Below are 55752 nucleotides of genomic sequence, written 5' to 3' on the forward strand. Positions count from 1 at the left end.
CAGAAACGCGGTCGAGCAGATGCCATATTCGGTCTGGCCGCGCTCGGCGCGGACCGACAGCTTGCGCGCATCGGGCACCGCGTGCCCCGCCGCAATCGCGATCTGGCCGCGCGGGATCGCCAGCGTCTGCAGGATCAGCCCGGTCGCCGGTTCGTAGAGCCAGTAACCGACCTGGTCATGGAAGGTGATATCCTCTTCGGGCGTGTTGATGTGCAGATGGTAGCGCAGGCCATAGAATAGCTGCGGCCCGTTCGCTTGCGGGTCGATCGGCTGCATTTCGACCCGTTCGTAATAGTTGCGGGTTTCGGGGCCGTCGGCCTTCGGATTGACATCGACGCCGCGCTTTCCTTCCCAGATACCGGCGAAGTGGCGCAGCGGGCCGAGATTGGCGAGCGTGTCGGGATCGACATTCTCGGGCTCGGTGAAGATGTCGTTCGGCACGTCCATGCGTTATCCCCCCAATCCGCGCGGTCAGATGTCCTCGGCCAGCCGTCCGTAAAGCTGGGGCCGGCGGTCGCGGAAAAAGCCCATGCCCGCACGATGCTTCGCCGCGCGGTCGAGATCGATCGTTTCGACCAGCACCCCCGTTTCGGCGGCGCCGAACGCCTGCGTCAGATCGCCCCATTCGTCGGTTATGAAGCTGTGGCCATAGAAATTCGCGTCACCCTCTGCGCCGATGCGGTTGGCGGCGATCACCGGCATGCAGTTCGACACCGCATGACCCTGCATCGCGCGGCGCCACATGTGGCGGGTGTCGAGGTCGGCGTCATAGGGCTCGCTGCCGATCGCGGTCGGGTAGAAAAGCAGTTCGGCGTCCATCAGCGCCATCGCACGCGCGCATTCGGGATACCATTGGTCCCAACACACCCCGACGCCGATGCGGGTGCCAAAGACGTCCCACACCTTGAACCCCGTGTTGCCGGGGCGGAAATAATATTTCTCTTCATAGCCCGGCCCATCGGGGATGTGGCTTTTGCGATAGATACCCATGATCGCGCCATCGGGGCCGATCATTGCGAGCGTGTTGTAATAATGCGGCCCGTCCTTCTCGAAGAAGCTGGTCGGGATCGCGACCTTCAGCTTCGCGGCGAGCGCCTGCATCGCCTTGACGCTCGGATGCTCGGCGGTCGGGTGGGCGCTAGCGAACAGCGCCTCTTCTTCGACCTGGCAGAAATAGGGGCCTTCAAACAGCTCGGGCGGCAGGATGACCTGCGCGCCCTTGGCCGCCGCCTCCTCGACGAGCGCCGTGACCGCGTCGATATTGGGTTGCACGGGTCCGGGAAGGGGGAGCTGGAGCGCGGCGACGGTGATGGTACGGGTCATGAGGCGGATATAAGCAAGCCAGCGCATCTTGCCACCGCAAAAGCGGATGAGCGGTTGGCGTTGTTAGGATCGGGGGCGTCGGCTAGCGACCGATGGCGGTCATTGGGCCATCAAAGCTGTGACGCGTTCCACGGCGACAGCCGTAAAGGTTCTCTTTGTTGCACGATCGTCGAAGCCGCTTCCTGCCTTAACGTTGCCGCGTCCGATGCGAGGTTGGACATGCGCTCGGCCTTTAGACGAAGCACCGATGTTCGATCCCCGGGGCCATTCAACACACGCCCGAACATTTCGGCTGCTTCATCGTTACGCCCGACTAGCCCTGCTGCGACCCCGGCGTTGTAGAGCATCCAACTTGGGTGCGCCGGTGCCTGTCGCGCTTCGGTCCGTCCCTGTTCCGGGAGAATCTCGGCCGTATCGGGTAGGGAACTAAACATTGCCGCAAGTCGCCGTGCTCCATCGGCCGCTCTGTCGGCGAGGCGCGCGACTGCCACCGCAAATTGTTCGTCCGATAAGTATTCCTCGAAGCCTTCCAAGCGTCCGCCGAAGTCGAAGCTGATCGGCGCAACGTCCATCCCAAGCCAGTGTGCTCCAACGTTAAGATAGCTGCCCTTGCTCCAAGAGCTTGGCTGGAACTCGACAACAGTGAGCCACCAAGAATGATCGAAGAACCATAAGCGCGATTGCCCTTTGCGCTGAAAGCCTAAGGGCCTCAGCGCCGCTTTTGCGGCGTTGGCAATGATCTTGTCGTGTGGGCCCGGTATTCGTCCTCCGCGCCAAAACCTATTCGCGCTTTCGTCGGTTTCCTACCCCAACACCGACGCTTGCACCACCATCCGTGCCCACGCGTCGCCTCACGCCGGCACCTGCTGGCTCGAGCAATGGAAGCTGCCGCCGCCGGCGATGATTCCGCGCGCTGGAACGCCGACGGCGCGGCGATCGGGGAACAGCACCGCGAGTGCCTCGACTGCAGCAGCATCGTTGGCGACGCCATAGGTCGGGACGACAACAACCGTGTTGCCGATGTAGAAGTTCATATAGCTCGCCGCGACGATCTCGCCGTCCATCTCGACCCGGCCGGGCGAGGGGAGGTCGACGATCTCGATGCCACCGAACGCCGCGGCGCGCACGCGCGCATCCTCGTAAATATCGGCGTTGGGGTCGTCGCTGCCCGCCGCCACGGGCAAGGCAAGCCGCCCCTCGCCCACGAAGCGGGCGAGATTGTCGACATGGCCGTCGGTATGGTCGCCGACCAGCCCCTTGCCGAGCCACAGCAGGCGGTCGATACCGAGCGACTGGTGTAGCCTTACGGCAATGTCCGCGCGCGTCAGAGACGGGTTGCGGTTGATGTTGAGCAGGCATTCCTCGGTCGTGACGCAAAGTCCGGTGCCGTCGACGTCGATCCCGCCGCCTTCGAGCACCCAATCCTGCTCATCGACGGGCAGGCCGCTTTCGGTCGCCAGCGCGGCGCCGACTTCCTGATCGCCCGGCATGACGAATTTCTCGCCCCACCAGTTGAAACGAAAGTTGCGCGCGCGCCTTTTCAGGCCCGTTCCCACGATGATCGGTCCCGTGTCGCGCAGCCAGATGTCGCCGAGCGGCTGCACCAGGATGCGCACCCCGTTGTCGACGAGAGCCGCAGCAATCTGCGCCTGCCGCTCGTCATTGACCACTAGCCGCACCTCCTCGCCGCGGCCGCCGTCGTGGACAACGTTGGCAAAAGCAGCGACATCGGCACGCGCCGCATCGATTTGCCCCGCCCACTCGTCATCGAGGTGCGGAAAGCCGATCCACACTGCGGCGTGCGGCGCCCATTCGGCGGGCATATGGAGCGTCATGGGCGCCGCCTCGCTTATTTGCCTTCGCGCGATTTGTCGCGCGCGGCGCGGAACTCGTCGCCTTCGTTCCAGTTGGGCCAGCTATCGGTCGATGCGAGCATCCGGCCGGCGGCATAATAGAGGCGGAGATCGGCGAGCATGCCGTCCCAATTCTTTATCGCCGCATATTCGTCGCCGGGCGCGTGGTAGCGGTTCTTCTCATAATCCTCGGCGGCTTTCTTGCCGGCGTCCTTGCCGCCCGCGACCAGATCCTCGCCGGCGCCGAAGTTGAAGAAGGGCACGCCGCGCTTGGCGAAGCTGAAGTGATCCGAGCGATAGTAGAAGCCCTTTTCGGGGGTCGGTTCTTCGACAATCGTCACCTTCGCCGCCTTGGCGATCTTCTCCAGATAGGCGTCGAGCTGCGACTTGCCGCGGCCGACGACGACGATGTCCTTCGCGGGCCCATTGGGGTTGAGCGCGTCCATATTCACGCCGCCAACCGTTTGCGCGAGCGGAAACACCGGGTTCGCGGCATAATATTCCGATCCGAGCAGACCCGATTCCTCCGCCGTCACCGCCAGGAACACGATGCTGCGGTCGGGCGCGCCCGCCTTCTGATAGGCCTGCGCCAGCGTCACCAAGGCGGCGGTGCCGGTCGCATTATCGACGGCGCCGTTGCAGATGTCGTCGCCGTTCACCGGCGTGCAGCGGCCAAGATGGTCCCAATGCGCGGTATAGAGCACATATTCGTCGGGCCGCTTCTTGCCAGGCAGAATGCCGATGATGTTATGCGACAGCTTCTTGGAAATCTGATTGTCGAAGCTGAGCGAGGCCTTGACGCCGGTGAGCGGGACGGCCTTGAAACCCCTCTTGCCCGCCGCTTCGCGCAGCGCGTCGAAATCCTGCCCGGCGCTTGCGAACAATTCCTTCGCCTTGTCGAGCTGTATCCAGCCGTTCGCCGCAGTCTGATCGGCGCCGCCATCCTTCTTTTCGGCGAGATATTGGGTGCCGGTGTTGCTGCTTTCCACGACGTTCCAGCCATAGGCGGCGGGTTCGGTGTCGTGGACGATCAGCGCGGCGGCGGCGCCCTGGCGCGCCGCTTCTTCATATTTATAGCTCCAGCGGCCGTAATAGGTCATCGCGCGGCCGTTGAATTCGCCTTTGGTTTCCGGGGTTTGCCAGTCGGGGTCGTTGACGAGGATGACCACCGTCTTGCCCTTCACATTGAGCCCGGCATAATCGTTCCAGCCCTTTTCAGGCGCGTTGATGCCATAGCCTACGAAGACGACGTCGCTTTCCTTGATTTCGGTCTTCGGCTGCACGCGGTAGCTGAAGGCGACATAATCCTTCGCATATTGCAGCGTGACCGGCGCCTTGCCGCCGGTGAAGCGCAGCGGCGTCGCATTCTTCGCTGTGATCTCGACAAGCGGGACTTCCTGCGTCCACTGGCCGTTGTTGCCGGGCTTCAGCCCTGCCGCCGCGAACTGGCTCGTCAGATAAGCGATCGTCTTTTCCTCGCCCTTCGTCCCGGGTGCGCGGCCCTCATAGGCGTCCGATGACAATTCCTTGGTCACATCCTGCAAAGTCTGGAGCGACAACTCGGGGAACTGGACATCGGGCAGCACGGCAACAGCGTCGGCCGCCGTGGCCCCGGTCGTCGGCGCATCGGCATTGCACCCGGCAACGCCGAGCAGAACCGCAAGAGCTGCGGTGGTTCGGGGGAAGCGAAGCATGGAATTTCCTTGGGTTTTCGTGTTTGACGGGAGGCTTTTGCCAGCCGGGCCGCCCCGATGCAAGAAGGGCGGCCCTTTCGGACCGCCCCCTTGATGTCGCTTCGGTGGAAACCGGATCAGCGCGAATAGAATTCGACGACCAGATTGGGTTCCATCTTCACCGGATAGGGTACTTCGTCGAGCGTCGGCACGCGGACGAAAGTCGCCTTGGTGCCGTCGAGCGCCAGATATTCGGGCAGGTCGCGCTCGGGCAGGCTCTGCGCTTCGGCAACCAGCGCCATTTCCTGCGCCTTCTTGCCGAGGGTGACTTCGTCGCCCGGCTTCACGAGGCGGCTCGCGATGTTGCACTTCACGCCGTTCACATAGACGTGACCATGGCTGACGAGCTGGCGCGCCGAGAAGATCGTCGGCGCGAACTTGGCGCGATAGACAAGCGCGTCGAGGCGGCGTTCGAGCAGGCCGATCAGATTCTGGCCGGTGTCGCCCTTCATGCGCGCGGCTTCGATATAGTTCTTCTTGAACTGCTTTTCGGTGATGTCGCCGTAATAGCCCTTGAGCTTCTGCTTGGCGCGGAGCTGGATGCCGAAGTCCGACATCTTGCCCTTGCGGCGCTGACCGTGCTGGCCGGGGCCATATTCGCGGCGGTTGACCGGGCTCTTCGGGCGACCCCAGATGTTTTCGCCCATCCGGCGGTCGAGTTTGTACTTGGCGCTCTGGCGCTTCGACATATGTCGTCTCCAATTTGCTGTGTGCCGAAGGATTTCGGCGGATCCCGGATCGCACCACAGGTCCGCTGTCCTGTGCGACCGCCGCTTCACCGGGGTGCGGGGTCAATTTGCGAAGGCGCGCGGTTAGACCGTAGGCGCGGCCGAGTCAAGTCGTGCCGGACGCTGGACGGCGCGCAAAAAGGCGCTAAAGGCAGCGCGCATGACCTCTGCCAAACTTCCAGACCAATGCGAAACCATGGCCGACGTGCGCGCTGGCGTCGATCAGGTCGACCGCGAGCTTGTCGCGCTGCTGGTGCGCCGGTTCGGCTATATGGACGCGGCGGCGCGGATCAAGACCGAGCGGAGCGCCGTTCGCGACGAGCCGCGCAAGGCGCAGGTGCTCGACAATGTCGCGCGCGAAGCCGAAAGCGCGGGCCTCGATCCGCAGCGTATCCGCGCGGTGTGGAACGAACTGGTCGAACAGTCGATCGCCTATGAGGCCGTCCGCTGGGACCGCCTGCGCGCCGACTAACCGTCGCTCAATTGGTGGCGGCGGTACCGGGCTTGTCGCCATCGGCGTGGGCATCGTCCTTTGGCGGTGCCGATTCGACGACGGTGCGGCAGATGCGCTTCGGCACCGCGCTGCCGGTGCTTTCGACCTTTTCGCAAATCTTCTTCGGCTTGGCCGACTTTGCCGGCGGAGGGGCTTCGGTTCCCGCCGCTGCAAAGGCGAGCGAAAGCATCAGGCTCATCATCTTCAGTCTACTCCCGGGGAGAGCCGCGTCGCAATTCTGCGGCGGCGGGCCAACGATGCTGCACCGCAGCACGATGCGAAGAAATTGTCAATTCCGTTGCGGCGGACGACTTACCGCGCGCGGGGCGTGCGGCCCAATATGGTCACGATCCCGTGCATCATCCGGATGTCGTTGTGCGACCAGCCGGTCTTCGTCAGCGCGGTGCGCAGCGTCCGCAGCGTTGCCTCGGTCCGTTCCTCGGGAAAGAAATAGCCGGCCTTGTCGAGGTCGCGGACGAAATGCTGGATCAACTCCTCTAGCTCGCCGTGCGGGGCGGGGGGATCGAGCGGGACGTCCGGCGGGCTGGCGAGCGCGATGCCTCCCTTGCCCCCGCTCGGGACATGCTTCGACCATTCATAGGCGAGCAGGATCACCGCCTGCGCCAGATTGAGCGATCCGAACTGGGGGTTGATCGGCACCGTGACGATGCTGTGGGCCAACGCGACGTCGTCGGTTTCCAGTCCCGAGCGCTCGGGCCCGAAGATATAGGCCGACCGTCCGGCGCTGGCATGAACCTGCCTTGCCGCCTCTTCGGGCGTGAACACGGGCTTGGAAACCCCGCGCTTGCGCACGGTGGTCGCATAGATGGTCTGGCAATCGGCGACCGCATCGGCCAGCGTATTGAATACCTGCGCCTCGGCCAGCACCACGTCGGCCCCCGATGCGGCGGGCCCCGCATCGGGGTTCGGCCAGCCATCGCGCGGCGCGACAAGGCGCAGTTCGGTCAACCCGAAATTGAGCATCGCGCGCGCTGCCTTGCCGATATTCTCGCCAAGTTGGGGGCGCACGAGAACAATGACGGGGGGAGGGGCCAGATCCGTCACGGTCAGCCCTGCTTCGCTGCCTCGGTGATCGACGAGGCAAATTCCTCGAAATCCCGGGCTTCGGTAAAGTCGCGATAGACGCTGGCGAAGCGGATATAGGCGACATTGTCGAAGCCCTTGAGCGCCTCCATTACCATCGCGCCGATCTGCGTCGCCTGGACCTCGTTGTCGCCCGAGGTTTCGAGTTGGCGCTGGATGCCCGACACCAGTCGTTCGATCCGCGCGCCGTCAATCGGGCGTTTGCGGCACGCGATCTGGACGCTGCGCATCAGCTTTTCGCGGTCGAAGGGTTCGCGCCGCCCGTCGGCCTTGAGTACGGCGACCTCGCGCAGCTGGATACGCTCGAAGGTGGTGAAGCGCGCGCCGCAATCCTCGCACTGGCGGCGGCGGCGAATGGCGGCGCCGTCCTCGGTCGGGCGGCTGTCCTTCACCTGGCTGTCTTCATGTCCGCAATAGGGGCAGCGCATGGGCTATCGCTTCACCCGCGTATAGAGTGCGATGGCTGCGCCCGCGAACAACCCGACCGGCCAGGTCACGACGGGCAGCACCGCACCCGCGATCGCACCCACGACGCCGCCGGTGATGACCGGCCGCGTCGAGGGATGGTCGATCCCCTGCTTGCCCATCGCCTTGACCTCTTCGATCGTCAGTTCGACCAGCGTCGGTTCCTCGGGGTGCTGCCGCGCCATCGCCCTTATCCCTGATAGATGGGGAAGCGTTCGCACAGCGTGCGGACGCGGGCGCGGACATTCGCTTCGACATCGGCATCGCCATGCTCGCCCTTGTCGCGCAGCGCTTCGAGCACGTCGGCGACCATGTCGCCGATTTCCTCGAACTCGGCGATCCCGAAGCCGCGCGTCGTTCCCGCGGGCGATCCGACGCGGATGCCGCTGGTCTTGACCGGCGGCAGCGGATCGAAGGGCACGCCATTCTTGTTGCAGGTGATCGCCGAGCGTTCGAGCGCCTCGTCGGCGTCGCGGCCGGTGATGCCGAGCGGACGCAGGTCGATGAGGGCGAGGTGCGTGTCGGTGCCGCCCGCGACGACGTCGGCGCCGCGCGCCTTGAGCCGATTGGCGAGCGCCTGCGCGTTGGCGATCGTCGCCTTCGCATAGTCCTTGAACTCGGGGCGCAGCGCCTCGCCGAATGCCACCGCCTTGGCCGCGATGACGTGCATCAGCGGGCCGCCCTGCAGGCCGGGGAACACTGCCGAGTTGATGCGCTTCGCAATCGCCTCGTCATTGGTCAGGATCATGCCGCCGCGCGGGCCGCGCAGCGTCTTGTGCGTCGTCGTGGTGACGACATGGGCATGTTCCATCGGCGAAGGGTGGGCGCCGCCGGCGACGAGGCCCGCGAAATGCGCCATATCGACCATCAGCAGCGCGCCGACATCGTCGGCGATGGCGCGGAAGCGCGCGAAGTCGAGCGTACGTGGATAGGCCGAGCCGCCCGCAATGATGAGCGCGGGGCGATGTTCCTTCGCCAGTGCCTCGACCTGGTCGAAATCGACCAGATGATCGTCGGCGCGCACGCCATATTGGACGGCGTTGAACCATTTACCCGACATGGCAGGCGCCGCACCGTGCGTGAGGTGGCCGCCGGCATCGAGGCTCATGCCGAGGATCGTCGCGCCGGGCTTGGTCAGCGCCAGCATCACCGCCCCGTTCGCCTGCGCGCCCGAGTGTGGCTGGACGTTCGCGAAGTTGCAGTCGAAAAGCTGCTTCGCGCGATCAATCGCGAGCTGTTCGACTTCATCCGACGGCGCGCAGCCCTGATAATAGCGGCGCCCCGGATAGCCTTCGGCATATTTGTTGGTGAAGACCGACCCCTGCGCCTCGAGCACCGCCTTGGAGACGATGTTTTCCGAGGCGATCAGTTCGATCTGATATTGTTCGCGTTCCAGCTCATGCTTCATCGCTGCGGCGACTGCAGGGTCGGTGGCGGCGACGCCGTCGGTGAAATAGCCGGCCGATTTGATGGGCTTGTCGAGCGTGTCGGTGGTCATTGGCTGTTCTCCAGGACGGGCGGGTGGGAAAGCTTGTCGACGCGGCGCGCGTGGCGGTCGCCGGCGAAGTCGGTGGTCAGGAAGGCGGTGACGCAGGCCTTGGCCATGTCGATGCCCGTCAGCCGCGCACCCATCGCGATGACGTTCGCGTCATTATGTTCGCGGGCAAGCTTCGCCGACAGCGGCTCGGACACCAGGGCGCAGCGGCACGCCGGATTGCGGTTGACCGAGATCGAGATGCCAATGCCCGACCCGCACAGCGCAATGCCTTTATCGGCGCTGCCATTGGCGACCGCAGCGGCGAGGCGGTAGCCATAATCGGGGTAATCGACGCTCTCGGGACCATGGGTGCCGAGGTCGGCAACCTCATGCCCTTCGCCGCGCAGCCAGTCGGCGAGCAGCGCCTTCAGGTCGGTGGCGGCATGGTCGGATGCAATGGCGATGCGCACGGCGCGTCTCCCGCTGGGGCGTTGAGGGAATCGGATTAGCGCGCTTTAAGCGAAGCGCCGCGGATTGGCCATAAGCGGCAGTGGCTTTTTCGCCGCTATTTTGTCACAAAGCGGGTTTGACCGGCCGGCCTGCCGCCCGTAGAGCGCCGGGCATGGGCGACCTATTGCTTTCTATCGTCATGTTGGGCGGAATCGCGCTGCTGGGCGGTGGGGTCATGGTGTTTCGCAGCGGCGACCGCCGCCGCGCGCTGCTGATGGTTGTCGCGGCGCTGATCATGTTCGCCAATGTCGCCATCTGGCTGGTTCCGGTGAAATGATATCGGTCCTCCCTGTCGCGTAGCGATGGGGAGGGGGACCGCTCGCGAAGCGAGTGGTGGAGGGGCGGCGGATTCGCGCTATTTGCCCCTCCGTCAGCCCTTCAGGCTGCCACCTCCCCATGGCTTCGCCACAGGGAGGATTTGAAGCTCAGCGGATCGGTGAATCGGGCGCAAGCCGCATGTCGAGATAATTATCGAGCGACTTCATCAGCTGATCGAGTTCATGCTCGAAGAAATGGTTGGCGCGCGGAATCTCGTCGTGGTGGATGGTGATGCCCTTTTGGGTGCGCAGCTTGTCGACGAGCTTCTGGATCGCGCCTGGCGGGACGATTTCGTCCTGGCCGCCCGCGACGATGATACCCGACGACGGGCAGGGCGCGAGGAAGCTGAAGTCGTACATGTTCGCCGGCGGCGCGACCGACAGGAAGCCGCGAATTTCAGGGCGCCGCATCAGAAGCTGCATGCCGATCCAGGCGCCGAAGCTGAAGCCGGCGACCCAGGTCGTCTGCGCCTCGGGGTGGATCGACTGGACCCAGTCGAGCGCTGCCGCGGCATCGGACAATTCGCCGATGCCATTGTCGAACGTGCCCTGGCTGCGGCCGACGCCGCGGAAGTTGAAGCGCAGCACGGCGAAGCCGCGCGCGACAAAGCTCTTGTACATCGCCTGGGTGATGCGGTCGTTCATCGTGCCGCCACCCTGCGGGTGCGGGTGAAGGATCAGCGCAACCGGTGCGCGCGGACGCGGCGGGGGCGAGAAACGACCTTCGATGCGGCCCTCGGGGCCGGGGAAAATGACGTCGGGCATGGAAGCACCTCTTATCTTTTTTGAGCTCCCGGCCGAATCGCCGGTTGGCGGGGTGGCGGAGCGAAGGTCGCGCCTATATAGAAAATAGGTCTCGACTTGCAACTTTTGCGAATCGTTCGCAATAGAAGGCGATTCCTACTCTTGTTGGTCATCCGACGAGAAAGAGAGAGCGTCGCTCGACACCAACGCGATTAGCGGGCAAATGCCGCAAATGATCTACCTCGACTATCAGGCCACGACCCCGCTCGCTCCCGAAGCGCGCGAGGCGATGCTGCGATGGCTTGGCGATGACGGCGACAGCTTTGCGAACCCCGCGAGCACGCACAAGGCAGGGCGCGCGGCGGCGGCGGCGGTCGAGGTTGCGCGCGATCAGGTGGCGGCGCTGTTGCCGCGCGGGGGGCGCGTCATCTTCACGTCGGGCGCGACCGAGGCGCTGAACTGGGCGCTCTTCTGCGGTGCGCGCGCGATGCCCGGCGGGGTTGCGGGGCTCAGCATCGAACATGCCGCATCGCTCCAGTGCCTCGAGCGGCTGGACGCGGCGATCCTGCCGGTCGATGCGGCGGGGCTGGCGCTGCCGCCCGACGCGGCGCTGATTCCTGAAGGCGGTATCGTCGCGACGATGCTGGTCAACAACGAGGTCGGGACGATCCAGCCGGTCGCCGATTTCGCCGCGGCGGCGCATGCGAAGAACAGCCTGCTGCTGTGCGACGCGGTACAGGGGTTCGGCCGCATCGCGATCCCCGAAGGGCCCGACCTGATCGCCGTATCGGCGCACAAGATTCACGGGCCCAAGGGGATCGGCGCGCTGTGGATTCGCGACGGCGTCGATCTGCCGCCGCTGATGCTGGGCGGCGCGCAGGAACAGGGGCTGCGATCGGGGACCGTCTCGCCCGCGCTCTGTGCCGGGTTCGGTGCGGCGGCGGCGCTGGCGGCCGACCGTCTGGAGGTCGACGCTGCGCATGTCGAGCGCCTGTGGTCGCTCGCGATGGACATGCTGCCCGAGTGGACGATCAACGGCGCCGAAAGCCAGCGCTATCACGGCAATCTCAATATCCGACGCGAAGGGGTCAACGGGCTGCGGCTGATGTCCGATGCGCGCGGCGTCGCCTTTTCGCTGGGCAGCGCCTGTGGCAGCGGATCGGGCAAGGTCAGCCATGTGCTGCGCGCGATGGGCATCAGCGAAGCCGACGCGCGCGCCTCCATCCGTCTCGGTTGGGGACGCTATACGTCCGAACAGGCGTTGCGCGACGGGCTGAATGCCATCAAGGATGCGGTCCGCTTGCAGGGAGTGAATTGATGCGCGTCACCTTCATCCATGCCGATGGCAAGGGACGCACCGAAGTCGTCGCGGAACCGGGTTCGATCCTGCTCGACGTGGCGCAGGCGCATATGATGCCGCTGGAAGGGACGTGCGAGGGGCAGATGGCCTGTTCGACCTGCCATGTCATCGTCGCGAAGGAGGATTTCGGCCGCCTGCCGCCCGCCAGCGAGATGGAGGAGGATATGCTCGATCTTGCCGCCGGGGTGCGCCGGACCAGCCGCCTGTCGTGCCAGATCGTACTGACCGAGGATCTCGACGGTCTGACCGTTCATATCCCGTCCGAAAGCCGCAACATGCAGGGGCCGCGCTGATGCGTCGCCGGCGCGCTGTGGGCTTTGCCCTGACGCTCGCCGCCGTCGTCACGCTGGCCGGGTGCGCGTCGTCGCCTGCCGCGACCAACAGCGCCCGCGACAGCGCGCAGGCGAGCGTCGCGAACCGGATCGCGGCACTGGAAAAGAAAAGCGGCGGTCGGCTGGGCGTTGCCGTTACCGACCAGTTCGGGAAGCTGATCGTCGGCCACCGCGCCGACGAGCGTTTTGCGATGTGCTCGACCTTCAAGCTGCTGCTCGCGGCACAAACGCTGACCGCGGCGAAGAACGGTGTGTCGCTGCGCACGCCGCTGCCCTTCACGCGCGCCGAACTGCTGCCGTACTCGCCGGGCGCCGAGCGCCTGCTCGATGCGGAGGGGAAGGGCGAATATCGTATCGGCTTCGCCGCCGAGGACGCCGTGGTGCTCAGCGACAATCTCGCCGCCAATCTGCTGCTCGATCATTTCGGTGGCCCGACCGCCTTCACCGATCATGTTCAGGCGACCGGCGATCTGGTCACGCGGCTCGACCGGATGGAGCCCGACCTCAACGCCAATATTCCGGGCGATCCGCGCGATACCACCAGCCCCGCGGCGATGGCGAAGAGCGCGGCCGCCTATATCTTCGGCGACAAGCTCGACACCGCCTATCGCACGATGCTGCGCGATTGGCTGGTCAAGAGCGAGACCGGGCTTGAACGCATCCGCGCCGGGCTGCCCAGGACCTGGCATGTCGGCGACAAGACGGGGTCGTGTGGTACCGCCTATAATGACGTGGCGTTCGTCGAGGAGCCGGGGGGCGACAAATATATGATCGCCGTCTATCTCGACCGCCCCGCGCTGAAGGGCGACGCCGCCAACGCGATCATCGCCGATGTGGCGCGCGCGGTGACGGGCGACCGCACCGAATAGCCGCGCCGCTTGCAATTCGCGCCCACCGCCGCCATATGCGCGCCGGGAGTCGGGCGGACGCAGTCTTCGCCAACCCGGTCAGGTCCGGAAGGAAGCAGCCGCAACGAATTCGCTGCGGGTCGTTCCGGCTCCCACCCCTCATGAAATTCAGAGCTGTCCGGACTGGCTTTATTCGTCCTTGCTCTTGTCGAAATGGCCCGCCAATCCTCTGTAGATTGGGGGAGGAATATATGCACCTGTGGGCAGCGATCGCGACGATTTTGGCGATGGCGACATCTGGACAGACTTTCGCCGCGGAACCCGCGGCCACCGGCGCCTCCTTGTCGCGATTGTGCGGACTCCAGAAGGCCGGGCCATATCGGTTCGGAGTGCCGAGGTATGAAGCGCGATTGGGCGAATCTAAGCCGGGCGGCGAATCTTTTCCCGCCCCGTTCAGCCGCGTAAACCTTGTCACGACCAACTGGTCCGGCCGTGTGATGCTGGTCGAGTTTCGGGGCCCGATCGCCGAGTCGGACGCGGGATCGGCAGCCGAGACGATGATGGTAGCGGGGTTCCAACGCGATGGCTGGCGTCCTCTGTTCGATGCGGCCGACGAGTCCGTGCCGACCGCTCCTGAGATCGCGGATGCCGATCATATTTTCACGCGGACAACAGACGAAAAGGGGATGTCGGGAACCCTATACGCGGGGTTGAGCTGGCGCGCCGGCCAACTCACGCTTGCTTGCGGGCGTGCCGATCTGCTGGCGCTCGACAGGCTCGAAGCTGAGGGGGTGCTGCCCGAGGATGCACGGCGGCCCCAGGAACCGGCGCCGGTTACAGCGGCACCGCTTACGTCTGCCCGATGCATCGATCTGGAGACGCAGGCGCAGGCAGCGGCAATGTTCGATGGCGGGACCGACGCCTATGTCGATCAGGTCGGCGATCAACAGGATTATTGGGATAGGCTGGCGCGGTGGCAGCGCTGGCGCCTTGAAAAGTCGGGCAAGGTCGATGCGGCTCGTCTCGACGAGCTGCAATATGCGGCGGAGGACGCCCGTAACGCAGCTGCGCAAGAGGATCCGCTGGCGGCTATGACCGGTGCACTTGAGGCGATGCCGGAGCTGGAAGAGGCCCGGAAATCGCGTGAGCCGCGACGGATATGCGAAGCCTATGCGAGGGTTGCAAATTTCGTGGCGAATGATCTGTGGCAGCGCGCGGAGCGTTCAAAGGCCGTGAGCGCGGCATGGGCGGCGGAAGCTGCGCGACTGGATATTCCGCTGGATTAAGCTCTTCGTTTTTCCTCCGGTCATAGCCAAGACTACGGCTTGACCGCCCGCAATTGCCCGCACACCCTGCGCGTCGCAGCAGGGGAGGATGGGCATGAGATATCTTGTTCCGGCCGGACTGGGCATGGCGGTCTTGCTCGTAATGGGGGCGGTGCAGACCTCGACGGCGTATGAGATCAAACCGAAACAGCCCAATCATGAGCGGCTGACCGCGCTGGCCGAGCGGTGCCTTGCTGCCGCCGCCGGTGCCTTGCCCAGCCATTGCCCGCTGCCCCGCACCGCGGCCGAGTTTGCGGGGACCGACATTGGCGGGTCGGTCTACGCCAATGCCGTCCGCTGGCCGGACGATCCCACGCGCCAGATCAGTGCGACGGGCCTGGGCAAGATTGCGGTCAATCTTGGCGCCGAACGCTGCAAGAGGCATGTCGGGCCGGGCAAGCCCTTTGGCGGCCTGATGTGCAACAGCCATTATGGCGCGCTGCAATTCCTGCACGCCATGCGCCCGACGGCGGGCGAGGCGCCATCCGAAACCCGCGCCAAGATCCTCGGCTGGACGCGCGCGGCCTTTGCCATCGCAACAGGGCAGGGCGTTGATGCGACGACGGGATATTGCACCTATTTCCGAAGCCAATCTCCCGCACTTGCCGAAGCTTTTGCGCCGCCCGGCTTTCCCTATTGCGACGACCGGACCGAAGGCGGGAAAAGCTATAAGGCGTGGCGCGTGCATACGCTGTTCACGCTCGAATGCCGCAATCCCTTCGCGTCGACCAAATGCAGCGAATTGACCGGCGATGTCGCAGCCGATCTGGCACGCAAGCGCGCGGCCGGGGCTTTGCTGCATCTGATCCAGGACAGTTTCTCGCAAAGCCATACGGCGCGGGGCGGCGTTTTTCCCGCCGGCCCCTACAGCGCCCGCGTCGTGTGCCTGCCGGTGCGCGAATATTATGATTATGCCCAGAATAGCGGCGTCCATCCGGCGGCCGACAAGGCGCCGACCTTCGACCTTGCCGGCTGCGCCGACGGGCCGGTGGCCGATCCGATCACCGCGTCGGCGCAGATGCTCTGGTTGATCGAGCAGCGCGCGAATCCCGATGCGGCGGTCAAGCTGATGGCGGAGGCGGTTCTGGGCGCGGCGACCTGACGCGCGGCGGCGCGCGCATACCCTTCGACAATCGGCGCGGCGCATCCTAAAGACCGGCTATGGACGATTCCGCCGACGACACTCCGATGCTGGGCATGGACTTGCCAGAGGCGCCGCCCGCGTCCGCCTCGAACGGGCCATACCGCGTCCTTGCCCGCAAATATCGGCCGCAGACCTTTGCCGAACTGATCGGGCAGGATGCGATGGTGCGCACGCTCGGCAATGCGATCGCGCGCGATCGGCTGGCGCATGCGTTCCTGATGACCGGGGTGCGCGGGGTCGGCAAGACGTCGACCGCGCGGCTGATCGCCAAGGCACTCAACTGCATCGGCCCCGACGGGCAGGGTGGGCCGACGATCGACCCGTGCGGGGTGTGCGAGCCGTGCCGCGCGATCACCGAAGGGCGTCATATCGACGTGATCGAGATGGACGCGGCGTCGAACACCGGCGTCGACGACGTCCGCGAGATTATCGAGGCGGTGCGCTATGCCGCGGTGTCGGCGCGCTACAAGATCTATATCATCGACGAAGTGCATATGTTGTCGCGTAACGCGTTCAACGCACTTCTGAAAACGCTCGAGGAGCCGCCGCCGCACGTCAAATTCCTCTTCGCGACGACCGAGGTGAACAAGGTGCCGGTGACGGTGCTGTCGCGCTGTCAGCGGTTCGATCTGCGGCGCATTACCCCCGACATGCTGTTCGCGCATTTCAGTTCGATCCTGCAGAAAGAGGGCGTCGAGGCCGAGGCGCCCGCCATCTGGCTGATCGCCAATGCCGCCGAAGGATCGGTGCGCGACGGGCTTTCGATCCTCGACCAGGCGATTGCCCACGCCGATCTGGAAGCCGATGGCGCGGGCGGCGGGCGGATTTCGGCCGACCAGGTCCGCACGATGCTGGGCCTGTCGGACCGCACGGCGATTGCGCAGTTGATGGCGACCGTGCTTGGCGGCGATGCGGGTGCCGCGATCGACCTTGCGCGCGCGCAATATGCGCTTGGGATCGAGCCGGTCGCGATGGTGCGTGGGTTGATGGACCTGACGCATGCGGTGACGCTGGCCAAGGTGGCGCGCCACGACGATCCGGCGCTGGCCGCCGCCGACCGCGAACGCATCGGCGATTGGGCGCAGAAGCTGGGCTTCGCACCGCTCAACCGGCTGTGGCAATTGCTGCTCAAGGGGCATGACGAGGTGCTGCGCGCGAACAATCCGCTCGAGCATCTGGAAATGCTGTTGCTGCGCGTGATCTATGCAGCGTCGCTGCCCGATCCGGGCGAACTGGCGAAGCTGCTCGAATCGGGCGGCGTTCCGGCGATGCCGCTTGCGGCGCCGCAGCCTGAGCCCGGCGGCGATACGCCCGGCGCGCCGGTTGCGGCCGCCACGCCGCCGGCGACGGTCGAGGCCGTGGAAGCACCGCCCCCTGCGGCGCTGACCATCGCGCAGATTCACCAGCTGCTGGAATCGACGGGCAATCATCGGCTTGCGGTCGACGTCTATGACCATATGCGGCTGATCGCGCTCGAACCGGGGACGCTGACGTTCGCGCCCGTGCCGGCGCTCGGCGAAGGCTTTGCCCGCGATCTGGCCGACGCGCTGCTCGCGGCGACGGGCAATCGCTGGTCGGTGCGCGCGGGCGAGGGTGAAGGCCGGCCCAGCCTGGCGCAAATGCGCGCCGCGAAACTGGCCGACAATGATGCGCGAATCCGCGAACTGCCCGTGGTAAAGGCCGTTTTGGCGACATTTCCCGACGCAAGACTTGTCGAGGATGGCGACAATCGCCATAAGTCCGCCCCATGAAATCGATCGAAGAAATGATGAAGGCGGCGCAGGAAGCGGCTGCCACGGTGCAGGCCCAGATGCAGGAGGCGCAGGCGAAGCTCGACAATGTCGAGGTCGAGGGCGTTTCGGGCGGCGGCCTGGTCAGGATTACCGCGACCGCCAAGGGCCGGATCAAGGCGATCGCGATTGACGACAGCCTGATGGTTCCTAGCGAAAAGCAGATGCTCGAAGACCTGCTTGCCGCTGCGTTCAATGACGCGCGCGAAAAGGCCGATCAGGCGAGCAACGAGGAAATGGGCAAGATGACCAGCGGCCTGCCGCTGCCGCCCGGGTTCAAGCTGCCGTTTTGACGAATTGATCCTCCCTGTGGCGGAGCCATGGGGAAGGGGGACCGCCGCCTCAGGCGGTGGTGAGGGGCGACGACATTGCGTCATTGGCCCCTCCGTCAGCCCTTCGGGCTGCCACCTCCCCATGGCTTTGCCACAGGGAGGAGAGATGCCCATTCACTGCACCGTCATTGAATGCGCGCCAAGTTACGCCATATTAGCGATAACCACCCTATTAAAAGGGCGGCGCGCGGTCTTGCGCCCGCTCAGGAGCCCTGATGAACCAGTCTTTTCCCCTTCTGCCCCTGCGGGACATTGTCGTCTTTCCGCACATGATCGTGCCGCTGTTCGTCGGCCGCGATCGCTCGGTCGCCGCGCTCGAAGCGGCGATGGAAGCCGATAAGGAAATTTTTCTCGTCGCCCAGCTCGATCCGGGCGAGGACGATCCTGTCCGCGACGATCTGTACGATACCGGCGTGATCGCGACGGTTCTGCAATTGCTCAAACTACCCGACGGCACCGTCCGCGTGCTGGTCGAAGGCAAGCAGCGCGCCAAGCTTCAGTCGCTCGACGATGACGGCAAGGCCGTGATGGCAACGGTCGAGCCGATCGCTGATGCCGTCGACGACAGTGTCGATACCGCGGCGCTGATGCGCTCGGTCGTCGACCAGTTCGAAAGCTATGCCAAGCTCAACAAGAAGATGCCGGCCGAAACCGCGGTGCAATTGTCGCAGATCGACGATTCGTCGCGCCTCGCCGACTCGGTTGCCGGCAACCTCAACATCAAGGTCGCCGACAAGCAGGCGCTGCTCGTCGAGAATGCGCCCGCAAAGCGGCTCGAAATGGTGTTCGCCTTCATGGAAGGCGAGCTCGGCGTGCTGCAGGTCGAAAAGAAGATCCGCGGCCGCGTGAAGCGCCAGATGGAAAAGAGTCAGCGCGAATATTATCTCAACGAGCAATTGAAGGCGATCCAGCGCGAACTCGGCAACGACAATGGCGAGGGCGGCGACGATCTCGCGGAACTGCAGGCCAAGATTGACAGCCTGAAGATGTCGAAGGAAGCCAAGGCCAAGGCGAACGCCGAGCTCAAGAAGCTGCGCGCGATGGCGCCGATGTCGGCCGAGGCGACCGTCGTTCGCAACTATCTCGACACGCTGATCGGCCTGCCCTGGGGCAAGAAGTCGAAGCTGAAAAAGGACATCGCGAAGGCGCAGGACGTTCTGGATGCCGATCATTTCGCGCTCGAAAAGGTCAAGGACCGGATCGTCGAATATCTTGCGGTCCAGGCGCGCACCAACAAGCTGAAGGGGCCGATCCTGTGCCTCGTCGGTCCTCCGGGCGTCGGCAAGACTTCGCTCGGCCGCTCGATCGCGAAGGCCACGGGCCGCGAGTTCGTGCGCCAGTCGCTCGGCGGCGTGCGCGACGAGGCCGAAATCCGCGGCCACCGCCGGACCTATATCGGCTCGCTGCCGGGCAAGATCGTGACCAACCTCAAAAAGGCCGGCACGATGAACCCGCTGTTCCTGCTCGACGAGATCGACAAGCTGGGTCAGGATTTCCGCGGCGATCCGGCGTCGGCGCTGCTTGAGGTGCTCGACCCCGAACAGAATGCGAAGTTCCAGGACCATTATCTGGAGGTCGACGTCGACCTTTCGGACATCATGTTCGTGACCACCGCCAACTCTCTCAACCTGCCGCAACCGCTGCTCGATCGCATGGAGATCATCCGGCTCGAAGGCTATACCGAGGACGAGAAGGTCGAGATCGCCAAGCGTCATCTGATCGCCAAGCAGGTCGAGGCGCACGGGCTGAAGGCCGGCGAGTTCGAGCTGACCGACGAAGGTCTGCGCGACCTGATCCGCTATTATACCCGCGAAGCGGGCGTCCGGACGCTCGAGCGCGAGATTGCGCGTCTGGCGCGCAAGGCGCTGCGCAAGATCCTCGAAGGGAAGGCGGAAAGCGTCGTGGTGACGCCCGAAAACCTCTCCGAATTTGCGGGCGTGCGCAAATTTCGCCACGGCGTTTCGGACCGCGAGGATCAGGTGGGCGCGGTTACCGGCCTTGCCTGGACCGAGGTCGGCGGCGAACTGTTGACGATCGAAGCCGTCACTGCGGCGGGCAAGGGGCAAGTACGCACCACCGGCAAGCTGGGCGAGGTGATGACCGAGTCGGTGCAGGCCGCGCTGTCCTTCGTCAAGGCGCGGGCGCCCGCCTATGGCATCAAGCCCAGCCTGTTCGCGCGCAAGGACATCCACATCCACCTGCCCGAAGGCGCGGTGCCCAAGGACGGGCCCTCGGCCGGCGTCGGCATGGTCACGGCGATGGTGTCGACGCTGACCGGCATCGCGGTGCGCAAGGATGTCGCGATGACCGGCGAGGTTACGCTGCGTGGCCGCGTGCTGGCGATCGGCGGCCTCAAGGAAAAGCTGCTTGCGGCTCTGAGGGGCGGCATCACGACCGTTTTCATTCCCGAAGAGAATGAAAAGGACCTGGTCGAGATTCCGGCGAACATTACCGCGGCGCTGAAGATCATTCCGGTGAGTCATGTCGATCAGGTGCTCGCCGAGGCGCTGGTCAGCCCTGTCGAGCCGATTGAATGGACCGAAGCCGACGAATTGGCCGCTTCGCCGCCGATTTCGGCGGGTGGAGACCCCGAATCGGCGATTCGGCACTGACCGGACCGCCGACGGGGCTTCCGCAAGAGCCTTTTCATCGCAAAATCGGCATTTTGGCCGGTTTCGCGCCGCTTTTTGCTTTGACAAGGCGGGGCGAAACATCGTTAGTGGCGCGCCATGGCTTCGGGCCATGAGAATCATTCAACAACCACACACAGGGGTTCCTTAGGCATGAACAAACAAGACCTGATCGCCGCCGTCGCTGACTCGAGCGGCCTCACCAAGGGCGATGCGAGCAAGGCTGTCGAAGCTGTGTTCGATTCGATCACCGGCGCGCTGAAGAAGGGCGGCGAAGTCCGTCTCGTCGGCTTCGGCACCTTCGCGGTCAGCAAGCGCAAGGCGTCGACCGGCCGCAACCCGCGCACCGGCGAAACGATGACCATCGCGGCGTCGAACCAGCCGAAGTTCAAGGCCGGCAAGGCCCTCAAGGACGCCGTCAACTAATCGCTGGCGCTTCTTGACGAAGAAACATCTCGGGCCGTGGCGCAAGCTGCGGCCCGATTTGCATTTCGGGGGTGCCGAGTCGCAAATCGGCGTTGCAATCGCGGCGCGAGCGGTTATGGACGACCCGCTTTCGGACGCGGCGCAGCCGCTTCGGTCCGGGGCGGGCGCGTAGCTCAGCGGTAGAGCACACCCTTCACACGGGTGGGGTCACAGGTTCAATCCCTGTCGCGCCCACCATGGCCCGGTGGGCATGGTCGGTGGTTGTCGCATTGCGACACATCGGCTGACGGGGCCATTCATCGCCTATTCAATGCATAGGGGCTAAATCTCCCGGCATGATCCGCACCCTAACCCTCTCGATCGCCTCGGCGCTGCTGCTTGCTGCAGCTGGCCCGGCGGCTGCGCGCGGCGATCGCAACCGCGACCAGGACAATTTGCGCGAAGCGGCGGCACAGGGGCAGGTGATCCCGCTCAACCGCCTGATCGCCGATGTCCGTTCGCGCGCGCCCTACAGCAATATGACCTATCTCGGCGGCCCACAGTTCGATGCGCGCCAGATGGTCTATGCCCTCAAGTTCATGGACGGCAGCCAGGTGGTCATCGTCTATGTCGACGCGCGCACCGGCCGGATCGTCGGCCGCAGACCCTGACATTTTTCGCTGCAACGACATTTTGCGATGATCGTTGCGTCTTGGTAGAGAGGCGTTCGGCCCGCCCTGTCCGGTGGGTTCGCAGACGAAAGGTGCCTGAATGCGGATTTTGATTGTCGAAGACGAACCCACGCTGGGTCCGCAGCTCAAGGCGACGCTGGAGGGGAACGGCTATGCCGTCGACCTTGCCACCGATGGCGAAGACGGGCACTTCCTGGGCTCGACCGAAGATTATGACGCCGCGATCCTCGACCTCGGCTTGCCCGAAGTCGACGGGCTGACCGTGCTTGATCGCTGGCGCCGCGAAAAGCGCAACTTTCCCGTTCTCGTGCTGACCGCCCGCGACAGCTGGTCGGACAAGGTGGCCGGGCTCGACGCGGGTGCCGACGATTATCTCGCCAAGCCGTTCCAGACCGAGGAATTGATCGCTCGTCTGCGCGCGCTGATCCGCCGCGCCTCGGGCAATGCGTCGAGCGAGTTGATCGCGGGCAAGGTGCGGCTCGATACGCGCTCGGGCCGCGTCACGCTCGATGGCGAGCCGGTCAAGCTGACCGCGCAGGAGTATAAGCTCCTGTCGTACCTGCTGCATCACAAAGGCAAGGTCGTGTCGCGCACCGAACTGATCGAACATATCTATGATCAGGATTTCGATCGCGATTCGAACACGATCGAGGTGTTCGTCACCCGCATCCGCAAGAAGCTGGGTGCCGACATCATCACGACGATCCGCGGCCTCGGATATCAGCTCGACGATCCGCAGGGCTGATCATGGCCGAGGCCGACGCCGCCTCGCCGATCGAGCCCGGCACCGGAACCCGCACGGAGCCGGCTGCGCTGGCGAGCCTGACGACGGGTTCGCTCGCGCGGCGCATGATTGCGATCGCGGCGCTGTGGATTTCGGTGCTGCTGATCGGCGGCGGCTTCGCGCTCGACCGGGTGCTGACCGGCGCGATCACGCGCAACTTCGATTCGAGCCTCGAATATGTGCTGATCGCGATGATCCGCTCGTCGGAGATCGGCCCCGATGGCGAGGTGCGGCTGATCGAGCCGTTGGGTGACCAGCGCTTCCTCGAACCCTATAGCGGCCTTTATTGGCAGATCAGCGGCGGCGGGCAGGAGCCTTATCGCTCGCGCTCGCTGTGGGAACGGACACTCAAATCGCCTAAACCGCACGTTGATACCGGGCTTCATACCTATGACAGCACGCAGTTTCCCGACGAACAGCTGCGCATATTGGAGCGCAACGTCATCCTCCCGGGCAGCAAGACCAACTGGCGTTTCCAAATCGCACAGTCGCGTCAGGCACTCGACGAGCAAATCCGCGCGGTGCGCGCGACGCTGATTCCCAGCCTGGGGCTGCTTGGCGTCGGGCTGATCGTCCTCGCCGCGCTGCAGACCTTTTACGGCCTCTGGCCGCTGCGCCACATCCGGCGCGCGATCGCGGCGATGCGCGGCGGTGAAAACCGCCGCGTCATCGCGCCGCTGCCGCTGGAGGTGCAGCCGATGGTCGAGGAATTGAACGCGCTGCTCGCGCATAACGAAAAGCAGGCAGAGGAGGCGCGGCTGCACGCCGGCAATCTGGCGCATGCGCTCAAGACGCCGCTGACCGTGCTGCTCAACAGCGCCGCGGGGTCGGACAGCGAACTCGCCGAAACGATCCGGCGCGAGGCGGCGACGATGCGGCGGCAGGTCGATCATCATTTGGCGCGCGCGCGGGCGGTCGGGCGCCGCGGGGCGGCGCAGGCGCGCGCCGTTGTCTGGGACAGCGTCGACAGCGTGCTGCGCGCGCTGACCCGCCTCCATCCCGACGTGCGTTTCGACGAGGCGGGCGACAAGACGCTGGTGGCACGGGTCGAGCGGCAGGATCTGGACGAATTGATCGGAAACCTGCTCGAAAATGCGGCCAAATATGGCGGCGGGAGCGTTTTCGTGACCGTGCAGCGCGCGGGCGGCATGGCCGAGATACTGATCGAGGACGACGGCCCCGGCATTTCGCCCGCCGACCGTCAGCGTATCTTCGACCGCGGCGTCCGGCTCGACAGCGGCAAGCCGGGGACGGGGCTTGGCCTCGCCATCGTCCGCGACGTTGCTGAAATCTATGGCGGCAGCGTCGCGCTCGAAGAGAGCGAGGATCTTGGCGGGACGCTCGTACGGCTCAAACTGCCCGCCGGCTAGGTGCGCCGCGCAAAAGAAAAGGCCCACCGGCGGACCGGCGGGCCTTCGATTGTGGAAATATGCGGGGCCGGTGCGACATGCCTGAAAGGCGGCCGGCCCGTGGCTGCGTTACGGCGCGAGGATCGCGACGGTCAGATAGACCAGCAGCGGCAGGCCGAAGCCCAGCAAAGTCAGTGCCACAAAGGCGACGCGCGTCCACAAGACGTCGAAGCCGAAGTGGTCCGCCATGCCGGCGCAGACGCCGAAGACCATGCCATCGCGACGATTCTTGCGAAAACCCTGTTTCATTTCTTTCCTTTCCGTCCCGGTCCCTCCGGGACCGGCGTTGTTCATGGGTGGGGGCGGCTGGTCAGATGACCAGCCGGCCGAGTTCCGCACCGTTCGGGCCAGCAGCGGCCAGGAACATGATCGAGCAGTAGAGCGTGGCAACCGCCGCGATGGCGTAGCTCTTGAGCGATTCGGTGTTGAAATGAGCCATGATATAATCCTTTCGTTCCTCCCACCCGGACCATCCGGTGGATGCCACAAGTAATGCAGGAGGCGTGCCAATTTCATTCATTGGCGGTTAACCGCGGTTTTTTCGACATTGAAACTATATTTCAGCGGGAAAAAATCAATGATGTGGTGAAAATTGCCTCAAATTGGAATTTTTTGCGTTTCACCTTTGCCGGACAGCGATGATGCGCGGGACTCGCATCGCACACAGGGCTGGGGTAGGCGCAACGCAGATGACGCTGATCCGCCTTTCGTTGACCGATTTCCGCAATCACGCGGGGGCCGATCTGGCCGCCGGGCCCGGCCTTGTCGCTCTTCACGGCGACAATGGCGCGGGCAAGACCAATATATTGGAGGCGATATCGCTGCTCGCGCCGGGGCGCGGGATTCGGCGCGCGGCGTTGCCCGATATGGTGCGCGACGGCGCCGCCGGCGGCTTCGCAGTGTTCGGCGAGGTGCAGGGTGATCCCGCGCTCGCCCCCGTGGCGCTTGGTACCGGGGTCGAACCCTCGGCGCCGGGGCGCCGGATCGTCCGGATCAACGGCAGCGCCGCGGCGGCGACGGCGCTTGGCGACTGGCTCGCCATCCTCTGGCTCACCCCGGCAATGGACCGCCTGTTCGTCGAAACGGCGGGCAATCGGCGGCGCTTCCTCGACCGCCTCGTCCTCGCCCTTGACCCGCGCCATGCTCAGCATGGCAATCGTTATGAAGCGGCGATGCGCGCGCGGGGAAAATTGCTCGCCGACCTTCCCGCCGCCGATCCGCAATGGCTGGCGAGCCTTGAGGCGCAGCTGGCCGAGCTTGGTGCGGCGATCGATGCGGCGCGCCAGCGGACGCTCGCGGCACTGTCCGCCGAACTGGCGGAACAGCCCGACGCGCCCTTCGCGCGTCCGCTCCTCACCCTTGTCGATGCCGACGGCGCCCCGCGCGGCGCGGCGCACGACGCCGCGGCGCTGCGCGATCTGTTTGCGGCGCGGCGCCGGATCGATGCCGCCGCCGGGCGCGCGACGGCCGGCCCGCACCGCGACGATCTTGCCGCCGTCCACGCGGCGAGCGGCCGCGCCGCGGCGCGCTGCTCGACCGGCGAGCAAAAGGCGATGCTGCTTTCGCTCGTCCTTGCGCACAGCGATTGCGTGGCGCGCGCGCGGGGGCAGCGGCCGATACTGCTGCTCGACGAAGTCGCCGCGCATCTCGATCCGCTGCGCCGCGCCGCGCTTTATGCGCGCCTCGCCGGGCAGGGCGGGCAGGCGTGGCTCACCGGCACCGAGGCGGGGCTGTTCGACGCGATGCCGGGTCCGGTGACGCGCTTTCGGGTTTCGGGCGGGCGGATCGCGCCGGGCTAGCGCGTCGCCGCGCCGCGACGAACGCTGTGCCTTTCCACGCTTCGCCCGCTTGTGCGGCCCGTCGTTCGTCCGTAACGCTGAGGCGAATCTCCGGCACCCGACCGGACGGATATGGGAGCAATGCGCGTGACGAGTGACGTGATGACAGAGCCGCTGGTGGCGCTCGATCCGGCCTGGCCGAAAATGTCGATGGCCGATGCAACCGCGGTGCTGACCGCGCCCGGCGCGCGCTTCGAGATGGAGACGGTAACGATCCGCGGCGTCCCGACGCGCGTTTGGAAAAATGCCCCCAATGATCTGGGCGTCCTTCTCGACCTGTCGCGCATCCATGGCGCGCGGCTATTCACAATTCTCGACGACGACCGCGTCAGCTTCGAGGCGAATTGGCGCGCCACCGCGGCGCTGGCGCATGCGCTGCAGGAGATGGGCGTCGGCAAGGGTGACCGCGTCGCCTTTGCGATGCGCAACCTGCCCGAATGGCCGATGGTCTTTTTCGCGATCACGACGATCGGCGCGATCGCAGTGCCGCTCAACGCGTGGTGGACCGGCGCCGAACTGGCCTATGGCATCCGCGATTCGGGGGCGAAGGTCGTGATCGTCGATGGCCAGCGGCTGGAGCGGCTGCGCGATCATCGCGAAGAACTGGGCGGCGTATCGCGCTGGATCGTCGCGCGCGGCGGCGCTGAAGGGGACACGACGGCGATCGAGGATATCGTCGGCGCACCCGCAAGCTGGGCGGCGCTTCCCGATATTGCGCGGCCTGTCGTTGCGATCGATCCCGATGACGAGGCGACGATCTTCTACACCAGCGGTACGACGGGCAATCCCAAGGGCGCGCTCGGCACCCATCGCAATCTGATGAGCAATATCCTCTCGGGCGGCTTTTCGGCGGCGCGCAGCTTTCTGCGCCGCGGCGAAGCGATCCCCGATCCGCAGCCGCGCACGACGCTGACCGTCATTCCGATGTTTCACGTCACCGCCTGTTCGGCCAGCCTGATGGGCAGCATGGCGGCGGGCAACACGACGATTTTCATGCGCAAATGGGACGTGGTGCAGGCGATGGAGATCATCGCGCGCGAAAAGGTCAATGTGACCGGCGGCGTGCCGACGATCGCCTGGCAGCTGATCGAGCATCCCGACCGCGCCAATTACGACCTCTCGTCGATCGAAGCGATCGCCTATGGCGGCGCGCCGTCGGCGCCCGAACTGGTCAAGCGCATCTACGAAGAATTCGGGGCGCTGCCCGGCAACGGCTGGGGCATGACCGAAACAATGGCGACAGTGACGTCGCATTCGTCGGAAGATTATCTCAATCGTCCGACCAGCGCCGGGCCGGCGGTTGCGGTCGCCGACCTTGAAATCCGCGACGATGACGGCGTGACGGTGCTGCCGACGGGAACGGTCGGCGAGCTGTGGGCGCGCGGCCCGATGATCGTCAAAGGCTATTGGAACAAGCCCGAGGCAACGGCCGAAACCTTTGTCGACGGCTGGGTGCGCACCGGCGATCTCGCGCGCCTCGATGACGAAGGCTTCGTCTATATCGTCGACCGGGCGAAAGACATGGTGCTGCGCGGCGGCGAGAATATCTATTCGTCGGAAGTCGAAAACGCGCTCTACGAACATCCGGCGGTCACCGATTGCGCGATCATCGGCATCCCGCATCGCACGCTGGGCGAAGAACCCGCGGCGGTCGTCCATCTGGCGCCGGGGATGACGGCAAGCGAGAGCGAATTGCAGGATTGGGTGCGCGCGCGGCTCGCCGCGTTCAAGGTGCCGGTGGCGGTGCATTTCGTCGCCGACACGCTGCCGCGCAACGCCAATGGCAAGATATTGAAGAAGGATCTGAAGGCGCTGTTCGCCGACCGCGCAAGCTGACGGACGTTTTGGGACGAGCGGGGAGTGCGGCTTTGCCGCCCCCGCGACGTCTTCCGGGCAAAGGATAGGCCTTTGCCAAATTTTCTATACGATTTTCCGCTCCATGTTCGCTTGCCGCGCGGCGCGATGATCCTGCCTCTGCTGACTCTCGCAGCCTGCGGCGCACCGCATTCGCCCTCCGATCAGGCGATTGCGACCTTCTCGCTGACGACGCGCGCGGGCATTACCGATTATGCGGTCGATCCCGATCCGCTCAAACATGCCGCTGCCGGCTATTTTCGCGATGTCGCGGTGGCGGCGCCGGACGAATCGGCCGGGCAGTTTCGCGCTCGCGTCGCTACCGCCATCTATTCCGAAAAAGGCGTCCACGCGTCGCTCGGGGCAGCGGCGCAGCAGGCGATCGTGCCGCGGCTCGCGGCGCTCGATGCCGCCGCGCGGCAGGACGACCGGCAGGGTGCCGGACTCGCCGCGCTCGAAATCTATCGCGCGCTGGTCGAGGATATGGCGACGGTGTCGAAGGCGACAACGGCAATGGCGCTGATTGATTATGCGCAATTGGCCGGGGCCGCGCGTCTTGCGGCGGCGCGGCCGGACTGGTCCGGGGTCGATGCCGCGATGACAATGGCCGGCCAGCATTGGGATGACATTGCGGGCGACGTCGGCGACCCGGCGCTGGCGGGCCAGATGGGTGCAGCACTGAAGGCGGCACGGGAGGGCGCGGCGCGGCGCGACGATGCCGCCACCGAGCAGGCGTTACAGGCTGCGCGGCCGTCGATCGATCGCCTGATCGCCTATTTCAAACGGACATAGCCGAGCGGGCCGCGTGCGGCGGTCGGCGCGAGCGGCCTCGCAAGGGGCGCGAGGCGATAGCGCGCGACATAGCCGATATGGTCGGACAGCATGCGGCCGTCGGCGCCGCGCCCGAACGGCACCGATATGGCTTCAGCGGTGAGCGCGGCAAAGCGTGTCGATGCAAATAATTGCCAGTCCTTCGAGCGGCGAAAGCTTTCGAGCGCGGCGCGGGGGAGGCCGCTTGTGCTGCGCGAGCAGGCGTGCATCGCATCGTCGAGCGCGCCGGTGCGGCCATTTCCCCACCAGCCGTCCGTTGCCGACGCGAAGGCGCGGGCGCGCGGCGCGATCTTGCCGACGTTGAAGTCACCGGCAAAGATGATCGGATAGCGATGCCATGGGCTTTGCGCCATGAACCGTCCGGCAGCGTCGAGCTGGCGGCGATAGGCATAGTCGGCGCGCTCATCCGAAACCCCCGACGCGCCGCGCGAATTGAAATGTGCGGTGGTGACGACGACCGGCGTTGCCGCGCCCGGCACCGCGACGAGCGCCATCAATATGCCCTTGTTGGCAAGGCAGTCATAACCGGCACAGGCATAGGCCGGAAAGGGCGCGCGGCGTACCGCGAGGATCGGATAGTCCGACAGCAGTTGCAGCCCGCTGCCGAGCAGCTTGCCCGACCGCTCGCCCTTGAACCACGATGCCGCGGCAGCGAAGCGGCGGTCGGCGTCGGTTGCGGGCAGGCTGCTTCGATCGGCGGCGGCCGGGCCGTCCACGACATAGCGATAGCCGCTTTCTGCGCCGATCCGCTGGGCGGAGCGGGTGAAGGCTTCCTGCAGCACGACGATGTGCGGCTGGATTCCCGCCTGCCGCATCGCGCGCAGCCGCGCCGCGATCTGTCCGAAATCATCGCTGCGCCCCCAGGCAAGCGGCCAGGGAAGACCATGGATATTGTAGGTGAGGACACTGATCGGCGTTGCGGAGGCTGGCGACGGCGCGGCGGTGGCGGTGCAACTTGCGGCAAACGCCCCCGCCAGCGCAGCGATCCGGAGCGCGCGGCGGGACAGGATTTGGGACATGGGGCAAGACTCCCGCTACGCAATTCGACCATTGCCCCTGTCAAATGGACGACGCCGCGCGCGATTTTCCGCATCGGCACGAAAAAAGCGTCGCATTGCCGATCGATGGGCGTGATCCGATTGCGGCTTGCGCGCGGCATTGATATGGGCGACGCATGATCGCCGACGGTCTGGATGGGGCGTTCCTGGCCCACCGCGCAGCGCTGGAACGTTTCGTGCGGGCCCGCTGCGGCGACGCGTCGGACGCCGAGGATATTCTGCAGGATCTGTGGATCAAGATCGGCGGGATCGCGGCGGTTCCAGACGATCCGCTCTCCTATCTCTATCGGGTCGCCGACAATCTGGTGATCGATCGCCGCCGCTCGGCGCAGCGCCGCGAGCGGCGCGACGATGCGTGGAGCGCGCTGGCAACGGGCGACGCGGGCGAGGCGTCGCCGGCTCCATCGGCCGAGCGCACGGCGATCGCGAAGAGCGAGCTTGCCCGCGTCGCGGCGCTGTTTGACGAACTGGGCGAGCCGACCACCGGCATCTTCCGCAGCTACCGCATCGACGGCACACCGCAGCGCGATATTGCCGCGCATTTCGGCCTCAGCCTGAGCGCTGTCGAAAAACATCTACAAAAGGCCTACAAGGCCGTATTGCAATTACGTGACAAACTCGATGCGGAAAATGACTGACCATACCGTCCTAGCTGCGAAGGGACGGTTTTAGGCATGGCAAACGGCGCGGCAGAAAAGGAAGCGGTGGGCTGGTTCGTCCGGCAGCGCGACCCCGCGCATGCCGATTGGCCCGCCTTCACCGCGTGGCTGGAGGCCGATCCGGCGCACGCCGCAGCCTATGACCGGGTAGCGATCGCCGATGCGGCGATGACCGAGGCCCTCGCCGCGCGCCCCTTGGCCGCGGATCGCCCCGACGCCGCGCCTGCCAACGACAATGCCCCCGGATTCTTCCGCCGCTCTGGTGCAGTCGCCGCCGCGCTGCTTGTCGCGGTGAGCGCATGGCCGGTCTACCGCGTCGCGGTGCCGACCTATGCGGTCGAGACCGCGCTCGGCGAGCAGCGCAGCGTGACGCTGGACGACGGGACGGTGATAGACTTAAACGGCGGAACGCGCGTGACACTCGACCGCCGCAATCCGCGCATCGCCACGCTCGAAAGCGGCGAGGCGGTGTTCCGCGTCACCCACGATCCGGCCGATCCCTTCACCGTCGTATCGGGCGATATGCGGCTCCGCGATATCGGCACGGTCTTCAACGTCGCGCGCGAGGACGGACGTGCCGAAGTGAGCGTTGCCGAAGGTGCGGTGATGTTCGATCCCGATCGCGCGGCCCTGCTGCTCCGCGCGGGGCAGCGGCTGCACATCGCACATAGCGGCGCGGCGCCGGTCGTCACCCGCGTCGATCCCGCAACGGTGGCGGGGTGGAAGACGGGTCGGCTCGATTTCACCGCGACACCGCTGTCGGATATTGCACCCGACCTGTCGCGCGCGCTTGGCGCCCCGATCGCCGTCGATCCCGCCATCGCCGATCGCACCTTTACGGGCACGATCCTGATCGACGGCAAGGATAGGGCCGCTATAGAAAAGATCGCGATCCTGATGGGCGTTTCGGCCCGCAAGGTCGGCGAGGAGTGGCGACTGACCGCGAACTGATGGTGCAGCGTTACAGGCAATGGGCGGCGGCCAGCCTCGTGGCGGCTCTGGCCCCCGCGTCGGTCCATGCCGCCGAGACGCATCGCTTTGCCATCGCTGCCGGCCGGCTCGACCAGGCGATCCTCGACCTCGGGCGCCAGGGCGGCGTCAGCGTCGCGCTTGCCGATCCTGCGATGGGCGAGATCCGGGTGCGCCGCGTCGCCGGCACGATGGACGTCGAAACCGCGCTCGCGCGGCTGCTGCGCGGCACCGGGCTGGGCGTGACGATCATCGACTCGCGCAGCTTTCGCATTGTGCGCGTCCCCGTCCGGGCGCGCCCGGCACCGCCGCCGCGCCGCCCGGCGCCGCGCCCCGCGGCTCCGCGCCCGGCCGACTCCGCGCCGCCCGAAGAGATTATCGTCACGGCCAGCAAGCGCGACACCTCGCTCGCCGACTATCCCGCTGCGGTCACGGTGATGCGCCTCGATGACAGTTTCGCGGGCGCGCCCGGGCAGCATGGTTCGGACGTCATCGTGCGCCAGCTTCCGTCGGTCAATTCGACCAACCTCGGCCCCGGCCGCAACAAACTGTTCATTCGCGGCGTCGCCGATTCAAGCTTCACCGGCCCGACGCAGGCGACGGTTGGGCAATATTTCGGCTACGCGCGGCTCAACTATAACGCGCCCGATCCCGACATCGCGCTCTATGACATCGACAAGATCGAGGTGCTGGAAGGGCCGCAGGGGACGCTTTACGGCGCCGGATCGCTCGGCGGCATCATCCGCATCGATCCGGCAAAGCCCGATAGCGGCGGTTTCACGGCGCGGATGCAAGCGGGCTATGCACTGACCCAGCACGGCGCCGACAGCCACGATGCGGCGGCGACGCTCAACCTGCCGCTGTTGACCGACCGTGCTGCGCTGCGTGTCGTCGGCTATCATCGCATCGATGGCGGCTATATCGACGACAGCGCCCGCGGGCTGAGCAACGTCAACCGCAGCCGCATCTTCGGCGGGCGCGCGGCGCTGCGTGTGACACCGGGCGACGGCTGGACGATCGATGCGGGCTGGGTGCGGCAGGACATCCAGACGCGCGACGGTCAATATTCGGAGGCCGGGCTGCCCGACCTGACGCGGCAGAGCCTGATCGCGCAGCCCTTCGACAATGATTATTCGCTGCTTTACGCGACGGTCGAAAGAAGCTGGGGTCCGCTGGTGCTGCGATCGACTGGTGCGATCGTGTCGCACGATCTGGCGAACCGCTTCGATGCGTCGGCGCTCGGCGGCGGGAACCCCTTGGCCTTTACGCAGGATATTGGGATCCGCCAGCACGCCAATGAAACCACGCTGTCGCGGCAGGGCGCGCACGGGCATGGCTGGATCGCGGGGATCGGCATCACCGACGGGAAGGACCGGACCCGGCGCGCGCTTGGCGACCCCGCCGCGCCCGCCCCGATTGCCGATATTCTGAACGAACGCAGCGAGGTGGCGCTGTTCGGCGAATGGACCTTCGGCCTGGCGCCGCGGCTCAGCGCCAGCCTCGGCGGCCGCTACGCCCATACGCGTTTTTCGGGCGAGTTGATCGATCCCGCCAACCCGAACCCGCCCGAACCGCGCCGCGCCGTCGACTATTTCGTACCCGCCGCGTCGCTGCGCTGGAAGCCGGGGGGCGGGTGGCTGATCTACGGGCGCTATCAGGAGGGATTCCGACCCGGCGGCTTGTCGGTGAGCAGCCCGGGAAGCGCGGTCGCCTTCCAGTCGGACACCATTGCGACGTTCGAACTCGGCGCGCGGCGGGGCGCGCCCGATCATGATCCGCTCAGCGTGGCGCTGTCGGGCTCATACGCGCGCTGGGAATCGATCCAGGCCGACCTCGTCGATGCGCAGGGTTTTCCCTACACGGACAATATCGGCAATGGTTCGATTCTCGGATTCAGCGCGTCTGCGACGTGGAACGCCACCCCGTCGCTGCGCCTCGACGGCAGCGCCTTTCTCAACCACAGCAGCCTGACCCAGGCCGCACCGGCCTATGCGCGGGCGGAGGACAATGATCTGCCCAATATCGCGCAGTGGGGCGCGCGGGTGGGCGCGCGCTGGGTGCAGAGCGTCGGCGCCGATGCCCGCCTGTCGATTGCCGCCGATGCGCGCTATGTCGGCAAATCCTATCTCGGCGTCGGCAATCTGCTCGACATCAGCCAGGGCCGCTATGTCGACACGGCTCTGAACCTGCGTCTCGAGCGCGGGCGTTTCGGCTTTGCGCTAGGTGTCACGAACCTGTTCAACGCCGATCGTAACCGCTTTTCCTATGGGAACCCCTTCACTGTGGTCGCCGGTCGGCAGGAAACGCCGCTGCGGCCCCGCACCGTCAGGATTGGCCTGGATGCAGCCTTTTGAACGGAGGTTCAGCCGCGCGCGGCGGCGGCGCCTTTGCGGGCGCGGCACGGGTGCGGGGCGCCTTGTCCGCGTTGCGGCTGCCCCAGACAAGCAAGCGATAGACCATCGCCATCAAGGACATGTCAGTCATGCGGCCCTCCGATAAATCCTCGCGCAAATTCCTCGCCTCGATCCACGACGTCAGCCCGCGCTTCGCCGACGAGGTCGATCGCCTGCTCGATCAACTCGTCCGCCACATTGGTGGGCCGAAGGTCGCGATGCTGGTCGTTCCCGACCATTGGGACAGCGCGCCGATCGCCGAAGACCGGGGCTTTCAGAGCCGCCTGCGCGGCTGGGCCGACGCGGGTGTTGAAATGTTTGTGCATGGCTGGGAGCATCGCGACGACAGCCGGCACAGCGGAGCGCTCGACGGCTTCCGCGCGCGCCACATGACGGCGGGCGAGGGCGAGTTCCTCGGCCTTGACCATGCCACCGCGCTGGCGCGGATGACGGCGGCCAAGAAACTGGTTGAGGACGTGACAGGGGTTGCCGCAACCGGTTTCATCGCGCCCGCGTGGCTCTACGGAGCTGGGGCTCTGTCCGCTTTGCCACAGGCCGGATTTACGATGGCCGAGGATCATATGAAAGTGTGGAATCCGCAAACCGGCGCGGTGCTCGCGCGCGGTCCGGTCATCACCTGGGCAAGCCGCAGCAGGGCGCGGATTGCCAGTTCCTTGTTGTTTTCTGCGCTCGCGCGGCATGCGCTGAAGCCGATGCGCGACGTGCGAGTCGCGGTGCATCCGGGCGACGCGCATGTGCCCAGCCTTGTGACCAGCATCGACAAATGCTGTGCCGCGCTGCTCGCCGGACGCCGGGTCGCCCGCTATGCGGATCTCGCGGCCGATCATGCCGCCACTCGCGACGAACGCGCGGCGATCAGCGCGTCATAATGGCGGAGCAGGTCCGCGACATGGTCGCGGTCCGACCGGACGGCGATGGCGGCACGGCGCGCCGCCTGACGGACCGCCGCGCGATCGCGCGCGCAGAAGCGGGCAATGGCCTGCGTCGCTGCGGCGGCATCGCGTGCGGCATAGGTTTCCGCAAAATCCGGGCGGGCGATCTCGGCACAGCCGCCCTCGTCGGGGACGATCAACGGCAGGCCCGACGCCAGCGCTTCCGACGCCACCAGGCCGAAGGTTTCGCCTTCGCATCCGTGGATCAGCGCGTCGCAGCTCGCCATCAGCGTTGCCAGTTGCGGCCGGTCATAGATTGGCTGGAACATGCGGATATGCGGATTGCCGCCGACCTGGTTGCGCAGCGCGGCGCTCGCCGGTCCCTTGCCGATCAGGATCAGGCCGACGGGTTCGCGCGCGGCGGCCGCCTGCACCGCGTCGATCACCATGTCCCATCGCTTTTCGCCATGGTGCCGCCCGATGCCGACCAGCAGCATGGCGCTTTCGGGAAGGTCGCATTGCGCCAGCAGGTCGGCGCGCAGGCTGGCGTCGCGCAGGGTCGGTGAAAAGGCGGCGCGATCGATGCCCAGCGCGACGCAATGCGCCGGACCGATGTGGCGGTCGCTCAGCCGCTTGCCCAGCGAATCGCCGCAGACCACCAGACTGTCGAACAGCGGCATCGCGCGGCGCAGATAACGATTGAACCATTCGAAGGCGGCGTCGATCTTTTCGCGCGAGGCGATCCGTCCGAACCAGCGCTGCGGATAGGATACGACCGGGTCGCTGTGCAGGAAAAAGACCTTCGCGGCGTCGCCGGCCCATTTTCCGACGATCCACGCGGGGCGCCAGGGCGAAGAGGCTTCGACGACATCGGGGTGCAACCGGTCGAGCCAGGCATGGATCGGCGCCGCATCCCAGAACATGCGATAATTGGCATCGAACGGCAGCGGCGGCGCCTTGACCCAGATGATCCGGCCGCCGGTCGCGCGCACTTCCTCGCGATCCTCGGCGCCGGGCGCGAGGACGATCAGTTCGTGGCCGGCTTCGGCAAGCAACTGCATCTTGCGGTCGACATAGGAGCGGATGCCGCCGCCGGTGGGGGAATAGAATTCGCAGACGTCGACGATCCGCATCACCTCAATCCTTCTTGACCGGCGAAAAGCCCAGGCCGTGGAAATAATTCATCATCACGTGCATTTCCGTGACACCGCTGCCCAGCGTCACCGCGGCCTTTGCCGATTTGGGTTTGCTCCACCCCAATTTGGGATTGCCGGGAAAGCCGACGCCGTCGGAGGAAAAGCTGAACTTGTGCTTGCCGTCGCGGTCGTGGATCATCGCGAAGCTGAAGCGGCCAGGCCGCGGCGCCCGGATGCACACCGCGACCGGACCGGCGGCGGGGGCCGCAAATTCGATGCGGCGGAAATCCTTGCCCGCTTTCTGAAGGACGAAATCATCCTCCAGAAAATCCTTGTCGTTGCTCGGGAACAGCTCGACCCGGATCCGTCCCTTGCGGTCCTTCAGCCCGTCGAGCCAGACGAGCAGCGCCGGCGTTGTCGAACCCGCGGCGCAGGCGGGCGCGTCGCCATAGACCGCGGCGCGTGCGGACGGCACCATTGCGGCTGAAGCCAGCATGGCGGCGGCGAGGGCAGGGAAGCGGAAGCGGGTCATGCGGCCGCTCCCTTGCGCAGCGGCAGCCAGGTCAGCGCAAAGACGATGACGTGGCAGAGCAGGGTCAGCGCGACTGTCAGAGCCACGAGCCGCGTCACCGCGGCGTCGTTGCCGACCAGAAAGACCGCCAGATTGGCAAAGACGATGTCCTTGTTGGGGACGAGCGGCAGGCGCGCGACGAGTTGGCGTCCCGTCACGAGCAGCATCCAGAGCGCGAGCGGCACGAGCGGCAGCGCAAGATGCCAGCACAGCGCGAGCAGCCCGGTGTAGGCGATGGTGCGGACGAGGTGGATCAGGAACACCCAGCGCAGTTCACTCGCAGGAAGCGAGAACAGGCGGCCGCGGAAGAGCAGGATGGCGAGCGACAGGGCGAGCATGACCCCTACCGACCCCAGGATCGGGCGGATATGCTCGGCGGGCAGCAGCGAATAGGCGAAGGGCGTGGCGATAGCGAGCAGTGCCAGCGTGAAGATGTTGCCGACGACCGCCGACAGGATGCTGACATCCTTGATCGCCGCGAAAGGCGCCGCGACCATGTTGAGCCGCGTCCGGGCCCAGGCGTAGAAATAGGCTTCCCCCGAATAGCCGAGCAAAATCTCGTTCGCGACCAGCTTGCGCAGGATCGGCACGATGCCCGACAGCGGCAGGCCCCACAGCCGCCGGAAAATCACCAGATCGGACAGCGGCTGCACCGCATAGATGGCAAGGAAGACCAGATAGAATAGCGGGTTGGTGGGCAGCGCCTCGTGCAGCGCGGCCAGTCCGCCGCCCAAAAGCTCGCGTATCAGTCCGGCGAGCAGCGCCAGGCTGAGCAGGCCGCTGACCAGCGCCGGCCAGCGGCTGCGGATTGGTGTCAGCGGCTCAAGTGCGGCGAGGGGGGGCGTCGGTGTGGGGGCTGTGGCAACCGTCAATCCGTTCACGCTTTTATCCCGTTAGTATCGTTTCCAGCGATTTTTCGCTTCTTCAGCTTCAGACGCCGCGGCGCGGCCGATCCCGCATCGGCGCGGTGCGGAAAATCGACGCGCGCGGCGTCTTGTCGATGGAAGGGCGTCCGACACGGGCGCCGGTATGGCATCGGAAAGGCCTGCGGCGTGGCGCGAGCGCAGCACATCGTCATCATTTTCCACGATTTTTCGTTCGGAGGGACCGAGGTGATCGCGCTGCGGCTGGCGCGCGAATGGGTGGCGCAGGGGCGCCGCGTCACCTTGCTTTGCGGCACATTCGATGGTCCGCTGCGCTCCGCCGTGCCGCGCGGGGTACACACCGAACGCCTCGAACCCGAAATTCCCAGAACGCCGCTTTCGCGCCTGCGCCTGCGGCGTGCGCTGTCGGCGGCGATCGCTCGCCTGCGGCCGGACGTCCTCTTTCTGCCGGGCAATTTTCATCATGTGCTGGCGGGCGCCGTGCGCGATTTGCCGCGGCGGCCGAAGGTCGTGGCGAAGATCAGCAATCCGCTGGCGCCTTCGGCGATCCCGGCGCTACGCGCGCTGCTTGCGCGGGCCTTTCGTTGGGCGGCGCGCGATGTCGACTGGTTCGCCGCCATGTCGACCGGGCTCGCGGACGATGTGCGTGCGCTGACGGGACGCGCGGAGGTCAGCGTGATCTTCGATCCCAATATCGACACGATCATAAATTTGCCGGCAGCCAGGAAGGTGCCGGGCACCGGGCCGCTGCATCTGCTGGCGGCGGGGCGACTCGTCGAGCAGAAGGATTTCGGTCTCGCGGTGCGCGTTGTCGCCGAACTGGCCAAGCATCGCGACGTGCGGCTGACCATTGCGGGCGACGGGCCCGACGCGCCGCGGCTGGCGCGGCTGGCGCGGCGTTTGGGCGTTGCGGACCGGATTGCGCTACCGGCGCGCCTGGCATCGATCGGGCCGGCGCTCGACCATGCCGACCTGCTGCTGATTACCTCGCGCTACGAAGGCGGGCCTGCCGTTGCGGTCGAAGCGCTCGAACGCGGCGTTCCGGTTATCGCCACCGACTGTTCGCATTTCCTGCGAGATTTGCTCGCGGACGGTGATTGCGGCGCGATCGTCCCCAGCCGCGAACCGGCGGCGATTGCCGAGGCGATGCTCGAATGGATCGACCGGCAGGATCGCCGACCCTTTTCTCCGGCGGTCGTTACCGAGCCTTTCGGCACGGCTTTCGCTGCGCGCCGCTATCTCGATCTTTTCGACCGTCTGGCCGGGGCGGGCGGTTGCGCCGCGGCGGTCAGCAGGTCAACGCCGCCGCGAACAGGCAGCGAAAGCGCTCGACGCACTCGGCCCCTTCTTCGGCATCGAGTTCGAAATTATCGACCTTCATGATCGTCCGCAGGACGCCGACGCCCATCAGGATCGCCAGCAGCATATTGGCGCGCATCTCGCCCTGATCGCCGCCGATCGTTCCGGCGAGCGGCTCCAGAACGTCGCGGTTCACCAGTTCGCGGATGATATCGCCCGCCTTGGGAGACGAGGCCGAGCGCAGCATGATGACGAACATCTCCATGCGATGATGGCGGTCGGCGTCGTCGTCTTCGGCGACGAGTTGCGCCAGAAAACCGGGTAATTCGTCGATGCTTTTGGGCTCGCGGAACAGATGCGGCTTTGCTTCGTCGCTGACGACTTCGCGGAACAGCCCTTCCTTGCCGCCGAAATAGCGGCTGATCAGCGCGACATCGACCCCGGCATCACCCGCAATGTCGCGCAGTCCGACATTTTCATACGCCTCGCGCAGAAAGCGTTGGTGCGCGGCCGCCAATATCGACGCGCGGGTTGCAACGGCATCGCGCCGCTTGATGGTTGAGCTTCTCTCCATTTTTGCGTCCATAATGGTGAATGAGAATAAATCAACAACTGTTGACTTACGATGAACGGCCCACTAGTTGACAGCGACCGTCATCGCGCAACTTCCCCCCTCCCTGTGGCGCGATGGCGGAACGCTTCAACAGAAAAGACAAGATCATGCAAAAGCGCTTTCTCCTCGCGCCCGTCCTGTGCCTTTCGTTCGCGCTGGCTGCCTGTTCGGGCGGCGGCGACCAAGGACAGGGCGGTCCGCCGTCGCTTCCCGTCACCGTGTCTCAGCCCCTCGTCCGCGACGTGACGGAGTGGGATGATTTTGTCGGCCGTTTCGAAGCGATCGACAGTGTCGAAGTGCGGCCGCGCGCCTCGGGATATTTGCAGCGCGTACACTTTGCCGACGGCCAATATGTGCGGGCCGGGCAGCTTCTCTTTTCGATCGATGCGCGCCCGAACCAGGCGGCGCTCGATCAGGCGCGCGCGCAGTTGGCGCGCGCCAACGCGACCTTGGCGAACGCAAAAACCGAATTCGCGCGCTCGGCGACACTGGCCGCATCGCAAGCGGCGAGTACCGAGGAGGTCGAGCAGCGCCGTGCCGCGGTGCGCGCCGGCGAAGCCGATGTGGCGGCGGCGCAGGCCGCGGTGCGATCGGCGCAGCTCAACGTCGGCTTCACGCGCGTGACCGCACCGATTTCGGGGCGTATTTCGCAGCGGCTGGTCGATCCCGGCAATGCGGTCACCGCCGATCAGACGGTGCTGACGACGATCGTGTCGACGAGCCCCATCCATTTCAGCTTCCAGGGTTCCGAGGCGAGCCTGCTCGGCTATGAACGCCGCGGCGACAAGCTCGACGGCGCGCCGGTGCGTATCCGCCTGCAAGGACAGCAGGATTATGCGATTTCGGGCCGGATCGACTTTGTCGACAACGCACTGTCGAACGGATCGGGGACGATCACCGTCCGCGCCGTCGTGCCCAACCGCGATGGCAAGCTGCGCCCGGGCATGTTCGGCCAGCTTCAGCTTGCGGCTTCGGCGCCGCACGCCGCCGTCATGGTTCCCGACACCGCCATCGTCACCGATGCGGCGCGGCGCCTGGTCTATGTGATCGGCGACAAGAATGTGGTGCAGGCGCGCCCGGTCGAGCTTGGCCCCGTCATCGACGGGCTGCGCGTGATCCGTTCGGGCATCACCGCCAAGGATCGCGTCGTCGTCGGCGGCATCCAGCGCGCGATGCCGGGCAAGCCCGCGAAGATCGAGGCGGGCCGGATCGGTGCCGATGGCAAGGTCGTGCCCGCCAAGGCGGCCGCGAAGCCTGCCGCGGCGGGCGCTGCAGCGGGCAAGGGCGGCGCACAGTGAATTTCAGCCGATTTTTCGTCGACCGCCCGATCTTCGCGGCGGTCATCGCCATCTTCATCACGCTGATCGGCGCCTTTGCCTATCCGCAGCTTCCGCTCGCCCAATATCCGGAGATCGCGCCGCCGACGATCAGCATCACCGCATCCTATCCCGGCGCCTCGCCCGACACGATCGCCGAAACGGTGTCGTCGACCATCGAGCAGGAGGTCAACGGCGTCGAGAATATGCTCTATATCCAGTCGTCCTCGACGCAGGGTCTGGCGCAGATAACGGTGACATTCCAGCCAGGCACCGACCTCGATGCGGCGCAGGTGCTCGTTCAGAACCGCGTTGCGCTCGCCGAACCGCGCCTGCCCGAACAGGTGCGCCAGATCGGCGTGCAGGTGAACAAGCAGGAAACCGGCTTCCTGATGATCGTCGCGCTGACGACGACCGATCCGGCGATCGACCTCGATTATGTCGGCAACTATGCCAATTCGACGCTGCGCGACCGGCTGCTGCGCCTGAAGGGCGTCGGCGGGGTGCAGATTTTCGGCGGCGGCTATTATTCGATGCGCGTGTGGATCGACCCCGACAAGGCCGCCGCGCGCAACCTGACCGCGACCGAGATTGTCGCGGCGCTGCAGAGCCAGAATGTCCAAGTCGCCGGCGGCTCGGTCGGCGCGCCGCCCTATGGCAAGGGCAATCCCGCGTTCGAGCTTCCGGTCGAAGTGCCGGGACGCCTCGTGACGCCCGAACAATTCGCCAATGTCGTGATCAAGACCGATACGCAGAATGGCGCGATCACGCGGCTGAAGGACGTCGCGCGGGTCGAGCTTGGCAGTCAGGATTATGGCGTGCGCGGCGTTTTCAACGGCCAGCCGGGCGTCGGCATGGCGGTGATCCAGCAGCCGGGCGCCAACGCGCTCGATGCCGCGAAGCTGGTGCTCGACGAGGTCAAGGCGGCGTCGAAGGACTTCCCGCCGGGGCTGGAATATCAGATCCCCTTCAACCCGACCGAATATGTGCAGGCGTCGGTGAGCGCGGTGCAGGAAACGCTGATCGAGGCGATCATCCTCGTCGTCATCGTCGTGCTCGTCTTTCTGCAGACCTGGCGCGCGGCGATCATCCCGATCATCGCGATTCCGGTGGCGCTCATCGGCACCTTTGCGGTGCAGCTGGCGCTCGGCTTTTCGATCAACTCGCTGTCGCTGTTCGCGCTGGTGCTCGCGGTCGGCATCGTCGTCGACGACGCGATCGTGGTCGTCGAGGCGGTCGAGAAGCATATTCGTCAGGGCCTCACCCCGCGCGAAGCCGCGCACCGGACGATGAGCGAAGTGTCGGGCGCGCTGATCGCGATCGGCCTCGTCCTTGTCGCGGTGTTCGTGCCGACGGCCTTCATCCCCGGCATCCCCGGTATCTTCTATCAGCAATTCGCGGTAACGATCGCGGCGGCGACGGTCTTTTCGCTGCTGACGTCGCTTACCCTGTCGCCCGCGATGGCGGCGCTGCTGCTAAAGCCACACGAGGAGCATCACGCCGAACCGAAAAACCGGATCATGCGCGTGGTCCGCCGCGCCGCGAACAGGTTCAACGACGGGTTCGACCGACTGTCCGAACGCTATGGCACCACCACCGCGTCGCTGATCCGCAAGACGGCGCTGATGCTGGGCATCTATGCGGTACTGCTCGCCGCGACCGGCTGGCGCCTCGCAGATACGCCGACGGGCTTCATCCCCGATCAGGATCAGGGCGTGCTGATCGGCGTGGTTCAGCTTCCGCCCGGCGCGTCGCTCGATCGCACGAGCGAGGTGCTGGCGCGCGCGCAGAAGACGGTGTCGCAGATCGACGGCGTCGAGAGCATCGCGACCTTTTCGGGGCTCGACGGCGCGAGCTTTTCGACCGCATCGAACGCGGGCACGATGTTCATCCGTCTGAAGGACTGGAGCGAGCGCGGCAGCGATCTGAGCGCCAGCGCATTGTCGGGCAAGCTGTCGGGCGTCCTCGCGATGGCGCTCCCTGAAGCAAACGCCTTCGTCATCGCGCCGCCCGCGGTGCAGGGCCTCGGTAACGGCAACGGCTTCACCATGATGCTGCAGGCGCGCGAGGGGCAAAACTATCGCGACCTTGAAAAGGTGACGCAGGCGATGATGGGCGGGGCGCAGCAGGTGCCCGACGTCACGCAGGTCTTTTCGCTGTTCAACACCGGAAGCCCGCGCATCTTCGCCGATGTCGATCGTGACAAGGCGCAGATATTGGGCGTCGACCCGAGCCAGGTCTACGCCGCGCTCGGCACCTATCTTGCCTCGACCTATGTCAACGACTTCAACTTCCTTGGCCGCACCTTCCGCGTCACGGCTCAGGCCGAACCAAGCGCGCGCAGCCGGATCGAGGATGTGGGCCGATTGCAGGTGCGGTCCTCGTCGGGCGAGATGGTTCCGCTCTCGTCGGTCGCGACCTTCCGCGACGACAGCGGTCCGACCCGCGTCGTGCGTTACAATCTGTTCCCCGCGGTCGAACTGCAGGGACAGGCGGCGCCGGGCGTCTCATCGGGTGCGGCGTTGACCTCGATGGAGGGACTGGCCGCGAAGACGATGCCGCAGGGCTTTTCCTATGAATGGACGGGCCTTGCCTATCAGGAAAAGCAGGCGGGGAGCAGCGCGGTGCTGATCTTCCTGCTCGCGGTGGTCTTCGTCTTCCTGGTGCTGGCGGCGCAATATGAATCGCTGCCGCTGCCGCTCGCGGTGATCCTGATCGTGCCGATGTGCATATTGGCGGCGATGCTTGGCGTGAACCTGCGCGGGATGGACAATAATATCCTGACGCAAGTCGGGCTGGTCGTGCTGATTGCGCTCGCGGCGAAGAACGCGATCCTGATCGTCGAATTCGCCAAGCAGGCGGAGGAAGAGGAGGGGATGGCTCCGCTCGACGCCGCGGTTCACGCCGCGCAGTCGCGCCTGCGCCCGATCCTGATGACCAGCTTTGCGTTCATCTTCGGCGTCATCCCGCTCGCGGTGGCAAGCGGGCCGGGGCAGGAGATGCGCCAGGCACTCGGCACCGCGGTGACGTTCGGCATGCTCGGCGTCACCATATTCGGGCTGATCTTCACGCCGATCTTCTACGTCGTGTCGCGCAAGCTGGGCTATCGCGTCCAGCAATGGTTCGCGCGCGGCCGCACCAACAAGGGCGGCGATGCGCCGCTGGAGATGCCATGATGAGCCGTAATGTCCTGCTGGCCGGTGCCGCCGCGCTTGCACTGTCGGGCTGTGCCGTCGGTCCGGCCTATGTGTCGCCGACCCCCGCCGCTCCCGGACAGACACCTTTCCTCGAGGCAGGCAAATCGCCCGCCTTCACCGGCGAGCAGCCGGCGGGGCATTGGTGGAGCCTGTTCGGCGACCCGACGCTCGACGCGCTCGTCGAAGAGGCGTTGGCCGCCAATACCGATCTGCGCGTCGCCGCCGCCAATCTGGCGCAGGCGCGCGCAGTGTTGAAGGAATCGCGAGCGGGGCGCCTGCCGACCACCGGAATAAGCGCCAGCGGCACCTATGCCCGCCAGCCGGGCAGCGTCACCGGCATCGGCCCGGTCGAGGGCGAAAGCTATGATGTCGGGCTCGACATCGGTTACCAGGTCGATCTGTTCGGGCGCGTCGAAAGTGCGATCCGCGCGAGCCGCGCCGATGCCGACGCGGTGCAGGCGGCCTTCGACCTGACGCGCATCACGGTCGCGGCGGAAACGACGCGCGCCTATGCTGACGTCTGCGCCTACAACCGCCAGCTTGCGGTGGCAGAGGAAACGCTGCGCATTCAGGAACAGACCTTCGACCTGACGCGCCGGCTGTTCGAAGGCGGACGCGCGACGCGGCTCGACACCGGGCAGGCGGGGGCGCTGCTGGAACAGACGCGCGCGACGCTGCCGACCTTGAAGGCGCAGCGCGCCGGGGCGCTCTATCGCCTTGCGCTGCTGACCGGCAAGCCGCCCGCCGAAGCGCCGCAGGCCGCGCTGCAATGCCAGGCGCCGCCCGAACTCGACCGTCCGATTCCGGTCGGTGACGGCGTAGCGCTGCTCGCCCGTCGCCCGGATATTCGCCGGGCCGAGCGCCAGCTCGCCGCCGCCGCGGCGCGCGTCAATGTTGCGACCGCCGATCTTTATCCCAGCATCAGCATCGGCGGGTCGGTCGGATCGACCGCCGACGCGGTGTCGGGGCTGGGCAAGTCCGACAGCTTCCGCTTTTCGATCGGGCCGCTGATTTCGTGGAGCTTTCCGAACATCGCGGTCGCGCGTTCGCGGCTGAAGCAGGCGGAGGCCGGCGCCGATGCCGCGCTGGCGACCTTCGACGGCACTTGGCTCGGCGCGCTTCAGGAAACCGAAAGTGCGCTCGCCAACTATGCCGGCGAACTCGACCGGCTTGCGGCGCTACGCCGTGCAGCGGATGAAGCGGGCGAGGCGGCGCGGATCGCGCGGCTTCGCTATCAGGCGGGGCGCGAGAATTTTCAGGTCGTACTCGATGCCGAACGCTCGCTGGCGCAGATCCAGGCGAGCATCGCCCAGTCCGAACAGCAGCGCGCGACCTATCTGGTCGCGCTGTTCCTCGCGCTGGGCGGCGGCTGGCAGGACGGCGCCGCGTAAGGCGTCAATCTGGCTAAACAAAAAGGCCGGCGCAGCATGGACTGCGCCGGCCTTTTTCATAGCTGTGCCGCTGGTCAGAGCGTCGCGTCGTCGTCGGCGGGCGAGTGGAATTCGTGCCACAAGCCGTTCAATATGCCGAAGCCGACCGCGAGGCCGAGGCCGAGTACCCAGGTAAAATACCACATGGCGTGTTCCTCCGGTCAGTAGAAATCGGGGTTGGTGCGAACATCGTCGAGCGTGACGCGGCCGAACAACACCTTGAGCACCCACGCCGTGTAGGCGAGGACGATGGGCAGGAAGATCAGGGTCACGACGAGCATGATCCACAAGGTGAGGTGGCTCGACGAGGCATTCCAGACCATCAGGCTCGAATGCGGGTCGATCGAGCTGGGCAGGATGAAAGGGAACATCGACAGGCCGACCGTCGAGATGATCCCGACCACCGCGAGCGCCGAGCCGACGAAGAGCAGGCTCTGCTTGCGCCCGGCGATCGCGACATAGGCGAGGATCGGGCCCAGGAAGCCGAGGATCGGCGCGAGCAGCATCCACGGGTGGCGCCCATAATTGTCGAGCCATGCGCCCGCCGCCGGGACTGACGTTACCCACAGCGGGTTCGAGGGGCCGGCGGGATCGAGTTCGCCCTCCAGCCGGTAGCCAATGTTCATCGTGGCGACCATCGCGCCGCCGATTGCGAACAGCGCGATGACGAGCAGCGCGGCGATCTTGCCCCAGCGGCGCGCCCGGTCCATCACGACGCCGTCCTCGGCCTTGAGCGCGAGCCAGCCGGCGCCGTGCAGCACGACCATCGCCACCGACAGCAGGCCGGTGAGCAAGGTGAAGGGCGAAAAGAGGCCGAGCAGCGAGCCTTCGTAAAAGGCGCGCAGGTCGCTATCGAGGCGGAAGGGTGCGCCCAGAAGGACGTTGCCGACCGCGACCCCGAACACCAGTGCGGGGACGAAACCGCCGACGAACAGCGCCCAATCCCAGCGGCTGCGCCAGGCGGGATCGTCGTGCTTCGAGCGATATTTGAATGCCACGGGGCGCAGGATCAGCGCCGCGAGGACAAGGAATATCGCGAGATAGAAGCCCGAAAAGCTGATCGCATAGACAAAGGGCCATGCGGCGAAGATCGCGCCGCCGCCTAGGATCAGCCAAACCTGATTCCCCTCCCAAGTCGGGGCGATGCTGTTGATTGCCAGCCGCCGTTCCTCGTCGGTCCGCGCGATGAAGGGCAGCAGCGCGGCGACGCCGAGGTCGTAGCCGTCGGTGAGCGTGAAGCCGATCAGCAGCACGCCGAGAAGCAGCCACCAGATCAGGCGGAGCGTTTCATAGTCGAAGGGAATCGCCATCGTCTGATCCTCCTTATTCGGCCGGCAGCGGGGTATAGCCCGCGTCGGTGGGTTCGATGCCCGAGGCAAGGTCGCGGCCGCGCTTGGACTCGGGGCCCTTGCGGATCGCCGCGAGCATCAGCCGCACCTCAATGAAAGCGAGCGCGCTGTAGAGCAGGGTGAAGGCCGCGATGGTCGTCCAGACCTGCGCCACCGTCAGGCTCGATGCGCCGAGGAAGGTCGGCAGCACGCCCTCGATCGCCCATGGCTGGCGGCCATATTCGGCGAGCACCCAGCCCATTTCGGCGGCCAGCCACGGCAGCGGCATGATGATCACCGCGGCGCGCAGGAACCACTTCACATCGAAGCGCCGCACCGTCGCATAATAGAAGGCGAGGGCGAAGAAGCCGATGAAGAAGAAGCCGAGCCCCGCCATGAAGCGGAACAGCCAGAAGGTGACCGGGACGTTGGGCACCGTGTCCCACGCCGCCTGCATGACCTGGTCGGCGGTCGCGTTGCGCGGATCGGGGACATAACGCTTGAGCAGCATCGCATAGCCGAGGTTGCTGCGGTTCGCCTCGAAGATCGCGCGCGCGGTTGCGTTGGTGCGATCGGCCTTCAGATCCTCGAGCGCGCCATAGGCGAGCTTGCCGCTTTCGATGCGTTCCTGCGCGTGGAGGACCAGTTCGTTGATCCCCTGGACCTGCCCGGTCAGGCTGCGCGTCGAAATCAGGCCGAGGACATAGGGTATCTTGATTTCATAGCGCGTCTCGCGGTCCTTGACCGACGGCAGGCCGAAGAGCGTGAGCCCGGCGGGCGCCATTTCGGTGTGCCACATTGCCTCGATCGCGGCGAGTTTCATCTTCTGATGATCGGTGAGCGCATAGCCCGATTCGTCGCCGAGGACGACCACCGACAGCGAGGAGGCGAGGCCGAAGGCCGCGGCGACGGTCAGCGAGCGCTTCGCGAGCGCGGTGTAACGGCCGCGGAGCAGATACCAGGCCGAAATGCCGAGAACGAAGACCGAGGCGGTGACATAGCCGGCGCTGACCGTGTGGACGAACTTCGCCTGCGCGACGGGGTTGAACAGCACCGAATAAAAGTCGACGACTTCCATGCGCATCGTGTCGGGATTGAAGCGCGACCCGACCGGATTCTGCATCCAGCCGTTGGCGATCAGAATCCAAAGCGCCGAAAGATTGGAACCCAGCGCGACGAGGAAGGTGACGAGGAGATGAAGCTGCTTGGACAATTTGTCCCAGCCGAAGAACATCAGCCCGACGAAGGTCGCCTCGAGGAAAAAGGCCATGAGCCCCTCGATCGCGAGCGGCGCGCCGAAGATGTCGCCGACATAGTGCGAATAATAGGACCAATTCATCCCGAATTCGAACTCCATCGTCAGGCCGGTCGCGACCCCGAGGACGAAGTTGATCCCGAACAGGCGGGCCCAGAAACGCGTGATGGTACGCCAGATTTCCCTTTCGGTGATGACATAGATGCTCTCCATGATCACCAGCATGAAGGAAAGCCCCAGCGTCAGCGGAACGAAGAGGAAATGGTACATCGCCGTAAGGGCGAATTGCAGGCGGGATAATTCGACTACGGCCAGGTCCATGGCGCCACTCCTGAACAGCGACTCGGCGGGGTGCCGCACGGCTTGCGGCATCGTCATTTAATGAATATGGGAATGTGTGAATATTAGAAAAATGTCAAGTAGAGATAACGCCACATCTGCAGCACCCGCCGCCAGCCGCGGTGCCTTGGCCGCTTGGCTTGGCGATGCCGTTGCCGCGGTGCTCTTCGCGCTCGCGCTCGCGCAATTGCTGGCGCTCCACGTCGCGCGCGACCTTCGCGGCGGCGGAGGGGGCGACGCGGGATTCGGCATTGCGGGCTGGGCGTGGATGCTGCTGCTGATTGGCGCGGCGCTGGCACGCGGCGCTTTGCAGGGCGGCGCCTTTGCGATCGGCCTGCGCCACGCCGCGCGCTTTGCCGCCGAGCTGCGCGCGCGCGTCGCGCCCGCGCTCATGGTGAGCGCGGCGGGGCGCGGACGCCTGATCGGTGAAGATGCCGAACTAGCGGTGACCGCGATCGACCGCATCGAGCCCTATGTTGCGCGTTTCCTGCCGCTGCGCCGCGCCGCGATGCTTTCGCCGCTGCTGATCGCGCTGGCGGCGCTGCCCGCAAGCAGCGTCGCCGCGGCGATCCTGTTCGGCACGCTGTTGCCCTTCGCGATCGGTATGGCGCTCGCCGGCAGCGCCGCGGCGCGGGCGAGCGACGCGCAATTGGGGGCGCTGTCGCGGCTCGGCGGCTTGTTCGTCGACCGGGTTCGCGCGCTGCCGCTGATCCTCTCCTATGGCGCCGAGGATCGCGTCACGCGTCAGATCGGCGGGGCGGCGCGCGATCTGGCGGAACGGACGCTGGGCGTGCTGCGCATCGCCTTTGCATCGAGCGCGATCCTCGAATTTTTCAGCGCGCTCGCGGTCGCGCTCGTCGCGGTTTATTGTGGCTTTTCGCTGCTCGGCCTGCTGCCCTTTCGCGCGCCCGAAAGCCTCGACTTCGCCGAAGCCTTTTACGTTCTTGCGCTCGCGCCCGAATTTTATCTCGGCATGCGCCGCCTGGCCGCGGCCTATCACGACAAGCAGCAAGGCGAAGCGGCGCTGGCGGCGCTTGCCGCCGCGGAGGCACCGATCGCCGATCACGCAGTCGCACCGCCGTTACCCGGCGCACCGGCGGCTCTTGTCGTCGATGCGTGGGTTGTTCGGCACCCCGAAGGCGCGGCGATCGGACCGATCAGCGCGCGCTGGATCGGCCCCGGCCTTCACCTGATCGTCGGGCCGAGCGGATCGGGCAAGACCAGCCTCCTCCGCGCGTTGATCGGGCAGGTGTCCGTCGAGTCGGGGCGCCTTTACGCCGACGATGCCGCGGTCGACCCACGCGCGCTCGCCTCGCTGTGCGGCTGGGCGGGTCAGCGGCCCTTGCTGTTGCCCGGGAGTCTCCGCGCCAATCTGCTCGTAGGAGAGGCGAAGGCGCGCGATGCTGCGATCATTGCCGAACTCGACGTGCTCGGTCTTTCGGCGCTGATTACCGCGCGTGGCGGCGGGATCGACTGGGTTGTCGATGACCGCGGCAGCGGGTTGTCGGGCGGCGAACGGCGACGGATCGGGCTGGCGCGCGCGCTGCTGTCGCCCCGCCCGCTGCTGCTGCTCGACGAGCCGACTGCCGACCTCGACGCCGCGAGTGCGGCGCGCGTCGTCGCGGTGTTGCAGGCCGCTGCGACGACCCGGACGATCGTCGCGGCGACGCACGATCCGGCGCTGATCGCCGCGGCGGACAGCGTGGTGGAAATCGGATGATCGCGGCATTGCTCCGATCCGCGCGCGCGGGCCAGCGCCGCGCGGTGTTGCTCGGCATGGCGGCAGCTGCAGTCGCTGCGCTGTCGGCGATCGGCCTGCTCGCGGTGTCGGGCTGGTTCCTGACCGGTGCGGCGATTGCCGGCCTGACCGGCGCGGCGGCGGTCAAGGCGTTCAATTATCTGGTGCCCAGCGCCGCCATCCGCGGGCTGGCGATCTTGCGCACGCTGTCGCGCTATGGCGAGCGGCTGTTCAGCCATCAGGCGATGCTGTTTGCCCTTGCCGAGGTGCGTGCCGTGCTGTTTGCGCGGTTGATCGCGGCACCGCCGGCGACGGCGCTTCTCCACAATCGCGGCGATGTCACGGCGCGGCTTGGTGGCGACGTCGAAACGCTGGAGGAGGCACTGCTGCGCACGACGCTGGTACCGTCGGGCATCGCAACGCTCGCGGGGACGATGCTGTTGATGGTACTCGCGGGCTGGGCTGCTGCAGCGGCCTTGCTGGGCGCAGCGGGGGCAAGTTTTGCAGTCGCGCGCCGGATCGGGCGCGACCGGATCGCCCCGGCGCTCGACGCCGAAAGCGCAGCGCTCGGTGCGCTCAAGCGATGCTATGTCGAACTGGCGGCCGGGGGCGACGATATTGCGGTCTATGGGCTTGCCGCCGACGTGCGAGCGGCAATCGCGGCGGCCGAAGCGCCGCTCCACCGCGCCCGCGCGGCGATGGCCGGCGCCGACACGCTGGTGTCGATCGTGCATTGGGGGCTGACCGGTGCGGCGGTGGCCGCGATCGTCGCGCTGTCGCCCGCTAGCGCCCCGGTTGTCGCGCTCGCAGCGCTTGCTGCGACCGCTGCTATGGAGATCGTCGGCGGCCTCGCCCGGCTCGACATTCAACGCTGGAAGAGCCGCGGTGCGCGCGCGCGGCTCGATGCGATGTTTCCGGACGTCGCCGCCCCGGCGAGCGATGGTGCGCCGGCGCAGCCGATCGTCGGACTGGCGGTCGCGGGCGCCCTGTACCGCATTGTTCCGGGCGACCGCGTTCTGCTCGCCGGGCGGTCGGGGAGCGGCAAGACGCGGTTGCTCGAAACGCTGACGGGGCTGCGCGACGATGCGCCCGAAGATGTGCGGATCGGCGGATTGCTTGCGGTAGGCTTGCCGCTCGCGGCGCGGCGGTCGCTGTTCGCGCTCGCGGCGCAGGACGCGGCGATGATCGCGGGCAGCGTGGCCGACAATCTGTCGCTCGCACGGCCGGGCATCACGCGCGACGAGATGCAGGCGGCGCTGACCGTTGCCTGCCTTGACGATGTCGTTGCGCAATTGCCCGGTGGGCTCGACTGCCGGCTGGGCGACGACGGCGCGCGGCTGTCGGGCGGACAGCGCAAGCGGCTGTCGCTGGCGCGAGCGCTGCTGGCGCAGCGGCCGTTCCTGCTGCTCGACGAACCGAGCGAAGGGCTCGACGGGGCGACCGAAGCGCGGCTGATCGTGCGACTGGGCGACTGGCTTGCGGAGGCGGGAAGCGGGTTGATCCTCGTCAGCCACCGCCCCGCAATGCGGGCGCTTGCCACGCGGCAGATCGAGATGGACGGCGATCCCGGCTAGCGCCAGGATCCTAGCGCAAGATTCTCGCGAAATGGGCGGCGCTGGCGGAGGCGTCGCGGGTGCTCGTCGTCGCGGCGGGACTGACGCCGAACTGGTCGGCGAACGCGCGGACGGGCGCGAGCGCTTCGGGTTTCAGGCGGTAGAAAATCTGCTTCGCCTCGCGCCGCGTTTCGACGATCCGCGCGTTGCGCAGCACGCCGAGTTGCTGGCTGAGCAGCGGCTGGCCGATGCCGGTCGCGCTTTCGATCTGCCCCACAGCAAGTTCCTGATCGCGCACGGCGAAGATCAGCTTGAGCCGCACCGGATGCGCCAGGACGCGCAGCAGTTCGACCAGATCGTCGTCGATGAGCGCCTCACCGGTCATTGCGCCCTGGGATCCTTCGCGAGCGTGTAGAACCAGCCGGTCGGGTTGTCGGCCGCGAGCACGCCTTCGGTGGCGAGTTCGGGCGGGACGAGAAGGTCGTCGCCGGGCTGCCAACCCGCGGGCGTCATCGCCGACCCGTCGCTCGTGCGCTGGAGCGCCGCGACGGTGCGCACCATCTCGTCGACCGAGCGGCCGACGGTCAGCGGATAGATGTTCAGCGCACGGACGACGCCGTCGGGATCGATGAAAAAGGCCGCGCGCACCGTCGCGGCGCTGAAGGACTGGGCGTCGACCATGCCGAATGCGTGCGCGATTTCGAGCGAGGGGTCCTCGACGATCGGGAAGGGGATGGCAACGCCCAAGTCGTCACGCAGCGCGCGGATCCATGCAAGGTGCGAAAAAAGGCTGTCGACCGAATGGGCGAGTAGCGCGCAATCAAGCGCGGCGAAGCGATCGGCTGCGCGTGCGATGGCCAGAAATTCGCTGGTGCAGACAGGGGTGAAATCGCCGGGGTGCGAAAAGAAGAGCAGCCACCGGCCGCGATAATCGCTGAGCCGCACCGGTCCGGCGGTGCTGCGCGCGATGAAATCGGGCGCGGTGTCGCCGATGCGGATCGGGCGCGCAGCGGGCCGGTTGTCGCTGTTGTCGGGCATCGGGATTCCTCTGGGAGCTTCCTCTCGCTCGACAGCGATCATATATAATTCATAATATCGTGTAAATGTGATATGCGCTCAGCCGAGCATGGCCCCCGCGCTGTGGTAGAGCATATAGGCGGCCACGACGAGAACGAGCAGCGCGAACAGCGTGTTGAGCCGCCCGGTTCTGGCCGACAGGCGCTGCGCACCCTTGAGCCCCAGCCAGCTTCCCAGCGCGCCGCCCGCGATGAACAGCCCGGCAAGCTGCCAGTCGACGAGGCCCGACCAGGCATAGTTGGCGGCGGTGGTGAGCCCGAAGGCGGTTACCGCGACCAGCGAGGTGCCGACCGCGTTGATCATCGGCATTCCCGTCGCGGCGACGATGCCGGGGACGATCAGAAAGCCGCCGCCGATGCCGAAAAAGCCGCTGAACGCTCCGCTGCCGAGGCCGTAGCCGAGCAGGCGCGGCGCATTTTCCCGGCTGATCCGCACCGCGGGATCGCCGATCTGGCCGCGCTTGCGCAGCATGATGACCGCGATGACGACCATCAGCAGCGCGAAGAGAAAGAGCAGCTTGGCGCCGTCGAAGCTCTTGCCGAGGGTCGATCCGGCGAAGGCGCCGACGATTCCGGCGCCGGCGAAGGTCAGCCCGCACGGCCAGCGCACATTGCCAGCGCGCGCATGGTTGGTCAGCCCAACCGCCGCATTGGCGGCGACGGCGAGTGCTGCGGTCCCGATCGCGACATGCGGCTGCGGCACCCCGACGAGATAGACCATCAGCGGCACCGCAAGGATCGACCCGCCGCCGCCGACGAGCCCGAGCGTGAAGCCGACGAGCACGCCGGAGAGCGCGCCGAGGATCATCTGGGCGAGGCTGAGCGTCATGGGGTCGGTCATCGCGCGCGCTATCCTACAGCTTATCGAGCGGCAGCTTCAGATATCGGGTGCCGTTCGCTTCGGGTTCGGGGAAATGACCCGCACGCATATTGACCTGGATCGACGGGAGGATCAGCCGCGGCATCGACAGCGTCTTGTCGCGCGCCTCGCGCATCGCGACGAACTGATCTTCGTCCACGCCTTCGTGGACATGAACGTTGGCGGTGCGCTCGGACGCGATCGTCGTCTCCCAGGCAAAACTGTCGCGGCCCGGCGCCTTGTAATCGTGGCAGAGAAACAGCCGCGTTTCGCCGGGGAGCGACAGCAAGCGCTGGATCGAGCGATAGAGGGTGCGCGCATCGCCGCCGGGAAAGTCGGCGCGCGCGGTGCCATAGTCGGGCATGAACAAGGTATCGCCGGTGAAAAGAGCATCGCCGATGATCCACACCATGCACGCCGGCGTGTGGCCGGGGGTGTGGAGCACCATTCCCTCGATCTCGCCAAGCATGAAGCGCTCGCCGTCGGCCATCAGCCGGTCGAACTGCGAGCCGTCGCGCGCGAAGCGCTCATCTTCGTTGAAAATGGCGCCGAACACCGTCTGCACCGTTTCGATATGTCGACCGATGACGATCTGGCCGCCGAGCTTCTCCTGCAGATAGGGGGCAGCGGAGAGGTGGTCGGCATGGGCGTGGGTTTCGATCTGCCATTCGACGGTCAGCCCTTCGCGGCGGACATAATCGACGATCGCGTCGGCTGACGCATGGCCGGTGCGGCCCGAAGGCTGGTCGAAATCGAGCACCGAGTCGATGATTGCCGCCATGCGCGTCGCGGGGTCGTGGACGACGTGCGTCGCGGTGAAGGTCGGTTCGTCGAAGAAGCTTTTGACGACGGGGATACGGCCGGTTGCCCGCGCCTTGTCGATCAGCGCGGCGGCGGAATCGCGGTGAAGGTCGTCCATGCGATCATTCCTTCGTTTAAAATATTAGATAAAACTAATATCGTGAGGCGGCGCCGTTTGTCCAGTGGAGGAGGAGGCCTATTCGATACCGCAGAGCAGGCGGAGGCGCCACGCCGCGGTCTGCACCGATGCCTGCGCTTCGGCGAGCCGCGCGGTCGCGGCGATCGCTTCGCGTTCGGCATCGAGCTCGGCGAGCGGGGGGCGGGCGCCCGAGCGCACTTCGAGGCGGGTGCCGCGTAGCGCCTCGCGCGCCGCGGCGTCGCCATCGCGCGCGGCATCGAGCGCGCGTTCGGCGCTGTCGAGCCCGCTCCACGCCTCGATCACCGCCTGGGTGACGTCGTCCCGCGCCTGACGCAGCCGCGCTTCGCTGGCCGAGAGTTTCGATTGCGCCTCGCGGACGCGCGCGCTGCCCGCGCCGCTGTCGAAGAAGGTCCAGCGCCCGCGCAGCCCGACGGTGACACTGTCGGCGCGATAGTCGGGGAAAAATTGGTCGCGGATCCGCGCGCCCTCGGCAAAGACGCCGAGCTGCGGGCGGTTGGTCGCCTTGGCGGCGCGCACTCCCGCGGCGGCGCCGTCGACCCCGGCATCGGCCTGCGCGAGCAGGACATTCGCGGCGACGGCGGCCTCGACGGCTTCGCCGAGCGTCGCGGGAACCTCGGGGCGCGGGGGCAGGGGGGCGAGATCGCCGACAGGCTTGCCGGTCAGCCGCTCGAGGCGGGCGAGCGCGGCGGTGAGGCGGCCCTGGGCCTGGACGAGACCGGCCTGTCCCTCGGCGCGGCGTGCTTTCGCCTGGGCGACCTCGCTGCTCGTCGCATCGCCGACGTCGTAGCGCAGGCCGGTATGACGAACGATCTCGCCCAGCGCATCGACGAGCTTGCCATAGCTCGCGACAAGATCGCGCGCGGTGAGCACTTCGGCATAGGCGCCGACAGTCGCGAGGGTCAGATTCTGGCGCGCCATATCCTTGCCAAGCGTCGCAGCGCGGCTGCCCGCTGCGGCCTGATCGATCGCGGCGCTGATCCGTCCACCGGCGTAGAGCGGGTATTCGCCGACCAGTTGCACGGCGCTGGGGGTCACGTTTTGCGCGGTTAGACCGAAATAGCCGCTAGGGTCGAGCCGGCCGGTGCCGACGCTGCCCTCGACACTGGCGGTGGGACCGGCGGCGGCGCGCGCCTGCGCGAGCCGCGCGGCGGCGGCATCGGCATCGGCTGCCGCCGCTTCGAGCGCGGGCGAGTGCGCGCGCGCGTCGGCGATGGCGGTCGCCAGATCCTGCGCCGCCGCGGGGTGCGGCAGCGCGAGCGCGGCAAGGCATGCCGCCGTCAGCAGGGTCGCGGCGCGCTTCACTTAAAGGCGGCTCCCTGCCGCACGCCGAGACGCTTGAAAATGGCTGCCGCGGGACAGAAGCCGGTGAAGCTTGCCTGGATCATGTTGAGCCCGGCAAAGGCGGCGAGTCCGATCCACCAAGGATGGACGAACCAGGCGAGCAGCACGCTCGTCAGCACGACGAGGCCCGCGAAGCGCAAAACGGCACGATCGAGGTTCATGGGTCTTCCTTTCGTCAGAAGCGGAGTTTTTTGATCCCGAGCGCATGCATCGCGAGCTTTTCGTAAAAGGGCTCGCTCTCGCCCTTGCGGACCTTGCGCAGGAAATATTTTTCGAAGCCGATCTTCGCGAGATGGACCCATTTGCCCGACGCCGACCAGTTGACGTTGCGCGGCGGGATCTGCGGCTGCGCGACGAAGGCGACGCCGCCGTCGCCGAAGTCGGCCAGGCAGACGGCGTTCCACGTCGCCTCATGCTTCGGCGGCTGACCGGCGAGTTCGAGTTTCAGATTCTGCGCGATCGCGGTGACCATCGATTCGATCATGAAGCCCGTCTTGGGCACGCCCACCGGGACCGGGGTCGGGCCGACCGGCGGGATCGCGACGCAGACGCCGAGCGAATAG

57 protein-coding genes, 1 tRNA gene and 1 other RNA gene (2 of these 59 running past the window's edge) are annotated in these 55752 nt (G+C 66.3%); 29 read left to right on the top strand and 30 right to left on the bottom strand.

The genetic code is table 11. From position 1 onward, the window contains the following. The 6 genes from L0963_RS14255 to rpsD all read right to left on the bottom strand — a co-directional run. A protein-coding gene (locus L0963_RS14255) for an FABP family protein (RefSeq protein ID WP_186403050.1) crosses the window boundary here: on the bottom strand, positions 1-447 show its 5' portion. 213 nt of this gene lie to the left of the window's left edge; only the first 447 of its 660 coding nucleotides appear in the window; the start codon lies at positions 445-447; its stop codon lies beyond the left edge, outside the window. Between the two features lie 24 nt (positions 448-471). Next, a complete protein-coding gene (aguB, locus tag L0963_RS14260) occupies positions 472-1323 on the bottom strand; it encodes an N-carbamoylputrescine amidase (RefSeq protein WP_234180213.1) in 852 nt (283 codons plus the stop codon). Between the two features lie 110 nt (positions 1324-1433). Continuing rightward, a complete protein-coding gene (locus L0963_RS14265; protein ID WP_234180214.1) occupies positions 1434-1895 on the bottom strand; it encodes a hypothetical protein in 462 nt (153 codons plus the stop codon). A gap of 279 nt (positions 1896-2174) precedes the next feature. Further along, positions 2175-3158 (bottom strand): agmatine deiminase family protein, encoded by a 984-nt coding sequence (locus tag L0963_RS14270; RefSeq protein ID WP_062902252.1) that lies wholly within the window; start codon positions 3156-3158, stop codon positions 2175-2177. Between the two features lie 14 nt (positions 3159-3172). Further along, on the bottom strand, positions 3173-4870 hold the full coding sequence (locus L0963_RS14275) for a M28 family metallopeptidase (protein WP_234180215.1): 1698 nt from the start codon (positions 4868-4870) through the stop codon (positions 3173-3175). Between the two features lie 116 nt (positions 4871-4986). Further along, a complete protein-coding gene (gene rpsD, locus L0963_RS14280; RefSeq protein ID WP_003044490.1) occupies positions 4987-5598 on the bottom strand; it encodes a 30S ribosomal protein S4 in 612 nt (203 codons plus the stop codon). Positions 5599-5797: 199 nt separating this feature from the next. Between rpsD and L0963_RS14285 the strand changes: the two genes are divergently transcribed. Then, positions 5798-6109, top strand: a complete 312-nt coding sequence (locus tag L0963_RS14285; RefSeq protein ID WP_058811316.1) for a chorismate mutase — start codon at positions 5798-5800, stop codon at positions 6107-6109. A gap of 7 nt (positions 6110-6116) precedes the next feature. Here L0963_RS14285 and L0963_RS14290 read toward each other — a convergent pair whose 3' ends face one another. The 6 genes from L0963_RS14290 to rpiB all read right to left on the bottom strand — a co-directional run bounded on the left by L0963_RS14290 (position 6117) and on the right by rpiB (position 9646). After that, positions 6117-6329 carry a hypothetical protein gene (locus L0963_RS14290; RefSeq protein ID WP_234180216.1) on the bottom strand — a complete coding sequence of 71 codons (213 nt, stop codon included), beginning with the start codon at positions 6327-6329 and terminating at the stop codon, positions 6117-6119. 113 nt (positions 6330-6442) lie between these two features. Then, positions 6443-7195, bottom strand: a complete 753-nt coding sequence (locus tag L0963_RS14295) for an RNA methyltransferase (RefSeq protein WP_186403044.1) — start codon at positions 7193-7195, stop codon at positions 6443-6445. A gap of 2 nt (positions 7196-7197) precedes the next feature. Further along, positions 7198-7662 (bottom strand): transcriptional regulator NrdR, encoded by a 465-nt coding sequence (gene nrdR, locus L0963_RS14300; protein ID WP_062902257.1) that lies wholly within the window; start codon positions 7660-7662, stop codon positions 7198-7200. A 3-nt stretch (positions 7663-7665) separates the two neighbouring features. Continuing rightward, a complete protein-coding gene (locus L0963_RS14305; protein ID WP_062766734.1) occupies positions 7666-7884 on the bottom strand; it encodes a hypothetical protein in 219 nt (72 codons plus the stop codon). 5 nt (positions 7885-7889) lie between these two features. Further along, positions 7890-9197 carry a serine hydroxymethyltransferase gene (gene glyA, locus L0963_RS14310; RefSeq protein ID WP_186403042.1) on the bottom strand — a complete coding sequence of 436 codons (1308 nt, stop codon included), beginning with the start codon at positions 9195-9197 and terminating at the stop codon, positions 7890-7892. Next, positions 9194-9646, bottom strand: coding sequence for a ribose 5-phosphate isomerase B (rpiB, locus tag L0963_RS14315; RefSeq protein ID WP_062902259.1), 453 nt, complete (start codon positions 9644-9646; stop codon positions 9194-9196). The genes glyA and rpiB overlap by 4 nt, the downstream gene beginning before the upstream one ends. Positions 9647-9798: 152 nt before the next feature. Here rpiB and L0963_RS14320 point away from each other — a divergent pair, with 152 nt between their 5' ends. Continuing rightward, on the top strand, positions 9799-9963 hold the full coding sequence (locus tag L0963_RS14320; RefSeq protein WP_186403041.1) for a hypothetical protein: 165 nt from the start codon (positions 9799-9801) through the stop codon (positions 9961-9963). Positions 9964-10111: 148 nt separating this feature from the next. On the opposite strand, the gene L0963_RS14325 is transcribed toward L0963_RS14320, so the two are convergent. Beyond that, a complete protein-coding gene (locus tag L0963_RS14325; RefSeq protein ID WP_003044467.1) occupies positions 10112-10768 on the bottom strand; it encodes an alpha/beta hydrolase in 657 nt (218 codons plus the stop codon). Between the two features lie 211 nt (positions 10769-10979). Here L0963_RS14325 and L0963_RS14330 point away from each other — a divergent pair, with 211 nt between their 5' ends. From L0963_RS14330 to L0963_RS14395, 14 genes are all read left to right on the top strand, one after another. Further along, positions 10980-12065, top strand: coding sequence for a cysteine desulfurase family protein (locus L0963_RS14330; protein ID WP_062903180.1), 1086 nt, complete (start codon positions 10980-10982; stop codon positions 12063-12065). Next, a complete protein-coding gene (locus tag L0963_RS14335; RefSeq protein ID WP_120694163.1) occupies positions 12062-12400 on the top strand; it encodes a 2Fe-2S iron-sulfur cluster-binding protein in 339 nt (112 codons plus the stop codon). The genes L0963_RS14330 and L0963_RS14335 overlap by 4 nt, the downstream gene beginning before the upstream one ends. After that, entirely contained in the window at positions 12400-13308 is a 909-nt protein-coding gene (gene bla, locus L0963_RS14340) for a class A beta-lactamase (RefSeq protein WP_217373317.1), read from the top strand. Before L0963_RS14335 ends, bla begins: the two co-directional genes overlap by 1 nt. Positions 13309-13349: 41 nt before the next feature. Continuing rightward, positions 13350-13447, top strand: an RNA gene (ffs, locus tag L0963_RS14345) — signal recognition particle sRNA small type. A 334-nt stretch (positions 13448-13781) separates the two neighbouring features. Beyond that, positions 13782-14573: a hypothetical protein gene (locus tag L0963_RS14350; protein ID WP_234180217.1), complete on the top strand. Its 792-nt coding sequence runs from the start codon at positions 13782-13784 to the stop codon at positions 14571-14573. Positions 14574-14667: 94 nt separating this feature from the next. Continuing rightward, the gene (locus L0963_RS14355) at positions 14668-15714 is read left to right on the top strand and encodes a hypothetical protein (protein WP_234180218.1); all 1047 of its coding nucleotides are present in this window, start codon (positions 14668-14670) and stop codon (positions 15712-15714) included. A 59-nt stretch (positions 15715-15773) separates the two neighbouring features. Continuing rightward, positions 15774-17507 carry a DNA polymerase III subunit gamma/tau gene (locus L0963_RS14360; RefSeq protein ID WP_442800566.1) on the top strand — a complete coding sequence of 578 codons (1734 nt, stop codon included), beginning with the start codon at positions 15774-15776 and terminating at the stop codon, positions 17505-17507. Then, positions 17504-17839, top strand: coding sequence for a YbaB/EbfC family nucleoid-associated protein (locus L0963_RS14365; protein ID WP_062902263.1), 336 nt, complete (start codon positions 17504-17506; stop codon positions 17837-17839). Before L0963_RS14360 ends, L0963_RS14365 begins: the two co-directional genes overlap by 4 nt. 254 nt (positions 17840-18093) lie before the next feature. Next, positions 18094-20490 (top strand): endopeptidase La, encoded by a 2397-nt coding sequence (lon, locus tag L0963_RS14370; protein ID WP_003044448.1) that lies wholly within the window; start codon positions 18094-18096, stop codon positions 20488-20490. A 171-nt stretch (positions 20491-20661) separates the two neighbouring features. Next, entirely contained in the window at positions 20662-20934 is a 273-nt protein-coding gene (locus L0963_RS14375) for an HU family DNA-binding protein (RefSeq protein ID WP_003044445.1), read from the top strand. Between the two features lie 162 nt (positions 20935-21096). Continuing rightward, a tRNA-Val gene (locus L0963_RS14380) sits at positions 21097-21171 on the top strand. 98 nt (positions 21172-21269) lie between these two features. Continuing rightward, positions 21270-21584 (top strand): PepSY domain-containing protein, encoded by a 315-nt coding sequence (locus L0963_RS14385; protein ID WP_062902264.1) that lies wholly within the window; start codon positions 21270-21272, stop codon positions 21582-21584. 100 nt (positions 21585-21684) lie between these two features. After that, positions 21685-22350: a response regulator transcription factor gene (locus L0963_RS14390; protein WP_003044440.1), complete on the top strand. Its 666-nt coding sequence runs from the start codon at positions 21685-21687 to the stop codon at positions 22348-22350. Between the two features lie 104 nt (positions 22351-22454). Further along, the gene (locus tag L0963_RS14395; RefSeq protein WP_040590107.1) at positions 22455-23759 is read left to right on the top strand and encodes a sensor histidine kinase; all 1305 of its coding nucleotides are present in this window, start codon (positions 22455-22457) and stop codon (positions 23757-23759) included. Positions 23760-23867: 108 nt separating this feature from the next. Here L0963_RS14395 and L0963_RS14400 read toward each other — a convergent pair whose 3' ends face one another. Next, a complete protein-coding gene (locus tag L0963_RS14400) occupies positions 23868-24047 on the bottom strand; it encodes a PspC domain-containing protein (RefSeq protein ID WP_003044434.1) in 180 nt (59 codons plus the stop codon). A gap of 61 nt (positions 24048-24108) precedes the next feature. Continuing rightward, positions 24109-24237: a hypothetical protein gene (locus L0963_RS19705; protein ID WP_255265911.1), complete on the bottom strand. Its 129-nt coding sequence runs from the start codon at positions 24235-24237 to the stop codon at positions 24109-24111. A gap of 250 nt (positions 24238-24487) precedes the next feature. Here L0963_RS19705 and recF point away from each other — a divergent pair, with 250 nt between their 5' ends. From recF to L0963_RS14415, 3 genes are all read left to right on the top strand, one after another. Beyond that, entirely contained in the window at positions 24488-25597 is a 1110-nt protein-coding gene (gene recF, locus L0963_RS14405) for a DNA replication/repair protein RecF (protein ID WP_234180220.1), read from the top strand. A gap of 141 nt (positions 25598-25738) precedes the next feature. After that, positions 25739-27472 (top strand): class I adenylate-forming enzyme family protein, encoded by a 1734-nt coding sequence (locus L0963_RS14410; RefSeq protein ID WP_234180221.1) that lies wholly within the window; start codon positions 25739-25741, stop codon positions 27470-27472. A 126-nt stretch (positions 27473-27598) separates the two neighbouring features. Further along, on the top strand, positions 27599-28282 hold the full coding sequence (locus tag L0963_RS14415) for a hypothetical protein (RefSeq protein ID WP_062902266.1): 684 nt from the start codon (positions 27599-27601) through the stop codon (positions 28280-28282). Here L0963_RS14415 and L0963_RS14420 read toward each other — a convergent pair. Next, a complete protein-coding gene (locus L0963_RS14420; protein WP_217373322.1) occupies positions 28264-29340 on the bottom strand; it encodes an endonuclease/exonuclease/phosphatase family protein in 1077 nt (358 codons plus the stop codon). The genes L0963_RS14415 and L0963_RS14420 overlap by 19 nt on opposite strands. A gap of 155 nt (positions 29341-29495) precedes the next feature. Between L0963_RS14420 and L0963_RS14425 the strand changes: the two genes are divergently transcribed. From L0963_RS14425 to L0963_RS14440, 4 genes are all read left to right on the top strand, one after another. Further along, positions 29496-30017 (top strand): RNA polymerase sigma factor, encoded by a 522-nt coding sequence (locus L0963_RS14425; protein ID WP_234180222.1) that lies wholly within the window; start codon positions 29496-29498, stop codon positions 30015-30017. A 36-nt stretch (positions 30018-30053) separates the two neighbouring features. Continuing rightward, positions 30054-30989, top strand: coding sequence for a FecR family protein (locus L0963_RS14430; protein WP_217373324.1), 936 nt, complete (start codon positions 30054-30056; stop codon positions 30987-30989). After that, positions 30968-33361 (top strand): TonB-dependent receptor domain-containing protein, encoded by a 2394-nt coding sequence (locus tag L0963_RS14435; RefSeq protein WP_234180223.1) that lies wholly within the window; start codon positions 30968-30970, stop codon positions 33359-33361. Before L0963_RS14430 ends, L0963_RS14435 begins: the two co-directional genes overlap by 22 nt. A 128-nt stretch (positions 33362-33489) precedes the next feature. Further along, positions 33490-34290, top strand: a complete 801-nt coding sequence (locus L0963_RS14440; protein ID WP_234180224.1) for a DUF2334 domain-containing protein — start codon at positions 33490-33492, stop codon at positions 34288-34290. On the opposite strand, the gene L0963_RS14445 is transcribed toward L0963_RS14440, so the two are convergent. Genes L0963_RS14445 through L0963_RS14455 form a run of 3 tightly spaced genes read right to left on the bottom strand, consistent with a single transcriptional unit; the run spans position 34245 to position 36881 of the window. Beyond that, positions 34245-35426 (bottom strand): glycosyltransferase, encoded by a 1182-nt coding sequence (locus L0963_RS14445; RefSeq protein WP_217373327.1) that lies wholly within the window; start codon positions 35424-35426, stop codon positions 34245-34247. The two genes, L0963_RS14440 and L0963_RS14445, sit on opposite strands and share 46 nt — an antisense overlap. A 4-nt stretch (positions 35427-35430) precedes the next feature. Further along, positions 35431-35961: a DUF2141 domain-containing protein gene (locus tag L0963_RS14450; RefSeq protein ID WP_062902273.1), complete on the bottom strand. Its 531-nt coding sequence runs from the start codon at positions 35959-35961 to the stop codon at positions 35431-35433. Then, positions 35958-36881: a hypothetical protein gene (locus tag L0963_RS14455; protein WP_234180225.1), complete on the bottom strand. Its 924-nt coding sequence runs from the start codon at positions 36879-36881 to the stop codon at positions 35958-35960. Before L0963_RS14455 ends, L0963_RS14450 begins: the two co-directional genes overlap by 4 nt. A gap of 171 nt (positions 36882-37052) precedes the next feature. On the opposite strand from L0963_RS14455, the gene L0963_RS19840 reads away from it, so the two are divergent. Next, on the top strand, positions 37053-38267 hold the full coding sequence (locus L0963_RS19840) for a glycosyltransferase (RefSeq protein WP_234180227.1): 1215 nt from the start codon (positions 37053-37055) through the stop codon (positions 38265-38267). Here L0963_RS19840 and L0963_RS14465 read toward each other — a convergent pair. Then, complete coding sequence (locus L0963_RS14465; protein WP_165760685.1) at positions 38173-38757, bottom strand: TetR/AcrR family transcriptional regulator; 585 nt, start codon at positions 38755-38757, stop codon at positions 38173-38175. The two genes, L0963_RS19840 and L0963_RS14465, sit on opposite strands and share 95 nt — an antisense overlap. A gap of 146 nt (positions 38758-38903) precedes the next feature. Between L0963_RS14465 and L0963_RS14470 the strand changes: the two genes are divergently transcribed. From L0963_RS14470 to L0963_RS14480, 3 genes are read left to right on the top strand one after another with little or no spacing between them, the layout of a single operon-like run. After that, positions 38904-40094 carry an efflux RND transporter periplasmic adaptor subunit gene (locus L0963_RS14470; protein WP_234180230.1) on the top strand — a complete coding sequence of 397 codons (1191 nt, stop codon included), beginning with the start codon at positions 38904-38906 and terminating at the stop codon, positions 40092-40094. Then, positions 40091-43288, top strand: a complete 3198-nt coding sequence (locus L0963_RS14475) for an efflux RND transporter permease subunit (protein WP_062902277.1) — start codon at positions 40091-40093, stop codon at positions 43286-43288. The genes L0963_RS14470 and L0963_RS14475 overlap by 4 nt, the downstream gene beginning before the upstream one ends. Then, entirely contained in the window at positions 43288-44700 is a 1413-nt protein-coding gene (locus L0963_RS14480; protein ID WP_234180231.1) for an efflux transporter outer membrane subunit, read from the top strand. The genes L0963_RS14475 and L0963_RS14480 overlap by 1 nt, the downstream gene beginning before the upstream one ends. A gap of 74 nt (positions 44701-44774) precedes the next feature. Here the strand turns inward: L0963_RS14480 and cydX are convergent, their stop codons facing one another. Genes cydX through L0963_RS14495 form a run of 3 tightly spaced genes read right to left on the bottom strand, consistent with a single transcriptional unit; the run spans position 44775 to position 47643 of the window. Next, complete coding sequence (gene cydX, locus L0963_RS14485) at positions 44775-44885, bottom strand: cytochrome bd-I oxidase subunit CydX (protein ID WP_003044383.1); 111 nt, start codon at positions 44883-44885, stop codon at positions 44775-44777. Positions 44886-44900: 15 nt separating this feature from the next. Beyond that, positions 44901-46049: a cytochrome d ubiquinol oxidase subunit II gene (gene cydB / locus L0963_RS14490; protein WP_234180233.1), complete on the bottom strand. Its 1149-nt coding sequence runs from the start codon at positions 46047-46049 to the stop codon at positions 44901-44903. 13 nt (positions 46050-46062) lie between these two features. Beyond that, the gene (locus L0963_RS14495) at positions 46063-47643 is read right to left on the bottom strand and encodes a cytochrome ubiquinol oxidase subunit I (protein ID WP_062903186.1); all 1581 of its coding nucleotides are present in this window, start codon (positions 47641-47643) and stop codon (positions 46063-46065) included. 91 nt (positions 47644-47734) lie between these two features. On the opposite strand from L0963_RS14495, the gene L0963_RS14500 reads away from it, so the two are divergent. Then, positions 47735-49381 (top strand): ATP-binding cassette domain-containing protein, encoded by a 1647-nt coding sequence (locus tag L0963_RS14500; protein ID WP_234180236.1) that lies wholly within the window; start codon positions 47735-47737, stop codon positions 49379-49381. Continuing rightward, a complete protein-coding gene (locus L0963_RS14505; RefSeq protein ID WP_234180237.1) occupies positions 49378-50973 on the top strand; it encodes an amino acid ABC transporter ATP-binding/permease protein in 1596 nt (531 codons plus the stop codon). The genes L0963_RS14500 and L0963_RS14505 overlap by 4 nt, the downstream gene beginning before the upstream one ends. 10 nt (positions 50974-50983) lie before the next feature. Here the strand turns inward: L0963_RS14505 and L0963_RS14510 are convergent, their stop codons facing one another. The 7 genes from L0963_RS14510 to L0963_RS14540 all read right to left on the bottom strand — a co-directional run. Then, the gene (locus tag L0963_RS14510; protein ID WP_062902280.1) at positions 50984-51337 is read right to left on the bottom strand and encodes an ArsR/SmtB family transcription factor; all 354 of its coding nucleotides are present in this window, start codon (positions 51335-51337) and stop codon (positions 50984-50986) included. Then, positions 51334-51990: a peroxiredoxin gene (locus L0963_RS14515; protein ID WP_234180238.1), complete on the bottom strand. Its 657-nt coding sequence runs from the start codon at positions 51988-51990 to the stop codon at positions 51334-51336. The genes L0963_RS14510 and L0963_RS14515 overlap by 4 nt, the downstream gene beginning before the upstream one ends. A gap of 78 nt (positions 51991-52068) precedes the next feature. Then, positions 52069-52869 carry a sulfite exporter TauE/SafE family protein gene (locus L0963_RS14520; protein ID WP_437343738.1) on the bottom strand — a complete coding sequence of 267 codons (801 nt, stop codon included), beginning with the start codon at positions 52867-52869 and terminating at the stop codon, positions 52069-52071. A 13-nt stretch (positions 52870-52882) separates the two neighbouring features. Continuing rightward, positions 52883-53806, bottom strand: coding sequence for an MBL fold metallo-hydrolase (locus tag L0963_RS14525; protein ID WP_234180239.1), 924 nt, complete (start codon positions 53804-53806; stop codon positions 52883-52885). A 78-nt stretch (positions 53807-53884) separates the two neighbouring features. Next, entirely contained in the window at positions 53885-55150 is a 1266-nt protein-coding gene (locus L0963_RS14530) for a TolC family protein (RefSeq protein WP_234180240.1), read from the bottom strand. After that, the gene (locus L0963_RS14535) at positions 55147-55350 is read right to left on the bottom strand and encodes a YgaP family membrane protein (RefSeq protein ID WP_058811342.1); all 204 of its coding nucleotides are present in this window, start codon (positions 55348-55350) and stop codon (positions 55147-55149) included. The genes L0963_RS14530 and L0963_RS14535 overlap by 4 nt, the downstream gene beginning before the upstream one ends. A gap of 14 nt (positions 55351-55364) precedes the next feature. Continuing rightward, positions 55365-55752: the 3' portion of an NAD(P)/FAD-dependent oxidoreductase gene (locus tag L0963_RS14540; protein ID WP_234180241.1), read on the bottom strand. The gene runs 890 nt beyond the window's last position; the window shows 388 of its 1278 coding nt (coding positions 891-1278); its start codon lies off the right edge, out of view; its stop codon occupies positions 55365-55367.

Source organism: Sphingopyxis sp. NFH-91 (genome assembly GCF_021401285.1).
Lineage (GTDB): Bacteria > Pseudomonadota > Alphaproteobacteria > Sphingomonadales > Sphingomonadaceae > Sphingopyxis > Sphingopyxis terrae_A.

Bases quoted from the DNA above. Each gene is read 5' to 3' on its own strand.
- L0963_RS14385 (WP_062902264.1), top strand. From the start codon at position 21,270: ATGATCCGCACCCTAACCCTCTCGATCGCCTCGGCGCTGCTGCTTGCT.
- L0963_RS14520 (WP_437343738.1), bottom strand. From the start codon at position 52,869: ATGACCGACCCCATGACGCTCAGCCTCGCCCAGATGATCCTCGGCGCG.
- L0963_RS14515 (WP_234180238.1), bottom strand. From the start codon at position 51,990: ATGCCCGACAACAGCGACAACCGGCCCGCTGCGCGCCCGATCCGCATC.
- L0963_RS14445 (WP_217373327.1), bottom strand. From the start codon at position 35,426: ATGCGGATCGTCGACGTCTGCGAATTCTATTCCCCCACCGGCGGCGGC.
- L0963_RS14500 (WP_234180236.1), top strand. From the start codon at position 47,735: ATGTCAAGTAGAGATAACGCCACATCTGCAGCACCCGCCGCCAGCCGC.
- L0963_RS14510 (WP_062902280.1), bottom strand. From the start codon at position 51,337: ATGACCGGTGAGGCGCTCATCGACGACGATCTGGTCGAACTGCTGCGC.
- L0963_RS14425 (WP_234180222.1), top strand. From the start codon at position 29,496: ATGATCGCCGACGGTCTGGATGGGGCGTTCCTGGCCCACCGCGCAGCG.
- L0963_RS14275 (WP_234180215.1), bottom strand. From the start codon at position 4,870: ATGCTTCGCTTCCCCCGAACCACCGCAGCTCTTGCGGTTCTGCTCGGC.
- cydX (WP_003044383.1), bottom strand. From the start codon at position 44,885: ATGTGGTATTTTACCTGGGTACTCGGCCTCGGCCTCGCGGTCGGCTTC.
- glyA (WP_186403042.1), bottom strand. From the start codon at position 9,197: ATGACCACCGACACGCTCGACAAGCCCATCAAATCGGCCGGCTATTTC.
- L0963_RS14325 (WP_003044467.1), bottom strand. From the start codon at position 10,768: ATGCCCGACGTCATTTTCCCCGGCCCCGAGGGCCGCATCGAAGGTCGT.
- L0963_RS14355 (WP_234180218.1), top strand. From the start codon at position 14,668: ATGAGATATCTTGTTCCGGCCGGACTGGGCATGGCGGTCTTGCTCGTA.
- L0963_RS14480 (WP_234180231.1), top strand. From the start codon at position 43,288: ATGAGCCGTAATGTCCTGCTGGCCGGTGCCGCCGCGCTTGCACTGTCG.
- L0963_RS14525 (WP_234180239.1), bottom strand. From the start codon at position 53,806: ATGGACGACCTTCACCGCGATTCCGCCGCCGCGCTGATCGACAAGGCG.
- L0963_RS14360 (WP_442800566.1), top strand. From the start codon at position 15,774: ATGGACGATTCCGCCGACGACACTCCGATGCTGGGCATGGACTTGCCA.
- L0963_RS14430 (WP_217373324.1), top strand. From the start codon at position 30,054: ATGGCAAACGGCGCGGCAGAAAAGGAAGCGGTGGGCTGGTTCGTCCGG.
- lon (WP_003044448.1), top strand. From the start codon at position 18,094: ATGAACCAGTCTTTTCCCCTTCTGCCCCTGCGGGACATTGTCGTCTTT.
- L0963_RS14465 (WP_165760685.1), bottom strand. From the start codon at position 38,757: ATGGAGAGAAGCTCAACCATCAAGCGGCGCGATGCCGTTGCAACCCGC.
- L0963_RS14330 (WP_062903180.1), top strand. From the start codon at position 10,980: ATGATCTACCTCGACTATCAGGCCACGACCCCGCTCGCTCCCGAAGCG.
- nrdR (WP_062902257.1), bottom strand. From the start codon at position 7,662: ATGCGCTGCCCCTATTGCGGACATGAAGACAGCCAGGTGAAGGACAGC.
- L0963_RS14495 (WP_062903186.1), bottom strand. From the start codon at position 47,643: ATGGACCTGGCCGTAGTCGAATTATCCCGCCTGCAATTCGCCCTTACG.
- recF (WP_234180220.1), top strand. From the start codon at position 24,488: ATGACGCTGATCCGCCTTTCGTTGACCGATTTCCGCAATCACGCGGGG.
- L0963_RS14390 (WP_003044440.1), top strand. From the start codon at position 21,685: ATGCGGATTTTGATTGTCGAAGACGAACCCACGCTGGGTCCGCAGCTC.
- L0963_RS14395 (WP_040590107.1), top strand. From the start codon at position 22,455: ATGATTGCGATCGCGGCGCTGTGGATTTCGGTGCTGCTGATCGGCGGC.
- L0963_RS14270 (WP_062902252.1), bottom strand. From the start codon at position 3,158: ATGACGCTCCATATGCCCGCCGAATGGGCGCCGCACGCCGCAGTGTGG.
- L0963_RS14410 (WP_234180221.1), top strand. From the start codon at position 25,739: ATGACAGAGCCGCTGGTGGCGCTCGATCCGGCCTGGCCGAAAATGTCG.
- L0963_RS14535 (WP_058811342.1), bottom strand. From the start codon at position 55,350: ATGAACCTCGATCGTGCCGTTTTGCGCTTCGCGGGCCTCGTCGTGCTG.
- bla (WP_217373317.1), top strand. From the start codon at position 12,400: ATGCGTCGCCGGCGCGCTGTGGGCTTTGCCCTGACGCTCGCCGCCGTC.
- L0963_RS14470 (WP_234180230.1), top strand. From the start codon at position 38,904: ATGCAAAAGCGCTTTCTCCTCGCGCCCGTCCTGTGCCTTTCGTTCGCG.
- L0963_RS14450 (WP_062902273.1), bottom strand. From the start codon at position 35,961: ATGACCCGCTTCCGCTTCCCTGCCCTCGCCGCCGCCATGCTGGCTTCA.
- L0963_RS14365 (WP_062902263.1), top strand. From the start codon at position 17,504: ATGAAATCGATCGAAGAAATGATGAAGGCGGCGCAGGAAGCGGCTGCC.
- L0963_RS19705 (WP_255265911.1), bottom strand. From the start codon at position 24,237: ATGGCTCATTTCAACACCGAATCGCTCAAGAGCTACGCCATCGCGGCG.
- cydB (WP_234180233.1), bottom strand. From the start codon at position 46,049: ATGGCGATTCCCTTCGACTATGAAACGCTCCGCCTGATCTGGTGGCTG.
- L0963_RS14375 (WP_003044445.1), top strand. From the start codon at position 20,662: ATGAACAAACAAGACCTGATCGCCGCCGTCGCTGACTCGAGCGGCCTC.
- rpsD (WP_003044490.1), bottom strand. From the start codon at position 5,598: ATGTCGAAGCGCCAGAGCGCCAAGTACAAACTCGACCGCCGGATGGGC.
- L0963_RS14400 (WP_003044434.1), bottom strand. From the start codon at position 24,047: ATGAAACAGGGTTTTCGCAAGAATCGTCGCGATGGCATGGTCTTCGGC.
- L0963_RS14290 (WP_234180216.1), bottom strand. From the start codon at position 6,329: ATGAGCCTGATGCTTTCGCTCGCCTTTGCAGCGGCGGGAACCGAAGCC.
- L0963_RS14320 (WP_186403041.1), top strand. From the start codon at position 9,799: ATGGGCGACCTATTGCTTTCTATCGTCATGTTGGGCGGAATCGCGCTG.
- L0963_RS14440 (WP_234180224.1), top strand. From the start codon at position 33,490: ATGCGGCCCTCCGATAAATCCTCGCGCAAATTCCTCGCCTCGATCCAC.
- L0963_RS14505 (WP_234180237.1), top strand. From the start codon at position 49,378: ATGATCGCGGCATTGCTCCGATCCGCGCGCGCGGGCCAGCGCCGCGCG.
- L0963_RS14305 (WP_062766734.1), bottom strand. From the start codon at position 7,884: ATGGCGCGGCAGCACCCCGAGGAACCGACGCTGGTCGAACTGACGATC.
- L0963_RS14265 (WP_234180214.1), bottom strand. From the start codon at position 1,895: ATGGACGTTGCGCCGATCAGCTTCGACTTCGGCGGACGCTTGGAAGGC.
- L0963_RS14415 (WP_062902266.1), top strand. From the start codon at position 27,599: ATGATCCTGCCTCTGCTGACTCTCGCAGCCTGCGGCGCACCGCATTCG.
- aguB (WP_234180213.1), bottom strand. From the start codon at position 1,323: ATGACCCGTACCATCACCGTCGCCGCGCTCCAGCTCCCCCTTCCCGGA.
- L0963_RS14285 (WP_058811316.1), top strand. From the start codon at position 5,798: ATGACCTCTGCCAAACTTCCAGACCAATGCGAAACCATGGCCGACGTG.
- L0963_RS14420 (WP_217373322.1), bottom strand. From the start codon at position 29,340: ATGTCCCAAATCCTGTCCCGCCGCGCGCTCCGGATCGCTGCGCTGGCG.